The sequence below is a fragment of the Thalassospira sp. MBR-102 genome (assembly GCF_040549275.1).
In the GTDB taxonomy this organism is placed as follows: Bacteria; Pseudomonadota; Alphaproteobacteria; order Rhodospirillales; family Thalassospiraceae; genus Thalassospira; species Thalassospira xiamenensis.
The window spans coordinates 115,344-173,014 of sequence record NZ_JBEPTC010000012.1; the positions used below are offsets into that span (position 1 = coordinate 115,344).

Annotated in this window: 53 protein-coding genes, 1 tRNA gene and 1 other RNA gene (1 of these 55 only partly in view); 30 read left to right on the forward strand and 25 right to left on the reverse strand. The window is 52.9% G+C overall.

Annotated elements, in window-relative coordinates; translation table 11 throughout:
- The first annotated feature begins 137 nt into the window (after positions 1 to 137).
- The 6 genes from ABIE64_RS18260 to ABIE64_RS18285 all read left to right on the forward strand — a co-directional run bounded on the left by ABIE64_RS18260 (position 138) and on the right by ABIE64_RS18285 (position 5,861).
- A complete protein-coding gene (locus ABIE64_RS18260; protein WP_007088247.1) occupies positions 138 to 623 on the forward strand; it encodes a TRAP transporter small permease in 486 nt (161 codons plus the stop codon).
- Positions 620 to 1,888, forward strand: coding sequence for a TRAP transporter large permease (locus ABIE64_RS18265; RefSeq protein WP_114094078.1), 1,269 nt, complete (start codon positions 620 to 622; stop codon positions 1,886 to 1,888). The genes ABIE64_RS18260 and ABIE64_RS18265 overlap by 4 nt, the downstream gene beginning before the upstream one ends.
- Before the next feature lie 11 nt (positions 1,889 to 1,899).
- Positions 1,900 to 2,748, forward strand: coding sequence for a shikimate dehydrogenase family protein (locus tag ABIE64_RS18270; protein ID WP_354378195.1), 849 nt, complete (start codon positions 1,900 to 1,902; stop codon positions 2,746 to 2,748).
- Between the two features lie 11 nt (positions 2,749 to 2,759).
- A complete protein-coding gene (locus ABIE64_RS18275; protein ID WP_007088244.1) occupies positions 2,760 to 3,413 on the forward strand; it encodes a GntR family transcriptional regulator in 654 nt (217 codons plus the stop codon).
- Positions 3,414 to 3,499: 86 nt separating this feature from the next.
- On the forward strand, positions 3,500 to 5,383 hold the full coding sequence (locus ABIE64_RS18280; RefSeq protein WP_354378196.1) for a bifunctional sugar phosphate isomerase/epimerase/4-hydroxyphenylpyruvate dioxygenase family protein: 1,884 nt from the start codon (positions 3,500 to 3,502) through the stop codon (positions 5,381 to 5,383).
- 28 nt (positions 5,384 to 5,411) lie between these two features.
- Positions 5,412 to 5,861, forward strand: coding sequence for a type II 3-dehydroquinate dehydratase (locus tag ABIE64_RS18285; protein WP_354378197.1), 450 nt, complete (start codon positions 5,412 to 5,414; stop codon positions 5,859 to 5,861).
- A gap of 1,208 nt (positions 5,862 to 7,069) precedes the next feature.
- On the opposite strand, the gene recR is transcribed toward ABIE64_RS18285, so the two are convergent.
- The 4 genes from recR to ffs form a co-directional block, all read right to left on the reverse strand.
- Entirely contained in the window at positions 7,070 to 7,663 is a 594-nt protein-coding gene (recR, locus tag ABIE64_RS18290; RefSeq protein WP_040060315.1) for a recombination mediator RecR, read from the reverse strand.
- Between the two features lie 127 nt (positions 7,664 to 7,790).
- On the reverse strand, positions 7,791 to 8,114 hold the full coding sequence (locus ABIE64_RS18295) for a YbaB/EbfC family nucleoid-associated protein (protein WP_007091823.1): 324 nt from the start codon (positions 8,112 to 8,114) through the stop codon (positions 7,791 to 7,793).
- On the reverse strand, positions 8,111 to 10,012 hold the full coding sequence (locus ABIE64_RS18300) for a DNA polymerase III subunit gamma/tau (protein WP_354378198.1): 1,902 nt from the start codon (positions 10,010 to 10,012) through the stop codon (positions 8,111 to 8,113). The genes ABIE64_RS18295 and ABIE64_RS18300 overlap by 4 nt, the downstream gene beginning before the upstream one ends.
- A gap of 154 nt (positions 10,013 to 10,166) precedes the next feature.
- Positions 10,167 to 10,261: signal recognition particle sRNA small type (gene ffs / locus ABIE64_RS18305), an RNA gene on the reverse strand.
- Between the two features lie 197 nt (positions 10,262 to 10,458).
- On the opposite strand from ffs, the gene nudC reads away from it, so the two are divergent.
- Both nudC and ABIE64_RS18315 read left to right on the forward strand, forming a co-directional pair.
- The gene (nudC, locus tag ABIE64_RS18310) at positions 10,459 to 11,385 is read left to right on the forward strand and encodes an NAD(+) diphosphatase (protein ID WP_071239346.1); all 927 of its coding nucleotides are present in this window, start codon (positions 10,459 to 10,461) and stop codon (positions 11,383 to 11,385) included.
- An 85-nt stretch (positions 11,386 to 11,470) separates the two neighbouring features.
- The gene (locus ABIE64_RS18315; RefSeq protein WP_354378199.1) at positions 11,471 to 12,265 is read left to right on the forward strand and encodes a substrate-binding periplasmic protein; all 795 of its coding nucleotides are present in this window, start codon (positions 11,471 to 11,473) and stop codon (positions 12,263 to 12,265) included.
- Between the two features lie 20 nt (positions 12,266 to 12,285).
- On the opposite strand, the gene ABIE64_RS18320 is transcribed toward ABIE64_RS18315, so the two are convergent.
- From ABIE64_RS18320 to ABIE64_RS18330, 3 genes are all read right to left on the reverse strand, one after another.
- Positions 12,286 to 12,654 carry a DUF1636 family protein gene (locus ABIE64_RS18320; protein ID WP_354378200.1) on the reverse strand — a complete coding sequence of 123 codons (369 nt, stop codon included), beginning with the start codon at positions 12,652 to 12,654 and terminating at the stop codon, positions 12,286 to 12,288.
- A gap of 82 nt (positions 12,655 to 12,736) precedes the next feature.
- Positions 12,737 to 13,324: a YdeI/OmpD-associated family protein gene (locus tag ABIE64_RS18325; protein ID WP_354378201.1), complete on the reverse strand. Its 588-nt coding sequence runs from the start codon at positions 13,322 to 13,324 to the stop codon at positions 12,737 to 12,739.
- Between the two features lie 43 nt (positions 13,325 to 13,367).
- Positions 13,368 to 14,249: a LysR family transcriptional regulator gene (locus tag ABIE64_RS18330; RefSeq protein ID WP_071239349.1), complete on the reverse strand. Its 882-nt coding sequence runs from the start codon at positions 14,247 to 14,249 to the stop codon at positions 13,368 to 13,370.
- A 141-nt stretch (positions 14,250 to 14,390) separates the two neighbouring features.
- Here ABIE64_RS18330 and ABIE64_RS18335 point away from each other — a divergent pair, with 141 nt between their 5' ends.
- Positions 14,391 to 14,999: a glutathione S-transferase family protein gene (locus ABIE64_RS18335; RefSeq protein ID WP_354378202.1), complete on the forward strand. Its 609-nt coding sequence runs from the start codon at positions 14,391 to 14,393 to the stop codon at positions 14,997 to 14,999.
- A gap of 135 nt (positions 15,000 to 15,134) precedes the next feature.
- Here the strand turns inward: ABIE64_RS18335 and ABIE64_RS18340 are convergent, their stop codons facing one another.
- Positions 15,135 to 15,803 carry a glutathione S-transferase family protein gene (locus tag ABIE64_RS18340; RefSeq protein ID WP_354378203.1) on the reverse strand — a complete coding sequence of 223 codons (669 nt, stop codon included), beginning with the start codon at positions 15,801 to 15,803 and terminating at the stop codon, positions 15,135 to 15,137.
- Between the two features lie 157 nt (positions 15,804 to 15,960).
- Here ABIE64_RS18340 and ABIE64_RS18345 point away from each other — a divergent pair, with 157 nt between their 5' ends.
- Positions 15,961 to 16,641 carry a TetR/AcrR family transcriptional regulator gene (locus ABIE64_RS18345; RefSeq protein WP_354378204.1) on the forward strand — a complete coding sequence of 227 codons (681 nt, stop codon included), beginning with the start codon at positions 15,961 to 15,963 and terminating at the stop codon, positions 16,639 to 16,641.
- A gap of 28 nt (positions 16,642 to 16,669) precedes the next feature.
- Here ABIE64_RS18345 and ABIE64_RS18350 read toward each other — a convergent pair whose 3' ends face one another.
- The 4 genes from ABIE64_RS18350 to ABIE64_RS18365 all read right to left on the reverse strand — a co-directional run bounded on the left by ABIE64_RS18350 (position 16,670) and on the right by ABIE64_RS18365 (position 20,821).
- The gene (locus tag ABIE64_RS18350; RefSeq protein ID WP_354378205.1) at positions 16,670 to 17,755 is read right to left on the reverse strand and encodes a 2OG-Fe(II) oxygenase; all 1,086 of its coding nucleotides are present in this window, start codon (positions 17,753 to 17,755) and stop codon (positions 16,670 to 16,672) included.
- 41 nt (positions 17,756 to 17,796) lie between these two features.
- Entirely contained in the window at positions 17,797 to 18,942 is a 1,146-nt protein-coding gene (gene dapE, locus ABIE64_RS18355) for a succinyl-diaminopimelate desuccinylase (RefSeq protein ID WP_354378206.1), read from the reverse strand.
- Between the two features lie 143 nt (positions 18,943 to 19,085).
- A complete protein-coding gene (gene dapD / locus ABIE64_RS18360; RefSeq protein WP_007091836.1) occupies positions 19,086 to 19,931 on the reverse strand; it encodes a 2,3,4,5-tetrahydropyridine-2,6-dicarboxylate N-succinyltransferase in 846 nt (281 codons plus the stop codon).
- Positions 19,932 to 20,122: 191 nt separating this feature from the next.
- Entirely contained in the window at positions 20,123 to 20,821 is a 699-nt protein-coding gene (locus ABIE64_RS18365; RefSeq protein WP_063093248.1) for a pyrimidine 5'-nucleotidase, read from the reverse strand.
- Positions 20,822 to 21,248: 427 nt separating this feature from the next.
- Here ABIE64_RS18365 and ABIE64_RS18370 point away from each other — a divergent pair, with 427 nt between their 5' ends.
- Positions 21,249 to 22,934 carry an EAL domain-containing protein gene (locus ABIE64_RS18370; RefSeq protein WP_071239355.1) on the forward strand — a complete coding sequence of 562 codons (1,686 nt, stop codon included), beginning with the start codon at positions 21,249 to 21,251 and terminating at the stop codon, positions 22,932 to 22,934.
- A 50-nt stretch (positions 22,935 to 22,984) separates the two neighbouring features.
- On the opposite strand, the gene ABIE64_RS18375 is transcribed toward ABIE64_RS18370, so the two are convergent.
- The 5 genes from ABIE64_RS18375 to ABIE64_RS18395 all read right to left on the reverse strand — a co-directional run bounded on the left by ABIE64_RS18375 (position 22,985) and on the right by ABIE64_RS18395 (position 26,696).
- The gene (locus tag ABIE64_RS18375) at positions 22,985 to 23,365 is read right to left on the reverse strand and encodes a hypothetical protein (RefSeq protein WP_139192055.1); all 381 of its coding nucleotides are present in this window, start codon (positions 23,363 to 23,365) and stop codon (positions 22,985 to 22,987) included.
- Positions 23,366 to 23,486: 121 nt separating this feature from the next.
- Positions 23,487 to 25,112, reverse strand: coding sequence for a phosphoenolpyruvate carboxykinase (locus ABIE64_RS18380; protein WP_071239357.1), 1,626 nt, complete (start codon positions 25,110 to 25,112; stop codon positions 23,487 to 23,489).
- A 209-nt stretch (positions 25,113 to 25,321) separates the two neighbouring features.
- On the reverse strand, positions 25,322 to 26,095 hold the full coding sequence (locus ABIE64_RS18385; protein WP_354378207.1) for a HugZ family pyridoxamine 5'-phosphate oxidase: 774 nt from the start codon (positions 26,093 to 26,095) through the stop codon (positions 25,322 to 25,324).
- 75 nt (positions 26,096 to 26,170) lie between these two features.
- Positions 26,171 to 26,377, reverse strand: coding sequence for a DUF1289 domain-containing protein (locus ABIE64_RS18390; protein ID WP_071239359.1), 207 nt, complete (start codon positions 26,375 to 26,377; stop codon positions 26,171 to 26,173).
- Positions 26,378 to 26,498: 121 nt separating this feature from the next.
- Positions 26,499 to 26,696: a CsbD family protein gene (locus ABIE64_RS18395; RefSeq protein ID WP_037989411.1), complete on the reverse strand. Its 198-nt coding sequence runs from the start codon at positions 26,694 to 26,696 to the stop codon at positions 26,499 to 26,501.
- A 266-nt stretch (positions 26,697 to 26,962) separates the two neighbouring features.
- Between ABIE64_RS18395 and ABIE64_RS18400 the strand changes: the two genes are divergently transcribed.
- Positions 26,963 to 27,580 carry an RNA methyltransferase gene (locus tag ABIE64_RS18400; RefSeq protein ID WP_007091844.1) on the forward strand — a complete coding sequence of 206 codons (618 nt, stop codon included), beginning with the start codon at positions 26,963 to 26,965 and terminating at the stop codon, positions 27,578 to 27,580.
- A 126-nt stretch (positions 27,581 to 27,706) separates the two neighbouring features.
- Here ABIE64_RS18400 and ABIE64_RS18405 read toward each other — a convergent pair whose 3' ends face one another.
- The 3 genes from ABIE64_RS18405 to ABIE64_RS18415 form a co-directional block, all read right to left on the reverse strand.
- Positions 27,707 to 29,929 carry an anthranilate synthase component I gene (locus ABIE64_RS18405; protein WP_354378208.1) on the reverse strand — a complete coding sequence of 741 codons (2,223 nt, stop codon included), beginning with the start codon at positions 29,927 to 29,929 and terminating at the stop codon, positions 27,707 to 27,709.
- A 251-nt stretch (positions 29,930 to 30,180) separates the two neighbouring features.
- Positions 30,181 to 31,152, reverse strand: a complete 972-nt coding sequence (locus tag ABIE64_RS18410) for an ion transporter (RefSeq protein WP_007091846.1) — start codon at positions 31,150 to 31,152, stop codon at positions 30,181 to 30,183.
- Between the two features lie 109 nt (positions 31,153 to 31,261).
- Complete coding sequence (locus tag ABIE64_RS18415; RefSeq protein WP_007091847.1) at positions 31,262 to 31,906, reverse strand: phosphoribosylanthranilate isomerase; 645 nt, start codon at positions 31,904 to 31,906, stop codon at positions 31,262 to 31,264.
- Between the two features lie 144 nt (positions 31,907 to 32,050).
- Between ABIE64_RS18415 and ubiE the strand changes: the two genes are divergently transcribed.
- From ubiE to ABIE64_RS18430, 3 genes are read left to right on the forward strand one after another with little or no spacing between them, the layout of a single operon-like run.
- Complete coding sequence (gene ubiE, locus ABIE64_RS18420; protein ID WP_354378209.1) at positions 32,051 to 32,824, forward strand: bifunctional demethylmenaquinone methyltransferase/2-methoxy-6-polyprenyl-1,4-benzoquinol methylase UbiE; 774 nt, start codon at positions 32,051 to 32,053, stop codon at positions 32,822 to 32,824.
- Between the two features lie 11 nt (positions 32,825 to 32,835).
- A complete protein-coding gene (gene ubiB, locus ABIE64_RS18425) occupies positions 32,836 to 34,395 on the forward strand; it encodes a 2-polyprenylphenol 6-hydroxylase (protein ID WP_037989415.1) in 1,560 nt (519 codons plus the stop codon).
- A 9-nt stretch (positions 34,396 to 34,404) separates the two neighbouring features.
- Positions 34,405 to 34,833 carry a GNAT family N-acetyltransferase gene (locus tag ABIE64_RS18430; RefSeq protein WP_071239363.1) on the forward strand — a complete coding sequence of 143 codons (429 nt, stop codon included), beginning with the start codon at positions 34,405 to 34,407 and terminating at the stop codon, positions 34,831 to 34,833.
- 82 nt (positions 34,834 to 34,915) lie between these two features.
- On the opposite strand, the gene ABIE64_RS18435 is transcribed toward ABIE64_RS18430, so the two are convergent.
- Entirely contained in the window at positions 34,916 to 36,574 is a 1,659-nt protein-coding gene (locus tag ABIE64_RS18435; RefSeq protein WP_007091851.1) for a methyl-accepting chemotaxis protein, read from the reverse strand.
- Positions 36,575 to 37,082: 508 nt separating this feature from the next.
- Here ABIE64_RS18435 and ABIE64_RS18440 point away from each other — a divergent pair.
- The 8 genes from ABIE64_RS18440 to ABIE64_RS18475 all read left to right on the forward strand — a co-directional run bounded on the left by ABIE64_RS18440 (position 37,083) and on the right by ABIE64_RS18475 (position 46,577).
- Positions 37,083 to 38,663 (forward strand): tetratricopeptide repeat protein, encoded by a 1,581-nt coding sequence (locus ABIE64_RS18440; RefSeq protein WP_354378210.1) that lies wholly within the window; start codon positions 37,083 to 37,085, stop codon positions 38,661 to 38,663.
- 211 nt (positions 38,664 to 38,874) lie between these two features.
- Positions 38,875 to 39,354, forward strand: coding sequence for a xanthine phosphoribosyltransferase (gene gpt, locus ABIE64_RS18445; RefSeq protein ID WP_007091853.1), 480 nt, complete (start codon positions 38,875 to 38,877; stop codon positions 39,352 to 39,354).
- A 136-nt stretch (positions 39,355 to 39,490) separates the two neighbouring features.
- Positions 39,491 to 40,579 carry a PQQ-dependent sugar dehydrogenase gene (locus ABIE64_RS18450; RefSeq protein ID WP_233421823.1) on the forward strand — a complete coding sequence of 363 codons (1,089 nt, stop codon included), beginning with the start codon at positions 39,491 to 39,493 and terminating at the stop codon, positions 40,577 to 40,579.
- A gap of 88 nt (positions 40,580 to 40,667) precedes the next feature.
- Positions 40,668 to 40,741, forward strand: a tRNA-Gly gene (locus ABIE64_RS18455).
- Positions 40,742 to 40,905: 164 nt separating this feature from the next.
- Positions 40,906 to 41,469: an RNA polymerase sigma factor gene (locus ABIE64_RS18460; RefSeq protein WP_139192056.1), complete on the forward strand. Its 564-nt coding sequence runs from the start codon at positions 40,906 to 40,908 to the stop codon at positions 41,467 to 41,469.
- Positions 41,470 to 41,587: 118 nt separating this feature from the next.
- Entirely contained in the window at positions 41,588 to 42,625 is a 1,038-nt protein-coding gene (locus tag ABIE64_RS18465; protein WP_354378211.1) for a FecR family protein, read from the forward strand.
- A gap of 164 nt (positions 42,626 to 42,789) precedes the next feature.
- Positions 42,790 to 45,210: a TonB-dependent siderophore receptor gene (locus ABIE64_RS18470; protein ID WP_354378212.1), complete on the forward strand. Its 2,421-nt coding sequence runs from the start codon at positions 42,790 to 42,792 to the stop codon at positions 45,208 to 45,210.
- A gap of 11 nt (positions 45,211 to 45,221) precedes the next feature.
- Entirely contained in the window at positions 45,222 to 46,577 is a 1,356-nt protein-coding gene (locus tag ABIE64_RS18475) for a PepSY-associated TM helix domain-containing protein (RefSeq protein WP_354378213.1), read from the forward strand.
- Here ABIE64_RS18475 and ABIE64_RS18480 read toward each other — a convergent pair.
- Entirely contained in the window at positions 46,562 to 47,278 is a 717-nt protein-coding gene (locus tag ABIE64_RS18480) for a thermonuclease family protein (protein WP_354378214.1), read from the reverse strand. The genes ABIE64_RS18475 and ABIE64_RS18480 overlap by 16 nt on opposite strands.
- A 229-nt stretch (positions 47,279 to 47,507) precedes the next feature.
- Here ABIE64_RS18480 and ABIE64_RS18485 point away from each other — a divergent pair, with 229 nt between their 5' ends.
- The 3 genes from ABIE64_RS18485 to ABIE64_RS18495 all read left to right on the forward strand — a co-directional run bounded on the left by ABIE64_RS18485 (position 47,508) and on the right by ABIE64_RS18495 (position 50,549).
- The gene (locus ABIE64_RS18485) at positions 47,508 to 48,965 is read left to right on the forward strand and encodes a TrkH family potassium uptake protein (protein ID WP_230729495.1); all 1,458 of its coding nucleotides are present in this window, start codon (positions 47,508 to 47,510) and stop codon (positions 48,963 to 48,965) included.
- A gap of 81 nt (positions 48,966 to 49,046) precedes the next feature.
- Positions 49,047 to 49,250 carry a DUF3012 domain-containing protein gene (locus ABIE64_RS18490; protein ID WP_246832385.1) on the forward strand — a complete coding sequence of 68 codons (204 nt, stop codon included), beginning with the start codon at positions 49,047 to 49,049 and terminating at the stop codon, positions 49,248 to 49,250.
- Positions 49,251 to 49,541: 291 nt separating this feature from the next.
- Positions 49,542 to 50,549 (forward strand): aspartate-semialdehyde dehydrogenase, encoded by a 1,008-nt coding sequence (locus ABIE64_RS18495; RefSeq protein WP_341363039.1) that lies wholly within the window; start codon positions 49,542 to 49,544, stop codon positions 50,547 to 50,549.
- 71 nt (positions 50,550 to 50,620) lie between these two features.
- Here ABIE64_RS18495 and ABIE64_RS18500 read toward each other — a convergent pair whose 3' ends face one another.
- Positions 50,621 to 52,057, reverse strand: a complete 1,437-nt coding sequence (locus ABIE64_RS18500; RefSeq protein ID WP_063093234.1) for a sensor domain-containing diguanylate cyclase — start codon at positions 52,055 to 52,057, stop codon at positions 50,621 to 50,623.
- Between the two features lie 228 nt (positions 52,058 to 52,285).
- The gene (purU, locus tag ABIE64_RS18505; protein ID WP_139192057.1) at positions 52,286 to 53,191 is read right to left on the reverse strand and encodes a formyltetrahydrofolate deformylase; all 906 of its coding nucleotides are present in this window, start codon (positions 53,189 to 53,191) and stop codon (positions 52,286 to 52,288) included.
- A 307-nt stretch (positions 53,192 to 53,498) separates the two neighbouring features.
- On the opposite strand from purU, the gene ABIE64_RS18510 reads away from it, so the two are divergent.
- From ABIE64_RS18510 to ABIE64_RS18525, 4 genes are all read left to right on the forward strand, one after another.
- Positions 53,499 to 54,947 carry a TrkH family potassium uptake protein gene (locus ABIE64_RS18510; RefSeq protein WP_083379278.1) on the forward strand — a complete coding sequence of 483 codons (1,449 nt, stop codon included), beginning with the start codon at positions 53,499 to 53,501 and terminating at the stop codon, positions 54,945 to 54,947.
- 186 nt (positions 54,948 to 55,133) lie between these two features.
- Positions 55,134 to 55,739: a TetR/AcrR family transcriptional regulator gene (locus ABIE64_RS18515; RefSeq protein WP_210766343.1), complete on the forward strand. Its 606-nt coding sequence runs from the start codon at positions 55,134 to 55,136 to the stop codon at positions 55,737 to 55,739.
- Positions 55,740 to 55,754: 15 nt separating this feature from the next.
- Positions 55,755 to 56,042, forward strand: a complete 288-nt coding sequence (locus ABIE64_RS18520) for a YciI family protein (RefSeq protein ID WP_354378215.1) — start codon at positions 55,755 to 55,757, stop codon at positions 56,040 to 56,042.
- Positions 56,043 to 56,073: 31 nt separating this feature from the next.
- On the forward strand, positions 56,074 to 56,679 hold the full coding sequence (locus ABIE64_RS18525) for a DNA-3-methyladenine glycosylase I (protein ID WP_354378216.1): 606 nt from the start codon (positions 56,074 to 56,076) through the stop codon (positions 56,677 to 56,679).
- A gap of 180 nt (positions 56,680 to 56,859) precedes the next feature.
- On the opposite strand, the gene ABIE64_RS18530 is transcribed toward ABIE64_RS18525, so the two are convergent.
- On the reverse strand, positions 56,860 to 57,671 hold the 3' portion of the coding sequence (locus tag ABIE64_RS18530; RefSeq protein ID WP_354378217.1) for an ATP-binding protein. It continues 649 nt past the right edge of the window; the window shows 812 of its 1,461 coding nt (coding positions 650-1,461); its start codon lies off the right edge, out of view — the gene reads right to left on this strand; the stop codon is at positions 56,860 to 56,862.

The following is a 57,671-nucleotide window of genomic DNA, read 5'->3' on the forward strand; positions in this document are numbered from 1 at the left end:
GGCATTGGCAGGCCGGGTGCTCAGACCTCCTTTGAGCCCGGCCTGCCCTTTTTGTTCAGTGATCATCGCATCCGCGACAGGCACCAACAATTGTCGCGGTCATGTTGTCGGCTTCCCGTGTTCATCCAGAGGAACTTATGCAACGCGCAGAAAATGCTTTCAGGCATCTGCTTGCCGGGCTTTCGGGATTTAGCATCCTTGTCGTCTTTGGCGTCGTCTTTGCTGGCAGTGTCAGCCGCTACCTGTTTTCCGCGCCTCTGCAATGGAGCGAGGAAGTCGCGAAATATGCGATGATCTATGGCACCATGTTCGGAATGGCTTTTGCCTATCTGCAAGGTACACAGATTACGTTTAGCATATTCATTGATGCCGTTCCTGCCCCGATCCGCCGCAAGCTTGCGCTGGGTGTCGATATCGCAACGCTGATACTGGGGGGCATTCTGGTCCATGCCGGTTTGATCTTTGCCGCCAAGCGCGGTGGGATTATGGCATCGGGCATCGGAATTCCGATGTATTGGGCGCAAATCGCCATGACGGTTGGCGGGGTCTGCCTTGTTATTGCGGCACTGTTTCGTCTCATTGCTTTCTTCACCCGCAAATCTTCAGGGGGTGAGGAATCATGATCACGGGGCTTGGCCTTTTTGTTCTGCTTGCCATTGGCGCGCCGGTGGCCTTTGCGATTGCGCTGGCGATTGCGATCTATATTGGTGGTGCGACATTCAGCATCGATCTTCTGCCCCAACGCATTTTTGCGGGGCTTGACAGCTTCACCATCCTTGCCATTCCGCTTTTTGTTCTGGCCGGGGAATTAATGAATGCCAGTGGAATCACGTCGCGGGTCATCAATCTTGCCAATGCGCTTGTTGGCCATGCCAAAGCCGGTCTGGCCCAGGTCAATATCTGGTCTTCGGTGATTTTCGCGGGTCTTTCGGGGTCGGCGGTGGCCGATACATCGGCAATCGGGCGTATCTTCATCCCGTCGATGGAAAAAGAAGGTTATCCGCGCGATTTTGCCGCGGCTCTGACGGCGGCATCATCCGTAATCGGTCCGATTATTCCGCCCAGTATTCCTGTGATTATCTATGCGCTGATTACCAGCAATGTGTCGGTTCCAGCACTGTTTCTGGCCGGGATTGTTCCGGGCATCCTGCTTGCGATTGCGTTGTCGGTTTATGTCCGCATCTTTGCGGCCAATTATGCCACACCGCGTGGCCGGATGAATATGCGCCAAAAGATGCGCGCCCTTTGGGATGGATTGATCCCGCTTTTCATGCCGGTCTTCGTGATCGGATCAATCCTGGCGGGGGTCGTGACCCCGACCGAGGCCGCAAGCTTTGCCGTGTTTTATGCACTGGTTGTCGGACTGTTTGTGTTTCGCGAACTCAAACCATCGGACCTGCCGGGTATTTTTGCCAACTCAATGCGTGATTCTTCAAGCATCCTGATCATTATGGGCACGGTCGCCGCGGCGAACTGGTTCATGACCTTTGCCGGGATTCCGCAGGCGGTCAGTTCGTTTGTGCTAGGCTATGTAGATAGCCCGACAATGTTCCTGATCCTGATCAACATCATGTTGCTTGGTGTCGGTCTGGTGCTTGAAGGCATTGCCGCAATGCTGGTTCTGGTGCCGATCCTTCATCCGATTGCGATCAGCCTTGGTATTGATCCGACCCATTTCGGCATTGTCGTGATCTTCAACCTGATGATCGGGCTGATCACACCACCAATGGGGCTTTGCCTGTTTGTTGCGGATGCCATCGCCAATGTTGGTATGGCCCGGATGATCAAATCGATCATGCCGTTGTTCCTGGTAGAATTGGCGGTTTTGATCCTGATCACCTTCGTGCCGCAACTTGTCACTTTCATGCCCAACCTGTTCGGATTTTAGGATTTCGCCCCATGTTGAAACTCGGTCTTATCGGTAAAGGCATATCACGCAGCCAATCGGCCAGACTGCATGTCTTGCTTGGCCGGATGTGCGGAATTGATGTGACCTATGACTATCTCGACAGTGAAAAGATCGCCGATTTCGATCTGATCGGGCAACTTGCAGCCTGTGCCAAGGCTGGTTATGCCGGGGTGAATGTTACCCATCCCTACAAAACCGAGGCCCGCAAGCTGATCCAGCGTCGCAAACGTCTGCCCGAAGCCCTTGGTGCGGTGAACACGGTGGTGTTCCGCGAAGATGGCTGGCGCGGGGACAATACCGACTATGTCGGTTTCATGCGCGGCTATCGCGGACAGTTTGGCGATCAGGCACCGGGTACGGTTCTTCAGATGGGGGCTGGTGGCGTCGGCCTTGCCACGGCATTCGGGTTGCACGGGCTTGGTGCGGAACGCATCCTTATCCATGATAAGGATGCCGATCGCGGCCATACGCTGGTTGCGACCCTGAAGGCGGGCGGGGCCAACGTTGCCTTTGTTACCGAACCTGATCTTTCCGATGTGATTCGCAATGCGGACGGTTTGATCAATTGTACCCCGGTTGGCATGAACCAGTATCCGGGTAGTCCGATTGATGCTGCTTTGCTGGGCGGACAGAAATGGGCGTTTGATGCGGTTTACACGCCGGTTGAAACATCATTCCTGCATTCCGCGCGAAAGGCCGGGCTTTCGGTCATGACCGGCTTTGAACTGTTCTTTTTTCAGGGTATTGAAGCGTTCGAGGTTTTCAGCGGGGCGCAGATCGATGGGGATGCCGCCCGGATCGAATATTTCAATGCCTATCCCGAGGCATTGACGGGGTAAGGGGAAAGTCCATGAGCAGCAGCACAGTTGCCGAGACCGTTTATAACGAAATCCGCGATGACATCCTTTATGGCGAACTCCAGCCGGGTGTGAAGCTGAAGCTTGATGCGTTGCGGGATCGTTATAATGCCGGGGTCAACACGCTCCGCGAAGTACTGAACCGTCTTGTCGCGTCGGGATTTGTTTTTGTCGAAGGCCAGAAAGGCTTTCGGGTTGTCGAAACATCGCCCTCGAATTTCAAGGAACTGACTGCGATGCGGTTGCTGCTTGAAACCAACGGGCTTGCGAAATCAATTGATGCCGGGGATGTCGAATGGGAAGGCCGTGTTGCTGCCGCCCATCACAAACTTTCCGCCATCGAAAAACGCATGCTGACCGAAGACAGTCGCGAACTGACAGTACGCTGGAGCCAGTATGACCGCGAATTTCATCAGGCCCTGATCTCTGCCTGTGGGTCGGATCTGCATATGCGGATGCATCGTGAAATCTTTGACCAGTTCCGTCGTTATGTGGTGATCGAACTGAAAACGCACGGTTTCCGGGCCGAGGAGATTATTGATGAACATCGAGGCATCTGTGATCTGGCGCTGGCACGCGACAAAACTGCCGCACTGGCAAAACTGACCGATCATATCGAAACCTATCGGCGCCGTTCGCAGGACTGATCGAACCGATCCTGCCGGGCAACGTGCCCGGAAGTCCTTCCGCGCGACGGTGCCGATGCGCCACACGACCATCCCGGAGGGATAAAATGCTGACTTCCATCGCGACCGTATCGCTATCAGGCGATCTTCAAGAAAAACTTGATGCCATTGCCGCTGCCGGTTTCGACGGTGTCGAGATTTTTGAGAATGATCTTCTGACCTTTGATGGTTCCCCCGAGGATGTTGGCAAGACCATTCGTGATCTTGGTCTGAAGCTGGTAACCTTCCAGCCCTTCCGCGATTTTGAAGGCATGCCCGAACCCCAGCGTACCCGGGCCTTTGAGCGTGCGGAACGCAAGTTCGATCTGATGGAAGAACTGGGTACCGATCTTTTGATGATTTGCTCGAACGTCTCGCCACATTCACTTGGCGGGCTTGATCGTGCGGCAAAAGATCTGGCCGAACTTGGCGACCGTGCGGCAAAACGTGGGCTTCGCATTGCGTTCGAAGCCCTGTCCTGGGGCAAACATATCAGCGACTATCGCGATAGCTGGGAAGTGGTGCGGCGCGCCAATCACCCCAATGTTGGTCTGGTACTTGATACCTTCCACATCATGGCGCGCAAGGTGCCGCTTGATGCGATTGCATCAATTCCCGGCGACAGGATTTTTCTTGTGCAGGTCGCCGATGCGCCGATCCTTGAAATGGACCCGTTGTCATGGAGCCGCCATTTCAGGTGCTTTCCGGGGCAGGGGGACTTTCCCCTTGATGAATTCATGCGCAATCTGGCCCGGACCGGGTATGACGGGCCGCTATCACTTGAAATTTTCAATGACCAGTTCCGCTCAAGCTCGACCAAAAACGTTGCCAAGGATGGCTTGCGTTCCCTGATTTATCTGGGGGATGGCATTGAGGGTGTAAAAGTCGGGGAAAAGGCGGTTGCCCTGCCGCCAAAGGCGCATGCCCGCAATGTCGAGTTTGTTGAATTCGCGGTCGAAGAAGAAAACGCCGAAAAGCTTGCCGCCCTGTTTACCGGGCTTGGATTTGAAAAACGCGGCAGCCATAAATCCAAGGCCGTCACATGGTGGAAGCAGGGCAATATCAATCTTGTGATCAATTGCGACAAGGATGGTTTCGCGCATTCCTATAACATCGTGCATGGCCCGTCGGTTTGCGCGGTGGGGCTTAAGGTCGATGATGCAAACGCATCGCTTAAACGCGCGCAATCCCTTTTGGCATCACCCTTTGTCCAGTCCGTTGGCCCGGGCGAAATCGAAATGCCCGCCATCCGCGGTGTGGGCGGCAGTCTGGTCTATTTTCTTGATGATCAAAGCGAACTGGCGCGCATCTGGGATGTCGAGTTCGAAGCATCGAAAACTGCCGACAAACCGGCAAATGACGCCAGCCTGAAGGCAGTCGATCATGTGTCCTATTCGATGCAGTACGAGGAAATGCTGACCTGGGTGCTGTATTTCACCTCGATCTTCGATCTTGGTAAAATGCCAACGGTCGATGTGCCCGATCCCGGCGGGCTTGTGCAAAGTCAGGTGGTTCAGGGTGAGGATGGTGGGGTGCGGCTGATCCTGAACGGATCGCAAAGCCCCCATACCCAGCATTCACAATTCCTAAGCGAATTCTTTGGAAGCGGCGTGCAACATATCGCACTTTCAAGTGGCGATATTTTTGCCAGTGCCGATTTTTGCCGGAAAAATGGTGTTGAATTTCTGCCAATCCCGGAAAATTACTATGATGACATCGAGGCGCGCTTTGGACTTGATCCCGATCTTCTGGATCGACTGAAGGCTGCCAACATCCTTTATGATCGTGATGATGACGGCGAGTATTTTCAGGTCTATACCAAGACCTTCGCCAACCGGTTCTTCTTTGAACTGGTCGAACGTCGCGATTATCGCGGGTTTGGTGCGGCCAATGCACCCATCCGGCTGGCATCGCAAACCCGTATGAACCGGCGCAGTCAGACGTCGAAATAAGCAAACCATTTCAGGGGATCAGGAAACCATGAGCGTTTCGGAAATTCTTGTCATTAACGGCCCGAACCTTAACCTTCTGGGGCAGCGGCAGCCGGAAATCTACGGCTATGACACTTTGGCTAGTATCGCGGATAAATGCGCGTCCCTTGCCGAAACGCTAGGGGTTTCCGTCCGGTTTGAACAGTCAAACCACGAAGGCAGCATTGTCGATTTCATCCATGATGCACGGCAAAAATCGGCTGCGATCATCATCAATGCCGGGGCCTATACCCATACATCAGCCGCCATTCATGACGCGCTGAAAACATTCGATGGCTATATCATCGAACTGCATATCTCCAACCCGCATGCCCGTGAAGAATTCCGCCATCACAGCTGGATCAGCCCGGTTTCCAATGCCGTGATGGCCGGTGCCGGTGCCTATGGCTATGAACTGGCAACGCGTCTTGCCGCGGAAAAGATTGCGCAGACCAAATAGGATGATGGTGCCCGGGTCCGAAACAACAAAGGCAGCATCGAATGCTGCTTCGGACTGCTGAACAGCTCACAGATAACATTCCTTCAAGACACAATTCCCGCAAAGCCTACCCCCGTGAAAGCGGGGCGGCAATCCCGTCTCCTGCAACAGGGCATGGATTTCGGGTCTGCGCTCTGCCCCGCCCGGAATGACGATTGTGATCAATCGCCAAAGCCAATCCCGCCAGCCAGCCAACCCCGGACCGCTGACAAAGCCCTCCCAACCAGATCGTCATTCCCGCGACGGCGGGAATCCAGTCTCTTTCAACGGGGCATGGATTCCGGGTCTGCGCTGCGCTTCGCCCGGAATGACGGTTTTGGTCAATCGCCAAACCAATCCCGCCAGCCAACCAACCACTCTGCCCCCGGCATCGCCAAACGCCACCGACTGGACGGACCACGCCCCGGACGGCCCCCGCTGCCCCGAACGACGCTCGCTCTCGGTTGCCCCAAAACGCACCTCACCCCAAGGGCCACAGCGTTGCCGAATGGCAGGCACACAAATCTCGCCATCGATGACCGGCCTTTCGGCATGTCCGACGCACCATCGGCCCGCTGACAACCGATCCTGCCAGCCGCTCCCCGCCAGCCACCCAGGCAACCCGGCCAGCCGACCCCGTGCCGATCCAATCCGGGCGCAATTCGGGCCCGCTGATTCTCGGCATTTTCACGCTTCACTGACCGGACTGGACCAAACCAGACCAGCCTCGCCCCGGCTCTCGCTACCCCGTTCAGACGCCCTTGCCCCAAGGACACATTTCTCCCGTCATGATAAACACCCGTTTTTCGCAAATTTCGCGTAGCCTTACGGCACGAACACACCACCGCCGTAATGGCTTTTCCATGCGCCATTGACGTCCCTTTGGCGACGTCGCCCCCCGCCATTTCATCCCGTCAGATCGCTGCCCTGTCATCGTCTCATTCCTGTTTTGCCGCCCGAAACGCAAAAACCCGCAAAAGCGGATCACGCTTTGCGGGTTTTGTCTCCGGACCCATTTGTCCTGTTGACTTTATCTTTATGACACAACCAAAAGAACAAATCAAGAACTTTTTTTCAAAGAAGCCGGAAAAAGTTCCCGGTCGATGCTCTGCGTGACCGAAAAGGCATATTTATCAATATCCTGAGGCAGTATTGAAAGCTGCCTTTCTGTTTTCATGAACGGTTTGCGATCAAACTGCGCTGCGTGATCGAAGGGCTGCGGCCAGCGTGCCGTCATCAAGGTAATCAAGTTCGCCGCCAACCGGGACCCCATGGGCCAGGCGTGTAACCTTGACCCCGGTTTCGATCAGGCGTTCGGTGATGTAATGTGCCGTGGTCTGGCCATCAACGGTCGCGTTGGTCGCAAGGATAACTTCCGTCACAGCCTCGTCACGTGCCCGTTCGATCAACTGGTCGATACGCAAATCATCCGGCCCAACCCCGTCAAGCGGCGACAATGTCCCGCCCAGAACATGATATTGCCCCTTGAACGCCCCGGCGCGTTCCAGCGCCCAAAGGTCCTGCACCTCCTCGACCACGCAAATTGCATCGCGGGTGCGATTGCGGTCGGCACAGATATGGCACGGATCGACCACATCAATATTGCCGCAAATGCCGCAATTGGTCATGGCATTGGCGGTTTCTTCCAGTGCGTGGGACAACGGGATCATCAGGGTTTCGGGTTTTTTGAGCATCTGCAAAACCGCGCGCCGTGCCGACCGCGGGCCAAGCCCCGGCAGGCGTGACAGAAGCTTGATCAGATTTTCGATTTCCCGTCCGTTCATGATGGTCCCGTCTTGCGGTTGATCTTGTGATGACTGTTTCTGATAGCTTGTATCAAAAACAAAGGGCGGCGCAATGCCACCCTTTGATTTATGCGGCATGACCGCAATTTGATACCGGTTTTGCCGATCAGAACGGAAGTTTGAAACCTTCCGGCAGGTTGAGCCCACCGGTGACGTCCTTCATCTTGTCCTGAACAGCGGCTTCGACCTTGACCTTGGCGTCGTTATAGGCCGCAACGATCAGGTCTTCGAGGACTTCGGTATCCTCGGGATCGACAATGCTTTTGTCGAGTTTCAGGCCGCGCATCTCGCCCTTGCCGTTCAACATGACCTTGACCATGCCAGCCCCGGACTGGCCTTCGATTTCAAGTGCAACAAGTCCTTCCTGCATTTCCTGCATTTTGGACTGCATCTGCTGGGCCTGTTTCAGCATCCCTGCAAGGTTCTTCATAGCTCGTCGTCTCCTTCGAGATAAAATGCATCATCGTAAACGGAACCGCTGTCATCCTGCTCGCCCTCGGTTTCTTCCTGTCCCGGTGGCAGATGGACGGCAACGATTTTTGCCTTGGGTAATCCGTCAAGGATCGCCTTGACCAGCGGATCAAGTGATGCATCCGCCTTGCGCTGTTCAAGTTCCTCGAGTTCCTGTTCCTTAAGGGTCGGCGCACCTTCTTCGCGTTCCGAAACACTGACCAGCCAGCGATGGCCGGTCAGATTGTTCAGGGTTTTGATAAGCTGGCTCGACAGATCCGCACGCGCCCCGCGCGCCGGACGGAATTCAATGCGACCCGGCTCGTATTTCACCAGATGCATATAGTTTTTAAGCTGGATCGCAAGTGCGGTTGTTTCCCGCTCTTTCGACAGCAATTCGGCGACTTCGGCAAAGGTTTCGGGCAGCTTGGCATAAACCTGCTGCGGGGCCTGTTCTGGCTCACCCAGCGGATCAGGGCGCGCATGGGCAACCGCCGCCCCACCGCCATTAACCACCTGCATGCGCGGACCCGGTCCGCCACCACCATTGCTGCCACCGCCACCTTGCGGGGCATTGCCGGATTTGTTCAGATCATTGCGCAGTTTCTTGATCAGATCGCCGGGCGGCGGCATTTCGGCGGCATAAGCCAGCCGGATCAGGATCATTTCGGCGGCCTGTATCGGACTTGGTGCAATGCGGGTTTCTTCCAGCCCTTTAAGCAGCATCTGCCAGGCACGGGTGAGCTGCGGCATGGCAAGCTTGGCGGCTATTTCCTTGCCGCGGTCGCGTTCGATCTGCGACACGCCGGGATCATTTGCCGCATCGGGTGACAGCTTCACGCGTGTCAGCCAGTGGGTCAGATCAAGCATATCCTGCAACATCACCGCCGGATCACCGCCCAGTGCATATTGCGCCCCCAGCAATTCCAGCGCTTCGTTGATTGCGCCCTTCATGGTCTGATCAAACAGATCAAAAATCCGCGACCGGTCTGACAGGCCCAGCATATCGCGGACCTGCTGGGTGGTGACTTTGCCCGCACCATGCGAAATCGCCTGATCCAGAAGGCTCATACCGTCACGAACCGATCCGTCAGCAGCACGCGCAATCAGCGCAAGTGCCTCGTCCTCGATATCTGCATGTTCAAGGGTTGCGATGCGTTTGTAATGGGCGGCCAGTTCATCGGTCTGAACCCGGCGCAAATCAAAACGCTGGCAACGCGACAGAACGGTGATCGGAATTTTGCGGATTTCGGTGGTCGCAAAGATGAATTTCACATGCTCTGGCGGTTCTTCCAGCGTTTTCAAAAGCGCGTTGAACGCACTTTTCGACAGCATGTGCACTTCGTCGATGATGTAAATCTTGTAGCGGGCCGATGTCGGTCGATACCGAACGCCTTCGATCAGTTCGCGAATATCGTCAACACCCGTGCGTGACGCGGCATCCATTTCCAGAACGTCGACATGACGGTCTTCGGCAATCGCGCGGCAATGCTCGCAAACACCGCATGGCTCGATGGTGGCATTGCCTTTGCCATCCGGTCCGATGCAGTTCAGCGCGCGCGCAATGATGCGGGCGGTCGTGGTTTTACCGATCCCGCGCACCCCGGTCAGAACAAAGGCATGCGCCAGTCGGCCACTTTCAAGCGCATTCGACAGCGTCTTGACCATCGGTCCGTGACCGATCAGCTCGTCAAAGGTCTTCGGGCGATATTTACGGGCAAGAACCTGATATTCGCTTTTGGGCGCTTCTTCGGCCTTTGGCGCAGTCACAGATGCAGGTGCCGCCGCGGCGGGTTCCTGTTCCATATCAAGCTCTGGCGCCTCAGCCTCGGGCGTTTCTGGTGCTGACGTTTCGGCGTTGTCGATCTGATCCGTCATTCATCCGGTCCGGCATGTTTCAATGTGCTTTGGTTTTAGCAGCTTCGCCCCCGCATGGGAAAGACCAAGTGGGAAATTTCCCGCACAAAATTCCATAGCAGGCATGATGCTGCAAAGCATGGCGGAAACAGGTGATTTTTGGGGGATATAAAGGGTGAGAGACTGAACCGCGACCCGGAAAAACTCGTTACGGCTGCTACCTTCCGGTCCTGACCGGGTTGGCGAGCGGTCCGTCCACGGCCAGCCTCTCGCCCCCTATATCGCGCAAGGAACCATAAAACGCAAGGCCCGGCTTTGATTTTTTGATAAATCGCATGATCGTGGCTTTGACGGCGGGTTTGGTCGCGCTAATGTCGGTACCCGTCACCTGAATATGCTGACCCACCATATTGAATTACGGGACTCGATCCCGTCTCTGGTGGACCCAACCAAGGAATTGCCCCGAAATGGACAGGCTGTTTTACGAAGCAACAGATCTGGATCGCGATGCCCAGTTGCGCACCCGGGAAAACTGGCGCGAGTTGTTGCTGGCCGAGAAAAACGTCAAAATCCTGATCTGTCATGGTGGTGATCCGCTTTTTGCCTGGCCTGAAGATATGAACGAGCATGAATTGGTCGTTGTGGGCGGCCCGGCCTTGCCGCATCTTGATCTCGAAATCGAACGGGCAAACTGGATCTATATCGGTCGACAGGGCGGCGAAGCGGTCATTGCCATTGATATCGAACCGGTTATTTCCGACCGTGATGATGCCATTCGTCGGCTTGGGGGCGGTTTTGGCGATATGCGAAGCCGCATGGCAGCCCTTTCGGAAGACGAAGCCGCCTTGGCTGCGCAGGCCCGTGCCATTTTCAACTGGCACCACAAGCACCGTTTTTGTGGTGTTTGTGGTCACCCCAACCATGTGATGGAAGCTGGTTATCGTCTGCAATGCAGTAATCCGGCATGTGGCACACCGCATTTCCCGCGGACTGATCCTGCGGTTATCATGCTGATCCATCACAATGATCATGTATTGCTGGCGCGTTCCCCGCAATTCCTCCCCGGGACCGTTTCTGTGCTTGCCGGGTTTGTCGAGCCGGGCGAAACCCTTGAACAGGCGGTTGCGCGCGAAGTGTTCGAAGAAGTCGGGATACGCATCAAACGTGCACGTTATATTGCATCTCAACCATGGCCTTTCCCCGGTTCATTGATGCTGGGTTTCGTCGCCGAGGCAGAAACGACCGACATCGTCATTGATGAAAAGGAAATTGAATTTGCGATGTGGGTGCATCGCGACGATGTTGCCGGGCTCCCCGAAAAGGGCATCAACCTTCCCCGTCCGATTTCAATTGCACGCTACCTTCTGGAAAATTGGCGCGAAGGCCGCATATAGAAGGGATCAGCGTCATATCCTGATGCAAAATCCGGGGCCGACGCGCATTGGCGATCTAAAGTGTGCGAAAAGGGAGAGGCTTCTGATGCAGGGGATATCTCGTTGGTTTTGTCATATGTCGAGCGTGCTGGTTTGTTGGGTGGTTGCCACAGTGGCCAATGCTGACACCAAGAACGCGATACCTGTTAAGGTTGGCGCCTATGAATATGGCGTCGTCTATTTTTTTGAAAATGATAAACCTTCAGGTTTCACCCCGGAATTGATTGCAGACCTCAATGCCATCCAATCGAAATACTTTTTCGAATTGGTCGAAACATCGTCACGTCGTCGCTACAACGATCTTGCGATGGGGGGCTTCGATCTCATTTTGATGGAAAGTCCCGACTGGGATTGGAGAGATCAGGATGTTCTGTTTTCTGATCCCATTGTTGTCGAATATGATTTATTCATTGCCCGCAAGGAGGACGTTCCGGGGCCAGGTTGGTTCGACGATGTAACCCGACATGAGCTTCTTTGCGTACTGGGGTTCCACTATAAATTTGCCTCTTTCAACGCCAATCCTGAGTATTTGCAAGATCATTTCGGTGTTTTGTTCCACTATGACGAACAACAATTGTTCGACCATTTGTTGGACGGAGAAGGTGACGTTGGCATTGTTTCAGCAGGATTTCTGGCAAGAGCCTATGCAAAAAATCCGGAACTGAGTCAGAGAGTATTTATTGGACCAAGCCCTGATTTCAGCTACGAGCTGGTTGCGGTTCTTTCAAAACAGTCGGCGATATCGCTGGCTGAGTTCAATGATTTAATCCGGATAGTGAAAAGGGAAGGAAATATCGCGCAGGAATGGCGCGATATGCACGGAAATTTGCCAACAGGTTAAGCTTTTGGCCTCAATTGCCGTCAGTCTAGTGGCGGGATTCGGGCAATCACATTGCGACGCAGACTTTCAGGACGTTCACGCCAAGGCACGATGCCGTCATCTGTTTCCGCGTATTTTGTGGCAAGTTCCTGCAGATCAGCGATCATGTTTTCCGGATCAATATTTCCGTAAACATAACCCCATTTTCCCATGCCATTCAGCGCAACCGAACAGCCCGACTTGCAATTGGTCAGGCATTCAACGGCCCTGATTTCAAACGGTATGTCCAGCGTCGCCCCGTTTTCGACCATTTTATCAAACAGTATCCGACCGTGACGTGGCTCCGTTGCCCTTTCGGTCGAGGATGCGGTGCAGGTCGTGCAGATATTCAGGCGGGCTTTTGGGGACATGCTATCCGTCATGATTATGGTGTTTGTGGGGGCGCATAAAACCAGCTTGCCGGTTATCGGGTCAAGCAATCATCTGGTGGTTCTATCGATCCTGAAGACCTTTGCCCGCAAGAATTCCGGCAACAGATTTTTCAATTCGGGACCTGCGTGTGGCCGATTGTTTAGCACCAGAAAAATAAAGATTGTATCCCCGCTGCCGCCCCGGCGTCAGGGCCTTGAACGCTTTTTCAAGATCAGGATTTTTTGCAAATTCATCCAAAAGTTCAGTCGGAAGCTCAAGATTTTCCTTTTCGCTGAAATCAATCTTCAGGCCGGATTTTTCGACTTCGATGGCCGCTTTGATATAGGCCTTCAGAGCATTTTCTTTTGCTCTGATTTCTTCAGCCGACGTAAAATGAATGCGGCGCATTGCCTGCGAATTTTCACCCGGTTTCGCAAGAACACCCTCAGGGTCCTCCATCAACGCGCCCTTGAAAAATCCAAGCGCGCAATCATCTTTCATCCCGTAAATCATAAGGATATTTTTGCCCTCCGACGTGTAGCAAAGATTACCCCACTTCACGTCTTCGGTCAGGCCCGATTCAAGAATGATCGTTCGCAGGGCCTTGCGTTCTTCGTGCCATTTTTCCTGTGCCAGAAAGGCCTCAATCTTTGATGTCAGACTGTTCATTTTGTTGAATCTCCGGTGGATGCGTCTCCCAGTCGGAATAAAATCAGCTTGCTGCGCGTTTGGTCAAGCTGTCATCAACCACATGGTCGCTTACAAAATTCTGTATTGTTGCGGCAAGCTGGCGATCCACTAGCGGATGGGACGTATCTGACATCATCAGGGCTACACCGACTGCGGGTAATGGTGGGAAACCGTCGCGACTTTCAAGAATCTGAAACTCATCGGTGACGCTTGCCGCTGCAAGGGCGGCGACACCCAAACCGTCACGCACCAGATGCAAAAGCGATGCGGCCTGTCGTGTGGTCGCAAGCAAGGTATATGGCCGGTCTGCCTTGGAAATCGCATCAATTGCCCATGCATGGAATTTGCAATCCTCCGCAGGCAGAACAAGCGATAATGGGTTTGCCAGATGTTGTCGGTGGATGGGGGATGAAACCCAGACACCGGGCTCATGACGCAAGAAATATCCTTCTTCACCCTGTTCCGACCGGCTGATGACGGATATATCAAGTTCTCCTTGGTCGAGCATCCGGCGCAGCAATATCGTCGGGTTGACGGAAATGAAGAATTTGGCATCGGGATGGACCTTGCGTATTGCACGCAGCACCACCGGCAGGATTTTCTGAGTGTAATCATCCGGGCATCCGATCCGGATCGGACGGCTGCTATCATGACCGCGCATCTTTCCCATGGCTTCGTCCTGCAACGACAGCATTCGCCTTGCATAACCGACAAAGGTGATGCCGTCCGCTGTCAGCAAAACATTGCGGCCCTCCCGTTCAAACAGCTTGTTTCCGACAAGATCTTCCAGCCGTTTCATCTGCATGGAAAATGCCGATGGAGTGCGGCCGATCCGATCCGCAGCACGGTTGAAACTGCCACATTCGGCAAAGGCGACAAAGCTTCGGAGCAGATCGGAATCCATGTGACTTCCTTTGATCAGTAAAAAAGATCAATAAAATTGAACAGTCAGGTCAAAACTATTCGATTGTTTGATCCTGGGCCAGAACCAATTATCTCCCTCGGCCGGCCAATACGAAACCGTATGTGCCAAAGGAATACCGGAATGATACTTCACGATTTTTTACCGTCGGGAAACGGCTACAAGATTCGGTTGCTGCTGACCCTGCTTGGCAAATCATTTGATCTGGTCGAACATGACATCACCAAGGGTGAAACCCGCACGCCCGAATTTCTGTCGCGCATCAATGCCAATGGCAAAATCCCTGCGCTGGAATTTGACAATGGCCGGGTTCTGGTCGAAAGCAATGCGATCCTGATCCACCTTGCCGAAGGAACACCTTATTTGCCGACCGATGCGTGGGAACGCACCGAGGTCATGCAATGGCTGTTCTTTGAACAATATGATCATGAACCAACGATTGCTGTTTTGCGCTCATGGGTCGGTGTCAAGGGCATGCCTGAACATGCCGATATTCTGGTGCCGATGAAGCGGGCTGGTGCGAAAAAGGCGCTGGATCTGATGGAAAAGCGGTTGTCGGGGCATAACTGGCTGGTCGGGGACGCACTGTCGATCGCAGACATATCCCTGTATGCCTATACTCATGTCGCTGAAGAAGGCGATATCGACCTTTCGGTATATCCAGGCATCCGTGCGTGGCTTGATCGTGTTGCGGCCTTGCCGGGCTATATTCCGATCACGTGGAAGCCCTGATTTTCCGGGGATAAAAAAGCAACCGCCCCGACGCCGGAAAACATATTAGGGGATTCCGGAACGGGGCGGCTGCAACATCCAATGCGCGAACCAGTTAGAGCAAAGGGGAAAGGAAAAGGAAGGTGCGGGGGGCCTCTATGCCGTCCGCAAAATACGGTCCGGTAACAGCGGGTCGGTCACAGCCGCAGAATGGCGTGCCTGAAAACTTTTGAACGCCGTATCCAGATTTGGTACTTCTGCCAGAATTTCCGGTCCCCCGGGCATTGCTTTCAGATACTGGATCATCGGCATGATCAGCATATCGGGGATGGTGAAACGCGGGCCGAACAACCAGCCGCCAGCATAATGCGGATCAAGAACCTTGAGGTCTCCTGCAATCAGCTCGCCCATGCGGCTCATGCGTATGGCAAAGCCGGGATCGTCGCGCTGTTCTTCATTGGCAAAGACCATCGGAATGACAAATTGCCGCAGGATATGGGGATCAAGCCGGGTAAGCGCGACACTGATCCATTGTTCCATATGCGCGACCTTGTCCTGACGCACGGGGCGTAACAATGGTCCGTCAAAGGCATCGTCAATATACCGGCAGATCGCGGCTGTTTCGTATAGCACCAGACTGTCATGTACCAAAACCGGCACCTTGCCAAACGGGTTGAAGCGTAGCAATTCGGGCGTAGGGGATGAGCCGGAGGTTTGAATGCCCTTGGTGCGAAACTCGAACGAAATCTCTTTCTCGATACAGGCAATACGGACGGTGCGCGATAGGCTGCTGCGCGGCATGCCGTAAATAATCACCTCGGACATCGCAAAATCCTTTGCATCAATGATACGCGCATGAAACCGAAACAGGGCTTTGATGCGCGAAACTTGCCAACAGGATTGCGGACTACATAATATGTTCAAGAACATATTATAAAAATGTGCGAGCCTTGTTTCCAGCCACACCAATCGGAGCCAAAGCATGCCTTACAGCCCGGACCACAAACCAAAGACGAGGCAAAAAATCATCCGCTCGGCGGCCAAGCTTTTCAAAACGGTCGGCTATGAAAATGTGACGATCGATCAGGTGATGGCCAATGCGGGACTGACGCGCGGCGGGTTTTACGCGCATTTCAAAAACAAGGAAGACCTGTTTGTCGCCACCGTAGACAGCGGTATTAACCTTTTGTCAGAACCGATCCTGTCGCGTTTGCGCAGAGCAGAAAAATTCGGCCTTGATTGGACCACGGCCTTTGCTGATCTCTATCTGTCGAACCAGCACCTCAATCATCCCGGCAAGGGATGTGCGTTGCCGACGCTTTCAACCGAAGTTGCCCGGTCGGGCGAACGGGCGCAAAAAGCCTTTTCCAAGGTGATCCGCGGGGCGTGTGGCAGGCTTGCCGGAAAACTCGCACTCGAAGAACGCGGTATAGTCCCGATGACCCGCGAAGAAGCCGATGAATGGTTTGAAAACCCGCCACTTGATGAAATCAGCAAGGAATACCGCATCAATGCGACCGCGATGCTGTCGATGATGGTCGGTGCAATGGTTCTTGGACGTGCGGTTGATGAGGAAACTGCTGAACTGATCCTCAGTTCGGTGCGAAAAACGGTGCCGCGGCTTAAATCACCGCAGAAAAGCGGAACTGATGCGGCGCTTTGACCGGCCGAAAACACGATCTAGGCCTTGATCAGCGTTTCATCGCAAGTGGTGCAACCTGGCCTTTGCGTTGTGCAATCATTTTCTGTTCTGCAATCGCACCGGCTTCATCGGTTAGGAAGGTAAATATCCCGAACCGGCGTCCCTTGGTCACCGGCATTGCTTCATGCAACAGTGAACAGGAAAAGACGACGGCACCCCCGGCAGGCGGCGCGTAAAGGCCGCGACTATACTCGGGAAAACGAACCTGCCCGCCTTCGTAAGTTATCGGGTTCAGGTTCAGCGACACTGCAAATCGACGATGTGCGGTAAATGCGGTGCGATTGTCCCGGTGGCGACCGAAATGTCCCTTGTCGGCGGCGTCATAACACCCGATCCTTAGGGCTTCCATGCTTGCCGTTCTGAACTGGAATGCCTTGAACAGTTCCGGGATAACCCGCCCCACAAGTCGGCTTTTGACTTTCTCAAACAGCACTTCATCCAGAAGGACAACGTCATTGCGCTTTTTGATGTCGGATTTCGCCGTGCTGCTGTTTTCCGTCCCCTTGGATACACCATCCGCACGCTTTTCACCGGCTTCCCAATAGGAAATCAGCTCCTGACACAATTCCGGTTCCAGAATGTCATGCAGCAACATGACCGGTGCCTGGCGATTGATCACGTCTGATTTGCTTCCGGCGTGGATTGCCTTGCAGACGTCAATGCCGTTATCAACATCCGCAAACGATGCGTTGAACACCAGCCGATGATTTGGATCGATCAGAAGCATTGAGGGGCCAGTAACGCCAAACAGCTTTTTGACCGCGTTTTCCGCGTCATAAAGCTCGGTTGCCTTGGCGTTTGACTTTGCTGCCTTCCTGGGGCTTTTAGTGCCGCCGATGATCAGAAAAGTCAGGGTCTCGCAACCCGCGACCTGATCGAGAAACCGATCAATTTCCTGCCATGTTTCCTTGGTCGGTTTTTCATCCAGCAACCAAAGCGCAAGTGTGTTTCCCGCGATCAGTTGATCTGTCAGGTCGACCGTTTGTCCGGCGGTATCGGGCAGGACGATTTTCGGGACAATGTCACCTTTGGCAATCCGAATTGAACTGGTTGCGGCCTTCGGTGTCTCTGCCATTTCCCTGATCCCCCGATCCATTTAAATCTATCCGGCCTTTCTCAGACTTTCGCAAAGTACCCCGAAAGAATATCGGCGTAAATCACGACCAGTTTTTCGATATCATCAATCATCGCATGCTCATCGACCTTGTGCATGCTTTGCCCGACAAGGCCAAATTCCGCGACTTCGCAATATTTGTGGATGAAGCGCGCATCCGAAGTGCCACCCGTTGTGCTCATATCCGGTCGGTGGCCGGTGACTTTTTCCGAGGCATCGGAAATAAGGGCTGCCAGTCTGCCCGGCTCGGATACAAAGGCTTCGCCGGAAATCTTGACTTTAAGGTCATGGGGACCGGCATGTGCAGCACAGGTTTCACGGATCCATTTTTCCAGATCGACGCCCTGATGCAGGTCATTGAAACGGATATTAAATGCAGCACTGACCTTTGACGGAACCACGTTGGTCGCCGGATTCCCGGCATCGATGGTGGTAACTTCCAGATTGCTTGGCTGGAAATGCGGAGTGCCTTTATCGAGTTCATGCGTGGTCAGTGCATTGAGGACCTTTAACATGCGCGGTACCGGGTTATCTGCCAGGTGTGGATAGGCAACATGACCCTGCGCGCCATAGATCGTCAGCCAGCCGGTGATGGAACCGCGGCGACCGACTTTCATCATCTCGCCGAGATATGTCGGATTGGTCGGCTCGCCAAGAAGGCAGACATCAAGTTTTTCGCCATGCTTGTCACACCAGTCCAGCAGCTTGATCGTGCCGTTCACCGCATCGGCTTCTTCATCACCGGTAATCAGGAAGCTGATGCTTTCGTCAAAATCGGGATGGGTCGCCAGAAAGGCGTCAACGGATTCAACGAAACAGGCAATGTTGGTTTTCATATCAACCGCGCCGCGCCCGAACAGACGGCCATCCTTGATTTCGCCACCAAATGGATCAACCGTCCAAGCCGCGACATCGCCCGCCGGAACCACATCAGTATGCCCGGCAAAACAAAAATTGCGCCCTTTGGTTCCCAGCCGCGCATAAAGGTTGTCTATGCTGTCCCAGCCGTCTTCGTGAAACACTTTTCGTTTGCAGTCAAAACCGCGTGCTTCAAGGGCTGTCTGCAAGACATCAAGCGCACCGGCATCCGCAGGGGTAACGGACGGGCAGCGGATCAGGGATTGGGCAAGATCAAGGGCGGCGGACATTTGATATTCTCTTGGCTTCTTGATGAATGAGTAGGATTAAAAATCCATCATGGATGTTTCAAGTGAAACATTTGATGTGCAAAGGGGCGAAACGGCATTCCGCTTCGCCCCTTATAGATCATTAGAAAATCCGGTGATAGAAATCAGTCACGCAGCAATTCGTTGATCGAGGTTTTCGAACGGGTTTTTTCATCAACACGTTTGATGATGACCGCGCAATACAGGCTCGGCCCTGGTTTGCCATCGGGCAATGGCTTGCCCGGAATGCTGCCCGGAACCACAACCGAGTATGCCGGAACGCGGCCGACAAAGGTCTCGCCAGTGGTGCGGTCGATGATCTTGGTTGAAGCGCCGATAAATACACCCATCGAAATCACGGCACCTTCTTCGACGATAACACCTTCGACGATTTCCGAACGCGCCCCGATAAAGGCGTTGTCTTCGATGATGACCGGACCGGCCTGAAGGGGTTCAAGCACGCCACCGATACCGGCACCACCGGAAAGATGAACGTTTTTGCCGATCTGTGCGCAGGAACCGACAGTTGCCCAGGTATCGACCATCACGCCGGTATCGACATAGGCACCAAGATTCACAAAGCTCGGCATCAGAACGGTGCCCGGTGCGACATAGGCCGAACGGCGCACGATGCTGCCCGGTACGGCCCGGAAGCCAGCATTTTTGAATTCAGCTTCACCCCAACCTTCAAATTTTGACGGGACCTTGTCCCACCAGTTGGTGTTTTCGCCGGGGCCGCCGGAAATGGTGGTCATGTCATTGAGACGGAAGGACAGAAGAACCGCCTTCTTGGCCCACTGATTGACAATCCACTTGCCGTCTGTCTTTTCGGCAACACGCAGTTTGCCGCTATCAAGTGCGGCAAGCGTTTGGTCGACGGCCTTGCGGATTTCACCCTGGGTGGCGGAGCCGATTTCGTCGCGGTTTTCCCATGCGACGTTGATCACGCCTTCAAGTTCTGTTCTGTCCATTTTCAGAAGTCCTTGCGGTCAGCCTTAATTTCATGTCGGGCGGAGAATGGTCAAAGCCTGCTGTGAAGTCAACTCCGCCAGTTTACGTAGTTCCGGCTTTTGGGTTCCCTGATTCTGACCCGCGCAAGAATTACCCGATCACGGCACCAAGCTCAATCTTGGAACCATGACAAATTTGCCCGAACCCGGTTTTAGGCCGGACCCTTGCCCAGTTCGCGTAAGAAATGCACCAGATTGTTGGTTTCGTGGTCGATCCTGGGATCGTCGCGGCCAACCTGCGCCCATTCCTCGTCAGTATGGACCCATACGGTCGTCATGCCCATGTCCTTTGCCGGAAGCAGATTTTTGGCCATGTCTTCAAAATAGATCGCGCGCGTTGGATCAATTGCATCGCGCGCAAGCAATCGGTCATAGGGCTGGCGTTCGGGTTTGGGGATATAGTCGGCGTCGACGATGTCAAAGATGGTTTCGAAATGGCTGGCAATGCCAAGGCGATCCATCACCCGTTCGGCATGCCCGCGCGACGCGTTTGTGAAGATCACCTTGCGGCATGGCAGCGCATCCAAAGCAGCCGCCAGTTCCGGCGCAGGATCCATCACGGACAGATCAATATTGTGAACCTTGTTAAGGTAATCCGCCGGATCAATGTCATGTTCGGTCATCAGACCGCGCAGCGTCGTGCCATAGCGGTGAAAATAGCTTTTCTGGATCACATAGGCCTCGTCCGCCGGAATCCGTAATGTATCACGCACATATTGCCCGATTAGATTCGAGACCTGCGAAAACAGGTCGCATGCCGAGGGATAGAGCGTGTTGTCGAGATCAAAGATCAGGACATTGTCCGGCGCAATACGCGGAATGACAGCAGTGGCAGAAACGATCGAGGGCATGTTGAAGCATTCCGGTTATGGGCGATGGCGGCACAAAGCTACGCGGCGTTCACGACATTCTTTATTATGGGATTACATCCGGTTTGCAAAGGTGCCGACGGTGATTTCATGGCCCAGCATTGTAGGCATGCGGTTTTTGCAACAATTTCAGGCTCGAATAATTCGGGGTAGGGGTTTAAAAAGCGCAGCCTGAACAAAGATATAGTCAATCTGTGTTTGGAACCGGGCGGTGCCAGGGGAATGTTCCGAATTTCGGCGCGTTACGCACCCGGAAATGTATTCGCGAAGTTCGAAATCTGTCGGTGCTGTAAAGGCGTTATTAAGGGTGCCATGCAGATGATAGGCGAATTCGTCTTTGCGGATGATGTGACTTCCTGAATTGGGGGCAGGAAGGCGCAAGGATTTCGAGGCAGCGCAAGAGGACCCTTTGGAAAAGCTTCTCAAAAGTCGAACGACGGCACTTCGGAACGAACGGAATCGTTTCGCTGCACTTGCGTTTGTGTGGGGGGATCTTCTGCTTGAACTGGATGACGATCTGAGGATCGTGTTCGCATCCGGGGCGGCAGATGGCATGATGGGCCGGTCCGCAGCCGACCTTGAAGGACATAGTCTGCAATCGGTTCTGGCCTCGCAATTCCGGCCGCTGGTTCAGGAAATGCTGTATGTGGCGCGCCGTCGTGGCCGTATGGACAATATCCAGGTGCGGTTTATTCGCCCGGATGAGCAGTTAAGCGCCCCGGTTTCCATGAGTGGTTATTTCCTGCCCGATCTTGGCGATCATTTCTTTGTTGCCCTGCGCGTTGCGATCAATACGCTACCCCATGATGTGGCGCGATCAATCAGGCGCGATGAGGCAACCGGACTGATGGACGAGGAAAGTCTGTCCCGGGTGGTGACCGAACGCCTGATGGCGCAACGCGAAACCGGTGCAGAACACAAATTCACCCTGATGACATTGAATGCCTTTGATCCGCTTTGCAAACGCATGGAGCAGATCGAACGGGATGAAATGCTATCCAGTATCGGTGCATTTCTAAGGGCGCATTCCGTTGCCGGGGATACTGCGGGCCGCCTGAATGGCAATCAGTTCGGTATGTTGCACCGGCCCGATGTGCCAGTTGGCGAACTTGAAGATCGGATTGCCGATTGTGCGCGGGACGCCGATCCGGAAGGCAAGGGGGTGGAGATTTCCACGTCTGTTACCGACTTTACGGCCGAAATGATCCCGCCCGGCGATCTTGCTCGCGGGGTGCTTTATTCTATCCGCCGGTTCTGCGACCGGCAGGAGCACGGATTTACATTTTCGCGCCTGATAGGCCAGACCCCCAATCTGGTGAATGATACCTTTTCGGCAATGCGCGATTTCGGCATGCGGGTTGACCGTCTGAAATTCGATGCGGTTTATCAGCCGATCGTGCGGTTGCCATCTGCGGAAATCCATCATTTCGAGGTCTTGGCGCGCTTTTATGATGACGATGGTAATCTTATTCCGACGGAACGACTGATCAGCTTTGCCGAACAGGTCAATATGATCCACAGGCTGGATCTGGCGATGATGCGCCGGACCCTCAAATGGATCCGTAACCAGCTGGACGAGGGCATCGATGCACGTGTGGCGGTCAACGTTTCGGGTCATAGCATCGAAAACCCGGATTTCTGCCGGTCTGTGATTGCACTGTTTGAACGCAATCGCGACACGATGGGGCAGTTGATGATCGAGATTACCGAAACGGCCGAGATTACGGATATCGATACCGCATCAACCTGGATTTCACGGTTCCGCGATTTTGGTGTTGAAATCTGTCTGGATGATTTCGGTACAGGAGCATCGAATTTCCGATATCTCAGTGCGTTGGATGTTGATTATGTCAAAATAGACGGGGAATCGATCCGACAGTCATTGAAGGCAACCAAAGGCCGTGCATTCCTGAAATCGCTGGTCGATCTTTGTCATGAACTGAAGGTCGAGGTCGTGGCCGAAATGATCGAAACCGAAACCATGCGCGAAATGGTCACCAAGGTCGGTTTTGACTATGCCCAAGGATATCTTTTCGGTAAGCCCGAAAAGGACATTACGCTTTACTGGCGCAATATTAATGATCCCAAACGGTAGTAAGTTCAGTATCCGTTAGTCACCGTAAAGGTCGCCATTCTGAGCCTGTGTCAAAACCCCGTTAGATTGTTAGCGGGGTTTTGCATAAGCGAGAGTGTTTTCATTTTGCCGGGAAGAGCGAGAGCCTTTCGATGATGTTTTTGACCCCCAGAATGTTGATTTAATTCGTTCTGGTACGATGTCGCCTGTGTCACCGCGTGATGGGCAATTAGTCCGTGGGGGTCATCTACCGCCGACTGAAAATTGTAGTCGACAACCACTTGCGTCTGCCCCATCTCTTCCATCAAAAGCACCGATTGGGTCAAATCGGCTTTCTGCGCACGCAGCTTTGCCAGTGTTGCACGCAGATCGCTCTGGCAATGCAAACAACAGAAAGCGTGCATCAAAAAGCCAGCGGATGATCGACCGCTGGCTTCAGGAAAAAACGTCAACGTATTTTAGGACGGCACAGCTCGGGCAGTTCCGTCGGTTGAAACGAGAATCAATTTTCTGTTTTCAGCAAAAAGGCCGATGCATGCACCGGCCTTTCTTAAATAACGGGTGTCAGTCGCCTTACTCGGCGGCTTTGACTTCGGCGTTGCTGCGGATTGCAGCATCGCGAACGTCGGCAGCGACATGTTCTTCGAACTTCGCGAAGTTCTTTTCGAACAGGCTGGTCAGGTTCGCGGCGGCTTTGTCATAGGCAGTCTTGTCTGACCAGCTTTCACGCGGGTTAAGGACTTCGGCGGGGATGTCACCACACGCGGTCGGGTATGCCAGACCGAAATACGGGTCGGTCGCGAAGTCGGCATTTTCGAGTTCGCCATTGAGCGCCGCGTTCAGAAGGCCGCGGGTATAGGCGATTTTCATGCGCGAACCGACACCATACGCACCACCGGACCAGCCGGTATTGACCAGCCAGCAATTTGCCTGATGTTTTTCCATCAGTTCGCCAAGCAGCTTGGCATAAACCGACGGATGACGCGGCATGAACGGTGCGCCAAAGCAGGCGGAAAACGCCGCGGTCGGTTCCTTGACGCCTTTTTCGGTGCCAGCAACTTTTGCGGTGTAACCCGACAGGAAGTGGTACATCGCCTGTGCCGAGGTCAGCTTGGCGATCGGCGGCAGAACGCCAAACGCATCGCAGGTGAGCATGATGATGTTTTTCGGGTGACCACCACGACCGTTTTCCGATGCATTCGGGATGAATTCGATCGGATAGCTTGAGCGGGTATTTTCGGTGTGACGGGCATCGTCGAGGTCAAGCTCGCGCGATTGTTTATTCATCACAACGTTTTCCAGAACCGTCCCGAAGGTTTGGGTTGTGGCATAGATTTCCGGTTCTGCCTCTTTGGAAAGCTTGATCACCTTGGCGTAGCAGCCGCCTTCGAAGTTGAAGACGCCATCTTCGCCCCAGCCATGTTCATCGTCACCGATAAGCGTGCGTGATGCGTCGGCCGACAGGGTGGTTTTGCCGGTACCCGACAGACCAAAGAAGATCGCGGTGTCGCCGTCCTTGCCCATATTGGCCGAGCAATGCATCGGCATGACGCCTTTGGCCGGAAGAATATGGTTAAGAACAGAGAAGATCGATTTCTTCATTTCGCCGGCATACCAGGTGCCGCCGATGATCACCATTTTGCGTTCGAACGAAACGACGACGAATACTTCGGAACGGGTGCCGTCGACTTCCGGATCAGCCTGCAGGCCAGGAGCGTGCAGAACGGTGAATTCCGGTGCGAAGTCGCGAAGTTCTTCTTTCTGCGGCTGAATGAACATGTTGCGCGCAAAAAGATTGTGCCATGCATTTTCGTTGATCACGCGAACCGGCAGGCGGAAACGCGGATTCGAACCGGCATAGCAGTCCTGAACGAACAGTTCGGTGCCCTGGAAGTAAGCGCGCACTTTTTGATACAGGCGCTCGAACACTTCCGGGCTGACCGGGCGGTTAACGTCGCCCCAGTCGATGTCATTCTTGGTGCCTGCCTCTTCGACGATAAAGCGATCCAGAGGGGAACGTCCGGTATGCTCGCCTGTCAGCGCAACAAATGCGCCACCCTTGGCAATTTTACCTTCCTGACGACGGATTGCATGTTCGTAGAGGCCGGCAGCGTCCAAATTCCAGTGAACGGCGCCAAGATTCTTGAGGCCATGGGTTTCAAGGCCTACACGGCTGACAACGGGTCCTGATTGCAGCACGGATCTCTCCTGGTGGGAATTGAGTCTGGGGTTAATAGTCAATTCTACACAATCGGTATGTGGGTTAACCGTTTGCGTCGCGACATATTGTTACAAAGGTGTCTCAAAAGCAACCTGTCCTTTGGCTCAATACCAAGGAAAACGTAGACGTTTTTGCGTTTGCGAAAAGTCACCTTTCGAAAGTGATAATTAAATCTTCGTTGCCAAATTCAGGACACCTGACCGCGCGATTTTTTACACATTTCGACCAGAATATCGCGCGCTTCGCCGGGGCTGCGGATTGTTTCGGTGAAGTTGACCCGCAAAGGTCGGGAATCGGCAGAATTGCATTCCAAATCCATTCCATCACAATCAATGGCGACCATTTTCCAACCGTCATTCTTATCCTGATCGGTGAAATATCCGACAATGTCGGCTATCGCATCGGCATGATCGGAATTCATGTGGAAAATGACTTCATCATGGCCATCAATCAGTGGTTGGCAGCCATCAATCACAAACTGGTTTCCCGTTAGTCGGCGCTGTTTGCCAAACCCGCCAACCCAGTAAACCGCCTCTACCGCAACGTGGTAAAAGTCAAAATCGGCGAAATCGGCATATTGGGCGGCATCGGGATGGGTTTGAAGGTAGCGTTGGCGTGTTTCCGGTGCGTGATCGGCAACGGCCCGGCCAAAGATCGTCAGTCTGGCATTATCCGTATCGATCCGCTCGCTTTGTCCGGCATCGATATTGCCGTCGGTGAAAAGAAGCGACAGACGCGGATCACGTCGTAAATGACGGGTATGATCCGCCAGATCGGAAATCAGCAGAATGGGGCTGCCATCAATATGCGCAGCAGGGACAACGATTGACGTCACCGGCCAGCCATCGCCGACCTGTTTGTGATCACAGGCGGTTGTAGCCATCACGGCATGTAAGGCACGTCTCGTCATGCGCCGGAGTTCTGCCGCTGCATTTCCGTTTTGCTGTGCAAGGCTCGACATGCATACGCCCCTTTGATGATCAGGGTTTTTATTTAGGATTGGTTGTTGCCGTCCGCAATGTCTGGTCTGGCTGGGTTACAGGCCTTTGTCCCCGGTCGTGATCAGCGGTTCGGAAGTGGTCGAAAGACGCCGTTTGCGGATGGTTTCCAGCAGCCGTTTCTTGCTGCCGTCACTCATGCCCATCCATGCGCCGATTTCATCGCCGGTGCGAAAGCATCCGATGCAGTACCCGGCGACCGGGTCAAGAACGCAAACGCCAATGCAGGGGGATTTGACAGGCATGATTTTCCAAGCTGGTAACAGGATTGATTGCCTGCATAGAAAACACAAAGCCCGCCAGGATCAAGAGGGTAATAATCCGGCGGGCTCTGTTACGTGTGGTAATCTGGTGGGGGTGAAAGCCCTAGAGGCGGTCAAACCAGTTGCGGACCTGACGGTCGGCCTCTTCGCGTTTAACGCCATAGGCTTCCTGAACCAAGCCAACCAGTTTTTCCTGCTGGCCTTCGATCTCATCAAGATCATCGTCGGTGAGGCGGCCCCATTCGCGCTTGACGTGACCACGCATCTGTTTCCAACGGCCTTCAATCTGGTCCCAATTCATCAGGTGTTCTCCTGTTTCTTTCGGGTTGTTTGCTCGTTCGGTCCGGAAATTTTATCTGCATGCCAATGGCATGCAGCTTTTCCGGTTGCCTGATCATAAAACGGCTCGGAGTGTTTTTTGTTCCACGATGCCTGGATTGCTTCCTCTGCCGGGGCAGGGGTGCGGCCCGCTGACTTGCCATATTCGCCTGTGACGGGTATAGCCGAGCCAGTTTTTTCATTGGAGTGTGTGTGAGCGCACCATCGGCGTGCAGCACGGAGGACAATATGCGCGGATATTTCGGGATCGGGATCGAAGGGGCCAGCAAGCCCTTTAACGTGGGCACGCTGTTTCGTTCCGCTCATGCGTTTGGTGCCAGCTTTGCCTTTACGGTGGATGCGGATTTTCGTGATGAACGGGCCAATGTGGCCGACACATCACGTGCGTCCGAGCAGATGCCCTACTATCACTTCCCGGATCACGATCATCTGTTTCTGCCCGATGGATGCCGGATGGTTGGTGTCGAACTGACACCTGATGCGATTGAACTGCCAAGTTTCAAACATCCGTCGCGCGCGGCCTATATTCTTGGGCCGGAACGTGGAAATCTGTCGCAGGAAATGCAGGATCAGTGCGATTTCATCATCAAAATCCCGATGAGCTTCTGCGTGAATGTCGCGATTGCTGCCAATATCGTGATGTATGACCGCCTGATCAGTCTGGGCCGGTTCGCCCCGCGCCCGGTACGTGCTGGTGCCCCGACCGAGCCAAAGCCCGAAGCCTTTTATGGCGGCTGGATTTCACGCACGCGTGACAAACGCAAAGCAGATCCGGAAAAGTTTCGTCAGGCTCCGCCACCCGATTACAGTGTGATCGACGGGACGCTGGATGACGACGACGATTAAGGCATAAAATGAAGCAACGACCGCGAGGGAGGGGCGCGGCCGTTGCGTTTTCCTGACCCGGTTTCATCGACAGGGGGAGGTCGATGACAGGGGGATGGGTCAGGTAATCCGGTCTATCGTATCGTTTCAGGCGGCTTGGACTGTTGCTTCATCACCATCGAAAATCTCAGCCTTTTCGGGCAGAATGCCGTGCGGGTTGCGAAGCAGGTTGGCAATCATCCGCATTCCGACATCGCCTTGCAGGGTCAGCAGGCTTTCGGGATGGAACTGAACCGCGCTGATCGGCAGGCTTTGATGACGTATCCCCATAACCACACCGTCATTGCTGCGCGCGGTGACTTTAAGGTCAGCTGGCAGGCTTGCCAGGTCGGCAAATAGCGAGTGATAGCGCCCAACAACGATTTCATCGGGAAGGCCTTCAAACAACGGATCAGACGGGTCCAGTTTCACCTTAGACGGTTTGCCATGCATTGGTGTGTCGAGTTGACCAAGTGATCCACCAAAAAATTCGACAATCCCCTGTAAACCAAGACAAACACCAAAGACCGGAAGCCCCGCGGCAAGGGCACGTTCGATGCTTTGGCGCAGACCATAATCATCGGGGCGCCCCGGACCAGGGGACAGGAACACCAGATCCGGTTTGAAATCATCAAACGCCTCATCCGGGAAACCGGGGCGGAGCGTTAATGTTTCGGCACCGGTTGCACGGATATAGCTGGCAAGGTTTTGAACAAAACTGTCTTCGTGGTCGATCAGAAGCACGCGTTTGCCAACGCCCGAAATGGTCGGATCAATGGTGGCTTCGTCCTTGGCATCGCGGGTGACGGCATCAATCATGGCCGATGCCTTCAACACGGTTTCGGCTTCTTCGGCGGCAGATTCACTATCAAACAGCAATGTCGCACCCGCGCGAACTTCGGCAACACCCTGTTTGAGACGCACCGTGCGTAATGTCAGGCCGGTATTCAGATCGCCATTGCACAGAACCGCCCCGATGGCCCCGCCATACCATGCGCGCGGGCTGCGTTCGACTGTTTCGATATGTTTCATGGCGGCCCGTTTGGGCGCACCGGTAACGGTCACAGCCCAGCAATGCGTCAGGAAGGCGTCAAGCGCATCGAACCCCTCGCGCAGGCGGCCTTCGACGTGATCGACCGTGTGAATCAGGCGGGAATACATTTCGATCTGGCGACGGCCAAGAATTCTGATGCTGCCGGGTTTGCAGACGCGTGCCTTATCGTTGCGATCAACGTCGGTGCACATGGTCAGTTCGGATTCTTCCTTGGCCGAATTCAGAAGGGTTCGGATATTTTCCGCATCTTCGATCGCGTCGCGACCGCGCGCGATGGTGCCCGAAATCGGGCAGGTTTCAATACGTTGACCGGTGACGCGGACATACATTTCCGGCGATGCCCCGATCAGATGTTCACCGTCCCCAAGATTGATCAGGAAACCATAGGGTGCCGGATTACGGCGTTTAAGGCGGCGGAAGATTTCCGACGGGGCAGTTTTGCATTCGGTCCGGAAGACGCGGCTTGGCACGACTTCAAACAGTTCACCGCGCGCAAATCGTGGCTTGGTGTCATCGACAACTGCGGCGTATTCGCCGTCTTTCATATCATTTTCTACGATGCCGTTCGCACCATGTGATGGCGGGTGATCTTGGGCAATGCGATCTAGCCCGGCGGTACTATGGCCATCTGGTGCAATGAAGTCATATTCAAAAAGGGTCGCGACCTTGGACGCATGGTCGACCGTGATCATCTGGTCGGGTAGATAAAGATGGACATCCTTGTGATCACTGCTGCGGTCCTGGGTCAGTGCAATTTGTTCGAAATGAAGGGCGATGTCGTAGCCAAAGGCACCGTATAGACCCAAACGTTCCTCGCCCTTGTGGGCAAACAGATCGCGAATGGCCCGGACAACGGAAAACAGGCTGGGTTGTTGACTGCGTTCTTCTTCGGGGAACCAAGCGGCTGCTTTGCCGACATAGCCGTAAAGCCCGTCATCGCCCTTGGTCAGGCCTTCGATATGGGCGTGACCGGCAAGGACATTTTCAATCATTGGCAAAAGTACCCGGCCGCGATCATTTAGCGCCCGAATGGCAAAGCCGCGTTCGCGTCCGGTGATTTCCAGCGGTGGTTTGGCAAAGCCCATGTCCCAGCGCGAATAACGACCCGGAAACTCGTAGCTTGAAGACAGCAAAACGCCCTTGGTCCGATCAAGCGCGTCGATCAGGCTTTCGGTGGCATTTTCATAGGTGATTTCTGTCTGGCGGCGAATAACGGCGATGCCGCCATCGGTGGTATATCGATATTCGCTACTGGTTTCAGAAGTCGGGTTGGTCACGTCAAATACTCCGTTTGCGGGGCGCTGCCGCAGGAGCAATGTGACTTTTCAGCAGATAGGAAAAAGGTCTGAAAACACAAAGCCGCCTGCGAAGATCAGGCGGCCGGTTGTTTCAGGGCATGATAATTGGCCGCCCGCTTATGCGGACCACCACCAACGATTGGAAATAAGGATTGGGTTCATGCCGTGTGTTTTCATGTTTCAAACTATGGTCAGCGATCAGGCGGGCGTCAAGCATTTTGATCAGACGATTATTCGCCCGGTTCGGAAACTTCGAAACGAAGCGGTTTATGGCAATGTGGACAGGACAAAAGATCGTCTTCGTGATTGTGATGAATGTCGCGGATGTCGGATATGATTGACTGGGCCTGTTCATCGCTGATGCCAAGTTCGTCCTGATGGGATCGCAGCCTTTTTCGCACGGCCTCCGTCAGGCGTTTTCCCGAAAGCTGATGGGCGGCTTGTTGGCGATAGGCCTCCTCGCGGCGGCGCAGTTCACTGGAAAAGGCGGATGCCAGAATACCGGCAGGCACCGCGACGATGCCGATACCCGTTAGTGAAATCAGACTTGCGATGATTTTACCGAGTGCTGTGATTGGTACGACATCCCCGTAACCGACGGTGGCAAGGGTGATAACGCTCCAGTAAAGGGCACTGGGCAGGTTGCCAAATGCGTCAGGTTGGGCTTCGTGTTCAGCAAGATAAATGGCGCCGGCGCTGAAAACCAGCATGCAGGCCAGCGCCGCGCTTGCGGCACCAAAGATGCCCATCTGCTGACGAAACACCATCAGCATCAGTTCAAGGCCGGTAGAATAGCGGGTGAATTTCAAAAGCCGAAGCAGACGGACAATGCGGATGAACCGGAGATCAATCGACGTGAAAAACAGCAAGAAGACCGGGAGGATCGCAATCAGATCAACCATTGCCATCGGTCGCAGCATATAACGCAAACGCCCCCATTTCCCGGAAAATTCCGGGTTATCGGGGGCGGACCATACGCGCAAGACATATTCAACGGTGAAAATCGCCGTGCAGATCAGCTCAATGACCAGAAACAGTATAAAAAACTGTTCGGCCAATTCATGAACGGTGTCGAGAATGACGCAGATAACATTGATCACGATCAGCGAAGCAAGGATCAGATGTACCGTCAATGACACCCGTGATTGACGGTCGACCCCATGCAGCAAATTCTGAACTTTTGATCGAAGCGTTCTTTCCATTTGACCCCATACGCTAACGGGGCACCAAACACCGCCCGCAATTGTCCGATAATTGCGGGGATCGCTTCAGAAATGGTTAAAGAGGATGCTGATACAGCGCGGTCGGGTACTAGTAGCCCTTTGCCGCGCGAATGAAATCGGCAATCTTGCGCGCGTCTTTCACGCCTTTGGTCTTTTCAACGCCAGACGATACATCAACCCATGGTGCACCGGAAATGCGTACCGCATCGGTGACATTATCAGGGTCAAGCCCACCGGCGAGCATCCAGCTGCTTTTGAAACTGCGCCCGGTCAGAAGAGTCCAGTCAAAGCTGACGGCGTTGCCGCCGGGTAGAATGCTTTCTTTGGGCGGTTTAGCATCAAAAAGCAGAAAGTCGGCGACGCCATCGAAGTTTGCCGCAGCGGCATCAATGTCATCGGACGTACTGACCGAAACGGCCTTCATGACGCGCAGACCGAATTTTTCTTTTACTTCTGCGACCCGTTCCGGGCTTTCCTTGCCATGCATCTGGATCACGTCAAGTCGACCGGCCTTGATCGCGTTTTCAAGGGCTTCGTCACCAGCTTCAACGAACAGGCCAACCTTAAGGATGCTGTCCGGTACGCGCTCGGTCAAAGTAGTGGCGCCGTTAAGCGATATGTGACGCGGGCTTGGTGGAAAAAAGACATAGCCCAAGGCATCTGCACCGGCACTCATCGCGGCCATTGCGGCGTCTTCGCTATTGATTCCACAGATTTTGACCATGCAGCTCATTGGGGTGTCCTGTCTTGTAGCCAATTCAAACTTCCGTCCAAGTCATTTGGTCCTAGCAGAAAGTGATCCCGACCAACAGGATATTTGCGAATTTAGGTGGCTTTCCACTGGCGAGATGGCTGTTGCTGCGCTATTTTCCCGGCCATGAGCAAGCACACAGGCCCAGCCGGGGGCGAAAACGGCGAAAAGACAACCCATTTCGGTTTTCGGGATGTTCCGGAAAGCCAGAAGGCATCCATGGTGCGTGAGGTTTTCGATACTGTCGCGTCCAAATATGACTTGATGAACGATCTGATGAGCGGCGGTGTACACCGTTTGTGGAAAGATACGTTTATCAACGAGCTGAAGCCGCGTCCGGGCATGAAGCTGCTGGACGTTGCCGGTGGCACCGGGGACATTGCATTCCGGTTCCTGAAGAATGGTGGCGGCTCTGTCACTGTGTGCGACATTAACTATGAAATGCTGCATGTCGGTCGTGATCGCGCGGTGGATCACGGGTTGCTGAAAAACATCAACTGGACTGTTGGCGATGCGCAGAAACTGCCACTGCCCGATCATTCGGTTGATGCCTATACCATTGCCTTTGGTATTCGGAACGTGACGCGGATTACCGAAGCCCTTTCCGAAGCCTATCGTGTGCTCCGACCGGGTGGAAAATTCCAGTGTCTAGAGTTTTCCAAGGTAGTGGTGCCGGGGTTTGATAAACTTTACGACACATACTCCTTCAAGCTTTTGCCTGAAATCGGTCGCTTCATTGCCGGGAATCGCGAAGCATATCAGTATCTGGCCGAAAGCATCCGTCAGTTCCCCGATCAGGAAACTTTTTCATCCATGATCCGCGATGCCGGGTTCGAACGGGTGAAATATCGCAATCTTTCCGGTGGTATTGCCGCCATTCATTCGGGCTGGCGGGTATAGGTGGCGACTGAATGATAAGGTTCGTTCGCAACAGCTTTCGACTGCTTGGAATGGCTAGGACTTTGGCGCGTCATGATGCGCTGTTTCCACTTGCCCTTGTGCCGGGTGGAAAGGTTCTGGCGTTTTTTGCCCGACTGACAGCACCATTTTCACGTCGATCCGATTTGCGGCCGGGGCGCCGGTTGGCCCGTGCGCTTGAAGAATTGGGCCCCGCATTCATCAAGCTTGGCCAGACACTGGCCACGCGTGCCGATCTGATCGGGGATGATGTTGCGGCTGATTTATCAAGCCTGCAGGATAGATTGCCGCCATTTTCGGCCAAGATTGCCAAGCGGATCATTACCGAACAGCTTGACGGGCCGTTTGAAACCCTGTTTTCCGAGTTTGATGATACGCCTGTTGCGGCGGCATCCATTGCGCAGGTGCATTTTGCCACCACGTCCGATGGGCGAGAAGTTGCCGTCAAGGTGCTGCGCCCGGATATCAAGACGCGCTTTGCCCGTGACCTAGATCTGTTTTACTGGGTGGCGGAGATTGCCGAACTGACGCAACCGCGCTTGCGTCGTCTCAAACCGGTTGAAACCATCAAGACGCTGGAAGACAGCGTGCATCTTGAAATGGATTTGCGGTTTGAAGCATCGGCAGCATCCGAGTTCCGCGACAATTTCGAGGCTGATCCGACCTATTATGTGCCGCAGATCGATTGGGAACGGACGGCGGAACATGTGATCACCATGGAACGGGTCAAAGGTGTTCGCATCGACAATGTCGAAGCCCTGGATCGCATGGGTGTTGATCGCTCTGCCCTTCTGGCGAAGGCGGCGGGGGCATTTTTCCAACAGGTTTTCCGTGACGGCTTCTTCCACGCCGATATGCATCCGGGCAACCTGTTTGTCGACGAAACCGGTAAGGTCAGCATCGTTGATTTCGGGATCATGGGGCGTGTTGACCGTCAGACGCGCCTGTACCTCGCAGAAATGCTTCTTGGCTTTCTGACGCGTGATTATCGCCGTGTCGCCGAGGTGCATTTCGAAGCGGGATATGTCCCACGTAACCAGTCGCTTGAAAATTTCCAGCAGGCGTGCCGTTCCATCGGCGAGCCGATTCTGGGAAAGGAACTGGCCGATATTTCGGTCGGGCGCCTGTTGGGGCAGCTTTTCCAGATTACCGAAACCTTCGGGATGGAAACCCAGCCGCAGCTTCTGATGTTGCAGAAAACCATGATTGTCGCCGAGGGGCTTTCGCGTATTTTAAGCCCGAACGAGAATATGTGGGAATTGTCGCGTCCGCTGATTGAGGAATGGATGCGTGAAAACCTTGGCCCGGAAGCAAAGATTGCCGAAGCTACCCGACAGGCAGGGACCATGTTGCGCCGGTTGCCTCGCGTTCTTGAGGCCGCCGAACAGGCATCGGCTGTCTTTACCGATCAGGGGTTACGCCTGCATCCTGATACGGTTGCCGCGATGCGTGGCCGGTCAAACGGGCAGCGCAGTTCCGGTGGAGTTTCCAAGCAATCCATCCTGCTTTGGGTCGCGATTGCAGCACTTGCAGTCGCCCTGTTCGTCAAATAGAGGACGGCAATGAGCGAAATTGAAATCAGTTGTGATCGCGGTCGGCTGGACCTTGGATATTGCTATGATTTCATTGCCAATTCTTATTGGTCGCGCGGCAGGTCGCGCGGCGAGTTTGACCGTTCGGTTGAAATGTCGTTACCGATTGGTGCCTATTGTGATGGGCGGCAGGTTGGCTTTGCCCGCGTCGTGACCGACTTCATCGCCATTGCCTATATCGCCGATGTGTTTGTTGACCCCGATTACCGTCGTCGGGGCATTGCATCCATGATGCTTGATGCCCTGCATGCTCATCCCGATATTGCGCGGGTCAAACGATGGATTCTGGCGACACTTGATATGCAACCGGTTTATCGCCAGCATGGATATGAGGACCTAAATGAAACGATCATGATGCGGCTTGATGCCGAATCCGATGATCGGGAACCTTTGCTCTAGGCGTGATTAAACCCGACATTTAAAAAAAAAAACGCCGCCACGGTCAGACCGGACGGCGTTTTTGTTTTCGGCAATCTCGCAATCAGCTGGTGCGGACTTCATCAAGGAAGTTGCCGACCTCGCTGCGCAGCGTTCCTGATTGCGCGCCAAGTTTTTCGGAGGCATCAAGTACCTGTCGGGCGGCATCGCCGGTCTGGCGGGCCGCAGACTGCATTTCATGGATATGGCTTGTGACTTCCTGCGTGCTCTGGACCGCCTGCTGGACGGAGTGTGAGATTTCGGACGTCGCCTGTCCCTGTTCCTGAACTGCGGCGGCAACCTCGGATGCGATTTCGTTCAGATTGGCGATGATGCTGGTGATGCCATCAATTGCACCAACAGCTTCCTGGGTCGATCCCTGAATGCCGGAAATCTGGGCTGAAATATCCTCGGTCGCGCGTGCTGTCTGATTGGCAAGGTTCTTTACCTCGTTGGCCACCACGGCAAAACCTTTACCCGCGTCACCGGCACGTGCGGCTTCGATCGTGGCGTTCAGGGCCAGAAGGTTAGTCTGTTCGGCAATGGCCTGAATGATCTGGACCACTTCGCCGACTTTCTGTGCTGAAACATCAAGCCCCTGAACCATTTCATTGACTCGATTGGCTTCGGTGCTGGCGTTGGCGGTAATGTTTGACGTGTCATTTACACGCGCACTGATATCGCGGATTGAAACAGATAGCTGTTCGGCAGCACTGGCAACCGTTTCGACGCTATGATTGGCCTGCTCAACCGCGGCAACCACTGCCTGCGAACCGGATTCGTTCTGATGAACGGCCGCAACCATTGTCTGGGCGACTTGCTGCATTTCGCTTGATGCGCCCGATACACCGTCGACAACACCCATGACGGTCTGTTCGAAACGCCCGGCAAGGCCGTTCATTGCCTCTCGCCGTTTTATTTCTGCGCGCTCGCGTTCCTGTTCGCGTTCCCGATCAAGTTGGGCAACTCGGTTGGCATTTTCCTTGAATACTTCGACCGAGGCCGCCATCTGGCCAATTTCATCGGTGCGATGAACGCCAGGGATGTGAATGTCGCGATTGCCATCAGCAAGGGCCGCCATGGCACCATTGATTTTAACAAGCGGGGTAATGATCTGATTGCGCAGGACAAACCAGGTGCTGCCCAGAAGGACGGCAAGGATTGCCGCCGCAAGGGCCAACTGGATGATGACGGCCTGTTTTACCTCGGCATTTACGCGCTCCAAGCTCCATGCGGTCAGCAGCATGCCGCGATATTGATCTTCGTCCCGGCGTTTGGAATATTTGGTAATCGGCGCAGCAACAATGACCGCATCGTCAGAGATGAAGCTGACAACTTCCTTGTTTTCAAGCCGCTCCAGATAAGGTTCGGCAAGTGCAGCCAGATCGTGTTCGGGAAGGTTTTCGGATTGATAGGTCGCAATGGGTTCGCCGTCCGGATTGGCTGCCACCAGCGATGCCAGCTGTGATCCTTCCTTGTCGGTGATCTTGCGAAATTCTTTTTCGACCGAGTTGCCGTCCATGGCAATAAAGCCCGGTTGCACGGCTGTTGACAGCATTTCGGTTTTTTCGACCGACTCATTATACATGATTTCGATCATCGCATCGCGTTGCGAAACCGTCTGGATCGTCATCATTGCGCCGAAGCCGACAATCAACAATGCAACCACAACCAGAATAACTTTGCGTCCGACAGAGCCGCCGGATCGTTTGGTTTCGGCCATTTAAGGTCTCCCGTCCTTTGAAGCCTGATGAATTTTTGTTTCCTCGAAATCCTCTCGTCTGCCAGCGATCATTTGAGGCTGTCGTGGCATGAACGATCAGGATTGGTATCGTTCCGGCTGTCATCCGAATGGTGATTTCGGGGACCTGCCAAAGCGACGATATTTATTCTTTCTGACTTCCCCTGATGTAAAACTCCCTAGGGAACGGGAAGCTTTTTGATGCTTTCCTTCGGACCCCACAAAAAAGCTACTGCAAAGCGGCGGATAACCGAAATAATTAAAATAGGCCTGTTTGAAATTACCGGAAACTTGCGAAATGCGATAAAATCGTCCGGCATCATTCAAGTTTTTAGTAAATAATGCTGTTCGGGTAACCGGTGTTTCTCGTGATGCGAATCGCAGGCTGACTTCGTCGGTCCTAACATGCCTATTCATATGGTGATGGTGGCTTGTGTTTTTGATGCTGTCCGATCACGATGCTGCAGTTTTTGCGGGACGGGGAACCCGAATGGCTAAGTCCAGAACCATAACAAAATCGTGTGCCACCAAAAAAGGCAGGAAAACCATGGCTGTTTCCGGGGTGAAAAGCCCTGTGACCAAGCCCGCGGGTGATGACAGTCCAAAACTGCCCAAAGGCGAAATCGGTGCCCTTGATCAAATGCGAGGCGATGAACCCGGATCAGCAAGTTTATCGTCCCGACCGGCACCGGATATTGCGGTTAACCGTTCTGACAAATCGGAACTTTTTGCGCGCGCGCTTGAAGCACATCAGGCGGGCAGGATTGACGAAGCGATTGCGCTTTATGGTGCTGTCCTTCGCCAGAACCCGGATCAACCCGATGTCTGGAACAATCTGGGCGTGGCACTTCGCCGCAGCAAACGCCATGATGCGTCACTTGTTGCTTATCGTCGCGCGGCGGAGCTAAGGCCGGGAAATGCCGGGCTTTGGTCAAATATGGGCAACTGCCTACGTGAAATGATGCGTTTTGAAGAAGCCACGGCAGCGCATGACAAGGCCCTCGAACTTGATGCTTCGATCAAATCGCATCCGTTTAATGCCGGTCTTGTTTTTCGAGATACCAACCGTTTCGAGCAGGCAATCCGGCATTTTGATGCAGCGCTGGCGATTGATCCCGACTATGTCGACGCCAACTGGGACAAGGCATTGGCCCTTCTGGCGATGGGGCAATATGAGGCTGGCTGGGCGGGATATGAAACGCGCCGCAAACTGGCCGATAACCCGATCCGTCCTCTTGAAGGTGCTCCGGAATGGGACGGTAAGGCTGATTTGCGTGGCAAAAGACTGCTGCTGCGCGCCGAGCAGGGCTTTGGCGACATGATACAGTTTGCCCGTTTTGTGCCAATGGTCGGGAAGAAGGCCGCGCATATTATCCTTGAATGCCGATCAGAATTGATCCCGGTGATGCGTACGATTGCCGGTGTCGGAACAATTGTTGAAAAGGGCGCAAAACTGCCGCCCTTTGATCTGCATGTGCCGTTGCTCAGTTTGCCGCATGTTATGAAAATCAACGAAGCGGAATTACACCGCGTATCTGCCGAACCCTATTTGAGTGCACCGAAAGGCAAGCATGCACGGCTGAGCCCGCCACCGGGAACGATGCTTAAGGTCGGACTGATATGGGCAGGCAAACTTAATCCGCGTGACCGATCCTGCCCGCTTGAAAAGTTGATGCCGCTTATGGCTCAGAAAGGGGCCTGTTTTTACAGTTTTCAGGTCGATGAGCGGCGTGGTGACATAGCGAAACTTGGTGCCAATGCCCTGATTACCGACATGGGTGAACATATTCATGATTTCGGTGACAGTGCCGCGTTGATGAAGGCGATGGATCTGATCATCACAATTGATAGTGCCCCGGCCCATCTTGCCGGCGCGCTTGGTGTACCGGTCTGGATGTTGCAGCTTTATACAACGGATTGGCGGTGGATGGTCGGGCGGGCCGACAGCCCGTGGTACCCGACGATGCGGATTTATCGGCAAGAAGCACCGGGGGATTGGGCTACTCCGATTGGAAAGCTGGGGGCTGATTTTGCCAATTTGCTTAAGGCACGGCTGGGTGCTACGGCATAGTCAAAACGATGGGTCGCGATATTTTTGCCCGATAGCGGGCGGTTGTCTGATCAATTCTTTGGACAGGAACGGTCCCGCCCCTTGTGTTTGGCTGTGACTCAGCGTAGGAAAGCGCCTTAAATTTACGAAGAATATCGACCGCTGTCCGGTCTTTCTCATGATTTGGCATGACAGACAGCAGGCGATCCGTTTTTTGCGCAGGAGAAAGCTTGTGAGCGAAGCTGCTTATAACAAAGGTTTCCCGGTTTCCTGGGAACAGATGCATCGCGACGCACGTGCATTGGCGTGGCGTCTGCTTGAAAAAGGTCCGTACAAGGGCATTATTGCGATTACCCGTGGCGGTTTGGTCCCGGCGGCCATCATCGCACGCGAACTTGATATTCGTCTGATTGATACGGTTTGCGTTCGCAGTTACTCTGACAAGTCGCGCGGTGATCTTGAATGGCTTAAGGGGATCGAAGGTGACGGCACGGACATGCTGATCATCGATGATCTGGTCGATACCGGCAAAACCGCAAAGGCTGTGCGTGAAAAACTGCCAAATGCGCATTTTGCGACTGTTTATGCCAAGCCGCTTGGACGCGAGATCGTCGACAGCTTTGTGACCGAAGTTTCCCAGGATACGTGGATTTATTTCCCGTGGGATATGGAGCTTTCGGTCAACGCACCGATATCCGAGCGCGTCCGCTAATCGGTCTTGAAGATCTGATCGTATCTTTCTCAAGGCCCGTTGGACCGAAAAGGAGGACACGATGCAAAATCAAAATTGCCCGGCCTGCTATCGTCAACCGTCATCAACGGTCCGATGGGCCGGGCACTTGTTTTTTATGCTGGGATTCTGCGCCCTGAGTATTCTCGGTGCAGTTGTTCCGGCATTGGCAGATAATTTGCCGCTGCAGACCGCGAAGGCGATGTCACTGCTAAGGCCGGAAAGCGGCTACAGGCTTGAATTATTCGCCGCGGTAAATAATGCGCGCTCTATTGCTGTTGCCCCGGAACTGAAGGGTATTTTCGTCGGAACGCGTGGTCCCAATCTTTATTTCGTGCGCGATGCGGATGGGGATGGCAAGGGCGAAGAAGTCAATCTTATTGCCGATGACTTCAAGATGGCGAATGGCATCGCCTATAAACCCGGAACCCTGTTTGTAGCCGATCAGCACCGGGTTGTGTCCTATGATCTTTCAGATTTTGACGGAACAGCATTGGGACGCGCGCGCATCCTGTTTACCAATCTGCCGGACAAGCGCCATCATGGCTGGCGATACGCCGCACTTTCCCCGGATCAAAGTCGCCTGTTCATTGCCGTTGGCGCGCCGTGCAATATCTGCAAGGTTGGTGGGCTGGAAGGTACGATTATTTCCATGCCGATCAGCGGTGGGGCACCCAAAATCTATGCCAGCGGTATCCGTAATTCCGTAGGGCTGACGTTCCATCCCGACACCGGAGATTTGTGGTTTACCGATAATGGCGGGGATAACCTTGGTGACGATGTTCCGCGCGAGGAACTGAACCATGCCATCGCCGAAGGGCTGTTTTATGGATATCCCTGGTATGCCGGAAACGATACGCGTTCCCCGCAGTTTGCCGATGAAACTCCACCGGCTGAGGTTACCTTTCCTGCCTTTACCTTTAATGCGCACAATGCAGCGCTTGGTCTTACCTTTGACGATGGTGATGCACTTGTGGCGTTGCACGGATCATGGAACCGGACAATTCCGGATGGTTACAAGGTTGTGCGGGTGGAATTTCGCAATGGTGAACCTGTGGCGACCAATCCGTTCCTTGATGGTTTTCTGCGCAGCAACGGCGAAGTTGTTGGCCGCCCGGTAGACGTAAAGCATTATATTGATGGATCGATTCTGGTGTCGGACGACCACGCCAGTGCGGTTTGGCGACTGGTTCCGACAAAGAAATGACACGGGCATGACAGGTTTAAATAAATTATTCCGGTATCGGGGATGGGCTTGCACCCATCCTGAAACCGGGCTATAAAACCGCCGCTTAGCGGGTGTAGTTCAATGGTAGAACGGCAGCTTCCCAAGCTGCATACGAGGGTTCGATTCCCTTCACCCGCTCCAAGCTTTCCCCCTTTTGTTCTTGAACTGATGATGAACTGCACATTACCAAGTATTCGTCATATTTAAAATAACTTGAGAATGATTATCAAAATCGTGTAAATATGGTCCATTGAGGCTGTTCGGCAATCGAAACTCTCATCAGCAGCCGCAAATGGGGAATAATCGTGTCCAATTCAGCCGGGCAGGCTCCTGCAACTTTGGCATCAGTGGTCGAAGACCATTATGACGATCTAATGCTTTTTATCGGCAATCGCTGCGGGTCTAGGGTCGTTGCCGAGGAAATTATCCAAGAAACCTGGGTCAGGGCAAAAAGTGCGTCTGGCATCGTGCCTGAGAATCCGCGCGCTTATGTCTTCCGGATTGCGCGTAATCTTCTGACGGATCATTATCGCCGAAATTCCAATGATCGAGAGCAGGTTGTGCTGCCATTTCGCCACGCGTCGAGTACTTCAATCGATGGAAATACGTGCGAGCATGTCGAAATTGATCGCACGGCGTCCCAGGAGGACGTGGCTGCGGCCCAGCAAGAATTGCGGATTATTTCGCGGACTGTCGAAAACCTTCCGATGAAATGCCGGCAGGTGTTTCTAATGTATCGCGGCGAAGAGCTGTCAATGCGTGAAATCTCGGAAAAGCTGGATGTATCAGTGAAAACGGTCGAAAACCACATACGCCGGGCTATGCTGGAATGTCGTCGTAGTCTGCAACAAGCGCACTCGGAGAAATGATGATGGATCTTCGTTTTGGCAGGCATTTCGGTTTCTTGGGTGAAAGCAGGTCCATCCGCGGTACGCCGCGCGGTGATGTTGCGCCGTTTGGATATCACGAAGCCCCGGAGGCCGTTGAATGACTGGTCGTCAGGAAATGTCATCTGAACCTGCAACAGAGCAACTGTTTGATGAAGCCGTTGTTTGGTACATGTGTTTACGAGAAGCCAAGGACGATGCAGATGGTGATCGTACGGATGACCTGATCGTACGGTTTGAAGCCTGGAAAAGGCAATCATCGGATAATGTAATAGCGTATGCCGAGGTCGAATTTCTTTGGGGCAGGCTGGCCTTGCCGGTTAAACGGCAAGTTCAAGCGCAAAAGAGCCATCACTCGGTAACCAAGCAACCCTCCCGAAAACAGTCTGGATACCTGAAAGCGGTCATGATCGCGGTGGTGGCAGCTTGTCTGGTACTCATTGTTGGTTTTGGAAGCGAGACTTACAACACAGTCATCGGCAGGTTTGACGAGAACCTTGTCCAATCTGAACATGAGGTTCTGACCAAAATGCTCTCAGATGGCAGTGTGATCAAGCTGAATGCGGAAAGTGCTGTTTTGATCGATTTGACAGCCAAGAGGCGCGTCGTGAAACTGCTGTCAGGTGAAGTTTGGTTTGATGTTGCTCATGACAAGGAACGCCCCTTTGTTGTTCAAACCGACTTTGGGGATGTGACCGCACTTGGAACCGAGTTCAATGTAAAGACTGATCGACAAAAGCTCACGATCAGTCTGGAGGAAGGTAAGGTTTCTGTTAATTGGCATGTTGGGGGGGCTCTGGAAAATCCGGCTGGTGAGGCCGTTGTTACCTTGCTGCCGGGGGAGGCTACGACGCTTCTACCGGATGGTATCGGAGATAAAATACGGTTTGATCCCATTGCGACGACCGCATGGCGAAACGGTAAGATGGTTTTCTATCAGACGCCGCTGTCAGATGTGATTGATGTGATCAACAAATACCATGATGGGCACATCATGGCTCTAAGTTCCGAGATCAATAACATGACGGTTAGTGGCGTTTTCCATACAAATGATATTAATCAGGTGCTCGAAGTGATTGAGGGAACGCTGCCTGTGCATGCGGTGAAGATCAGTAAATATATGATTTTATTAGTTTAATTTCTCCTGGTTTTGGTGCAGCTGATTTCCGGTACTTTTTATCTGGAATGAACGAAAAAGTTTTCGGTTGGACTAGGGGATTTGTCCGCTGGTCGCGTCTTTATATACATATTGCCAATGCGAACTATTTGCATTTTATGTGTTTAAAGACCAGGGGAACCGAAGTGGCTAGCTTGAAAAAGATGAAAATGGGTAGGCAGTTGATGTTGGGGATATCTCTGCTTGCCCTTAATTGTTCTTTCATGGAGGTGGCGATCGCGCAAGACGGGAATCAAGAATCCGAAAGCCGAACTTCATTCCAATTTGATATTCCGGCCCAGTCGTTGCCAAAGGCATTGACGGTTTTCTCGGAAATCACCGGCATTCAAATCCTGTACACGGAGCAGTATGTTTACAGCCAAAGTGTGAGCGCGCTGCGCGGTGAATATACGGCTGATGGCGCATTGCATGCACTGTTAAAGGGCAGTGGTGTTGATTTCAGCTATACATCGTCAAACTCGATCACATTAAAACGTCAGGTGACCGCAACTGAAGCGGGCGATCTGACTTTGGATACCATTGAAGTTATCGGAACACGGCAATCCCGTTATGACAGCCGCTATGCCGAGACTGGTACGATGATACCCAAAGATATTGTTGATATTCCCCGAACTATTGAGGTGATTCCCGAACAATTGCTGCTTGATCAACACGCTCAGGAGCTTGAAGAAGTTTACCGGCTTGCACCCAATGTGGTGAATATGGATGGCTATGGCGGGAGCCGTGAGGATTTTCTGATCAGGGGATTCCGTCGCCGTGACGACATCTACCGTAATGGTGTTCGACTGAAAACCAATGGGCGTCTCAATCCGTCCACGATCGAGAGTGTGCAGATCGTTAAAGGGCCAGTAGCAGAAATTGGTCAAATGACTCCTGGCGGTTTGGTCAATGTCATCACAAAAAAGCCTGAATATAATCAGCAGGCTTACGCAGTTGCGAACTTTAATGAACATGGCCAAAAACAGATCCAGGCGGACATTACCGGGCCATTCGGACTAAATGATACGCTTGCATATCGTATTACAACTTCTGCAGAAGACAGTGAAAATTTCCGGGATGCGGATATTGAACGTCAATTCTTGAACAGTTCGCTGTCATGGATGACAGATGGTGGATCTGTGCTCGACTTTAGTTATGAATATACGCATGACGAACGTCCGGTGGATCGTGGTTTGGTAACTGTTCCTGGAACGGGAAGCAAACGGCAGATCGCTGATGTGTCTTTGGATACTCGATTTGATCAGACCAACCTCAACAATCGTGATGCGACCACTCATATCTGGGAACTTGATAGTTCCGTACCGGTTTTTGATGACGATTGGTATTTGGAAGGCAAATTGTTCTATGCCTACGAGCAGGTTGATGAGCTGCGGAATGAGGTCGTTGGTATATCTAGTACCGGCGTCCTTACACGCCGCGTTCAGGGTAATGATGATAGAGAACTCAGTACTGTATTCGGGCGGATGCAGCTTCGGGGTGAGGCAGAGATCGGGCGTCCTGTAAATTTGGTCTCTGGTGTGGAAATCCGTCACCAATATGAAACCTGGACCAATTTTACAGGTGCCAATCAAACCGGTGGAACGGTTTCAAACCCGTCATCTTTTACTCTTGTTGACAACACGTCTTCAAATCCGCTTTCGCGCCAATACTCAGAGGTCGAGCAAATTTCTTATGGTCCCTATGCGCAAGGGGACATTCATATGACGGATGATGTGACGCTTACACTTGGCGCGCGTTACGAGATCTTTGATAATGAGCAAAGCCAAGAGAACAAGCTTACCGGATCTCTGTCCGGAGCAGATCCCAAGCGTGATGGGAAACTGACGAAATCGGCAGGGCTTCTCTGGAAACCTGTTGATTCACTGTCGCTGTATGCATCCTATGCGGAAACGTTCCAGTCACAGAATATTTATTCGGGGGATGCAGGTACAATTGCTGTGTTTGCCCCGGAAGAAGGACGGCAGTACGAAGTTGGTGCGAAATGGTCGGGATGGAATGACCGGTTGCTGATAACGGGTGCGTTGTTTGATATCAAACAAGAGAACGTCGTGGAGACCGTTAATGGCACCCCGGAACTGACAGGTGGCATTAGGTCTCGCGGATTTGAAAGCTCTGTGACTGCATCACCAGTCAAAGGATTGAACCTTCGCGGTAGCATAGGTTTCCTTGGTGCAGAAATTCTCAGCGAAAATAGCACCAATGGTAACCGTCCGTCGAATACACCCGATATGACCGCGAACTTATGGGTGAGCTACGAGTTTCAAGATGCTGTAAGTAGCCTGAAGGGACTTGGTCTTGGCGGTGGTCTGTCTTATGTCGGAGATAGATATGGGGATAACAACCACACGTTTGACCTGGAAGACTACACGATTTTTGACGTCGGAGTTTGGTATTATCTGCCGCTTAGAAATGAGTCGCGTGTTCGTTTTGACCTCGGTGTTAAAAACATTACGGACGAAGAATACTATGTTGCGTCGGGTGGGACATATCGTGTCAGTGTAGGAAATCCTCGCACTGTCTTCGGAAGTGTCAGAGTCGAATTCTGATGATTCGATGGATGAAGTTGCCAGTCAAACCCATCGGGTTTGACTGGCATAGCTGGATCGGTGTGTATCTTGGTCTGATGCTGTTCTCGATCTGCTGGAGTGGTGCATTTGCCTCTCTGTCATCGGAAATTGACTGGCTGCTGATGCCAGAAATCCGGGTGAACACACGTGACGGATATTTCGATTTCGCATCGGCTTTTAATGCCGTTGAAAACGCTTATCCTGATGTCAGAATTGGTGTTGCGGAGGCACCTGCTGATCGGTTCTCTGCGGCAAAATTCGCTGTTGTGACGCTTGATGGTGCACGTCAGTTTGTCTACGTGAATCCCATGACGTTGCAGATTACCGGAAGTCAGTCGATTTTTACGGTCCAAAGGTTCTTTCGTGAGTTTCATGAAGCATTTTTCGGGCTTTACGGTGTGGGTAAACTTCTTGTTTGTCTGTTTTCCATCCCGCTATTTCTGTCCATGATTTCAGCGTTTGTTTTTTATAAGCGTTGGTGGAAGCGTTTCTTTCAACTGCGTATTGGTAAAACAAACGTTAGCTTATGGAGCAGTTTGCATAAGCTTGCCGGTTTATGGAGTCTCTGGTTTGTTTTCCTGATGACACTTACCGGTGGATGGTACCTTTTTGAAGAAGTGCGCTACAAGTTTGGCGACGAGAAATTCACGCTGGTTGATGCCTATCCATTAGCTGTCAAACAGTTGCCCGATGTCGACAGTGCAGGGCGGGCTCGTATGCCGGTGACCGATTTGATTAACATAGCAAAGTCTGCGCGTCCCGACCTTGAAATCACAACGATCGAACCCGATCGCGCGGGATATTTTTATCTTATCGGACAAAGCGATAATTTCCTGGTGCGTGACAGAGCGAACAAATTGTTCATCAATCCCTACACGGGGACGGTTGTTTTCAGCCAACAGGCTGAAGACCTCAGTGCCTATTGGCGTTGGTCGGATACGGCAGATACTCTTCATTTCGGGACATTCGCTGGCTTGGCCAGCAAAATTGCCTGGTGTGTATTCGGTCTGGTAATGGCTGGACTGTCACTGTCGGGCGCATGGCTTTATGTGCAGAAACAAAAAAACAAAACACAAGTCCGATGGCCAAAGGCTTCTTTTGTCGCATGCGTTGCTCTGATTGTTCCTGTATCGGTATTGCCGATTATTTGGATTTATTTGCACCGTGTCGGTGGCAAGGTCGATGGGCAGTATCAGATGGTTGATCTGCCAGACGCTGTTGCGGCTTTTATTGTCGGCTGGGCAATTGTAACCCTGATCATTGAATTGATTTGGATAATTGGCGTCTTCTCGTTAGAGCGCGGAACTGGTCAAGAAACCCGGCGGGGTGGTCAGGGAATGTCGTAAGAATAGCCGTCGTTACGGGCTTGTTCATCGCTACACAGAAATTTTGCCTTATCCGTGACGAGCTCCTCATAGCGGGGGTCCAGGGTGCTGACATAGTGCCCATTGACCACTGTGGCGAAAAGACAGCGTCCGCTTTCACCATCAAGCCGTTTGCCTGATCTCCATTCGGATGGCGGGATCATATCGCCGCCCTGAATGCCGATCCCTGCATTATCGGCTTCTTTCGAAAGACCGTCATATCGGTGGGAATATCCTTCGATCGGAAAGGCTTCGCCGTCACTGACCATCGCTGCGGCCACATCGCGTTCGCCAATGCCGCATTCGACAATCGGGAAATCGTCACCTTTGCCAGAATGTTGCTGATCACCGGGCCAGCAGCGCACCGTGAAGGGGGCCATGGCGAAATATTTGCGAAGCTGCATGGCCGATGACATGCCGCAATCCCAAAAACTACCGTTATGCAGGCATTGCTGTCCAAGTTCCGGTGCATCGATCCCGGCAATATCGGCAACGACGCCATCAATCATGATTGTATCACCGTCAATGACCAGAACATCGCGCCCTTCTGCCTCCAGCGCTATTTGATCGCTTTTTTGCTTGTCATCCCCGGCCGCTTGAACCGGTTTGTCCTGCAAATAGACGGCAAGTGAAAAAGCAACAGGAATGGCAAACAGGATAATCAGGCGAAAAAAGCGGTTCAAAGTGACCTCGATGGTTTGGTGATTGGACAGAGGCGATGCAATCAAGATACAGAATGGCATGAATGGCTTTGATAAGGACAGTCGAAAACAACGGCAAAATAATGACCCGCAATATCGGGAAATTTGCGGCTCTGATTCCTTCTGTGATGATGCATCTGCGATAACAGGATGCAATCGCTGTCGTTTGGCTGTAAAAGCGGATTTCCCGAGTTAGGCACGGACACTGTTCTTGTTTCGACTGCAACCCATCTTTTTCGTCGTAGGTATCATGGTCATCATCATCGGTGTGTCGATGATGATCCCGGCTGCGGTCGATTTGTATTACGGTAACCCGGATTGGAAAATCTTCGCGCAGGCGTCGATGACCAGTATCGGACTTGGTGGCATGGCATGTCTTGCCTGTCGGTCTGAAATGGGCCCGCGTGTGACAGCCCGGCAGGGATATGTCCTGACAGTGTTTTCATGGGTCGCGATCAGTCTGACCGGAGCATTGCCCCTTTGGTTTTCATCCCTTGATATCAGTTTCTGCGATGCGGTCTTCGAGACTGTTTCGGGACTGACGACAACCGGATCGACAATTTTGTCCGGGCTGGATGATATGCCGCCCGGGTTGTTGCTTTGGCGGTCGATCCTGCAGTGGCTGGGCGGTATCGGGATTATTGTTACAGCGCTTGCATTGTTGCCTATGATGCGGGTTGGTGGCATGCAGCTCTTTCAGATGGAAAGTTCGGATCGTTCGGAAAAGCTGAGTCCGCGCATTCGTGACATGTGCCTGCAAATCGTGATGATTTATGTCGGCCTTAGCGTCATCTGCATGGTGTTGTACCGGATTTTTGGCATGACCTGGTTTGATGCGATCAATCATGGCATGTCGACTTTGGCGACTGGCGGTTATTCAACATCCGATCTCTCATTTGCCAAATTCGATTCCAGTTTGGCGCTGCACTGGGTCGGCATCATTTTCATGTTTGCTGGTGCCCTGCCTTTTACGGCCTATGCGGTTCTGATTCGCAAACGCGATATCAGCGCGATAATAAGTAATCAGCAAATAAGGCTTTTTCTGCTTGTCATTGCCGTTTTCACCGGGCTTTTGACACTGAGGCTGATGCATATTTCTGATGACGGCTTTTTCAGGTCACTGACCATGGCTGCGTTTAACCTTGTTTCGGTGATCACGACAACCGGTTACGCGTCGGGCGACTATCTGCAATGGGGACCAGCGGCGATCATGCTGTTCTTCTTTGCGACATTTATTGGCGGGTGTTCCGGCTCTACGGCCGGCGGATTCAAGATGTTCCGGCTTTATGTCGTGTTCACCGGACTTAAAGCCCATTTCATGCGGCTTCGCAGTCCTTCGGCAGTAATAGTAAGCCGGATCGATAAACATGAAATCACTTCTGACATCTATAATGCGGTAACGGTCTACGTCTTCCTGCTAACGATCAGCTATATCGCGATCAGTGTCGCATTGGCTTTTACCGGGCTTGATCTGGTGACGTCGATGAGTGCTGCGGCGACGTCACTTGCCAACGTTGGTCCGGGCCTTGGCCCGATTGTCGGTCCGGCAGGGAACTTCCAGTCATTGCCTGATGCGGCAAAATGGATTCTTGATATCGCGATGGTGCTTGGGCGGCTGGAATTTGAAACATTTCTTGTGCTTCTGATGCCAGCCTTCTGGCGGGACTGATTTCGGTCATTTATGACGAATGCCCGCAGTATTGCCGTGGTTTTGCCCGATACGGGCAGTCGTTTTCATCGGAACAAATCAATGAAGGACACGCAAATGGCAAAATGGAACATTCCCGGTCGTAAACTCGTTCTTGGCTTGTCGGTTTTGATGGTGGCCGGGGCGCTCGGTGCCTGTTCGCCAGAGGTTGGCAGCAAGGAGTGGTGCGAGGACATGAAAGCAAAGCCAAAAGGCGACTGGACGGCCAACGAGGCAACAGACTTCGCCAAGCATTGCGTTTTCTGATCTTCGATTACCTGTTGCATGGGGGGCTTTGGCCCGACATCCTCTAATGATGCCCTTTGGCTGCCGCATGTCGGGAAAAACGCCAAAGGGCAGAATTTTGCGTAAAACCCGAATAAAAATGAATGGAACAACTCGTTTAGAGTGGCGTTTGAGTTTCAAGATTGCCGTGTATGCGTGCGATGCAGCAAGCTGCATTTGCCAACGCACGAGAAATCCCTATAATGCGCGGCCCGCGAGCAATCGCGTAAGTCGAGAATGACAACAATTTTTATACGAGGTTAGACAATTATTATGAGTGCCGAAAATCTCCATGTCGGTGTGATCGGCGCAACCGGTGCGGTTGGCGTCGAGCTGATCAATGTTATGTTTGATCGCAACTTCCCTGTGGGTGAACTCACCCTGTTCGCATCCGAGCGTTCTGCAGGCAAGACCGTGGAGACTAAGTACGGTACTAAGACCATCGCACTGTTTTCGGTTGAAGAAGCCAAGCAGTGTGACATTGTCTTCCTTGCAGTTTCCGGTGATTTCGCCAAGGAATTCGCCCCGCAGATTGCCGAGGGCGCGCTGGTGATCGACAACTCTTCGGCGTTCCGTCTGAATGACGATGTGCCGTTGATCGTGCCGGAAATCAATGGTGATCTTGCCAAGACTGCCAAGCTTATTGCCAATCCGAACTGCACCACTGCGATTGCAGCCGTGGCTCTTTGGCCGCTGCACAAGGCATTTGGTCTGAAAAAGGTGTTTGTATCCACCTATCAGGCGGCGTCTGGTGCGGGGCAGCCGGGCATGAACGAACTGCGTGAAGGTTTGGCCGCAGGTCTTGAAGGCAAGCCGGTTCCGGCCGAGGTGTTTGCTCATCCGCTGGCTTTCAACGTTATCCCGCATATCGATAGCTTCCAGGAAAATGGCTATACCCGCGAAGAGATGAAGGTTACCTGGGAAACCCGCAAAATCTTTGGTACGCCGAACCTGCCAGTATCGTGCACGGCTGTGCGTATTCCGACCGAGCGTACCCATTCGGAGTCCATCGTGATCGAAACCGAAAAGGTTGTGACCCCGGCGGCCGCACGTGAGGCACTGGCGAATGCCAAGGGCGTTAAACTGGTCGATGATCCGGCAAACAATGTCTATCCGATGCCGATCAACGCGACCAAGCAGTATGACGTCGAAGTCGGTCGTATCCGGTCAAACCTGATCTTTGGTGATCATGGTCTGGAACTGTTCGTTGCCGGTGACCAGTTGCTTAAAGGTGCCGCGTTGAACGCAGTCCAGATCGCTGAAGCCTATATCGCGGATTAAGCGATATAACGGATGCTAAATGAAAACGGCCCCGATTTCGGGGGCCGTTTTTGTTTGTGAAATCACCGTATTCAGGCAACAGAGATGTGATCCCGTCCGGTATTTTTGGCGGTATAAAGCGCATTATCAACACGTGTGATTAGCGTTTCAAACTCCTCGCCATCACGATATTCCGTGATGCCGGCGCTGACTGTGACCAGAATGTTATCCCGCCCGAAACGTATCGGATGTTCGCGAATGGCATCAGCAATTTCGCGTGCCTTGGTCATGGCTTCCTGCCGGTTGAGTCCGGGCAGAAGAAGAACAAATTCATCACCACCCCAACGGCATAGCGTATCTGATTCCCGCGAATGATGGCGAATGGTGGTGGCAACTTCCTTAAGCGTTGCATCACCTCCCGGATGGCCGAAGGTATCGTTGACCTCTTTGAATTCATCAAGATCGATACAGACGATGCCAAGCGGTTCTGCCCGGCGTTTGCAGGATTTGGCCACACCTTCAAATACCAGATCAAAAACCTGTCGATTGCACGCACCGGTCAGCTTATCGCGCGATGCCAGTTCTTCCAGGCGGTTCTGATAATTGCGGATCGTCAGATATGCGGCAATGCCGACAATTGCCGTGATCAGAAGGGATATGGCGATATTGATCAGGAAGGTGGTTTCAATCTGCTGATCACCGATATGTTCCTTTTGTTCAACCAGCAACAGCCAGCCGAATTCGGGAACAAGGCGACTGTTGACGAAATAGGTTTCACCATGGTCCTCGTAGGTGATCGAAGAGCCCGGAGACGTCAGAATCTGCGTCGCATGAATACGAATGCCATCGCGATCATGCAATGTTTCGGACGTGCCAAAGCCACTGCCGTGCAGGGTGATGCGGCCTTCCTGATCAACAAAGTAAATCGTCCGGCCATACCGTTTCTGATAGGTTTCTATCAGGCGGGTCACAGAGTTGACGGATAGGCCAACACCGGTAATGCCGATGACATTGCCATCATAATCGCGCACCTGATAATTGACGAAAACGGCCAGGCGCGACCGGTCTGCGGTATCGTGATCAACATTGATTTCATAAGGTTTTTGATTGTCGCGGGCCTGAAAATACCAGAAATCAGCCGGATCATCTCTGGATACCTGCTTGATCATGCCGGTCGGGTGATAATAGTTCCGGGTTTTATCCGAGATGAAATAAGCTGTGACCGTGTCATAGCGCATCTGGATTTCGCTGAGATAGCGAATGATTTGTTCGGGATCATTTTCCCCGCCAAGCGTCCAGTCGCGGACAAAGGTGTCCTGCGCCATCAGTGACGAAATAAAGATCGGTTGCAACAGGTCGCGCTGGATTTCCGAATAGATGTTGTCACTGGTGAGTGGCAGGGTGCTCTCGGAAATCTGCTGTTCCAGCGATTGTCGTGCGACATAGAAGCTGACAAAACTCGTGGTCAGAAATCCGACAACGAGCAAAATGCATAAGACGACGGCGAAATAGATTTTCTTTCCCGGCACGGAAAGCCCCCAAGGTAGTTTCAGGGCAACGATATTCGTTGCAAGTTATTGTTATTTTGGGAATTTTATTTTCCCAAGTATAATTTATTCGATAATTTTCATGTTTTCTATCGGCCATTTCGCCGAATTAACGAATTACTTTCATAGGTAGTAAATTATATCAAAAAATAAACCGCCAGTCATTAAAGCTGGCGGTTTGATGAGAGATTGTGGTTTCGCGTCTGTGTTTTATCGACGGAAGACGACGGTCTTGCTGCCATTGCGGAAAACACGATGTTCGCAATGCATCTGAATTGCGCGCGAGAAGACGACGGATTCAATATCGCGCCCGATTTCAACCATGTCTTCGGCCGTCATCGTATGATCGACATGTTCGATGGCCTGATGGATGATCGGTCCTTCATCAAGGTCGGCTGTGACATAGTGCGCAGTTGCCCCGATCAGTTTCACGCCCCGCGAATGCGCCTGATGATAAGGTTTGGCACCCTTGAAGCTGGGCAGGAAGGAGTGATGAATATTGATGCAGCGACCTTCAAGTTCGCGGCACAGATCGGTTGAAAGAACCTGCATATAGCGCGCCAAACCAACCAGATCGGCATCGTGTTCGTCGACGATATCAAGCAGTTTGGCTTCCTGGGTTGCTTTGGTTTCTTTGGTCACCGGGAGGTGATAGTAAGGAATTCCGTACCATTCGACGATTCCACGCATGTCTTCGTGGTTTGAAACAATGGCCGGGATTTCGATATGCACATTGTTTGAGGCAACCCGGTGCAGCAGATCGTTCAGGCAGTGGCCAAACTTTGACACCATCAGCAACACTTTTGGCTTCCGATGGAAATCGTGAAGTTCCCACTGCATCGTGAATTTTTCTGCGATGGTGGCGAATTTATCGGCAAATTCGACCTTTGTGCGTAGGGCACGACCGGCATCGAACTTCACGCGCATGAAAAAGCGATTGCTCTGCGGGTCGCCGAATTGCTCCAGCTTGTTGACGAACGCGCCTTCTTCGGCAAGGAAGCTGGTGACACCGGCGACGATCCCGAACGTATCCGGGCAGGTGATCGTCAGGATGAAGGTTTTGGCGAGTTCGGACATTTCCGCTTTGTCTTTCGGTTTATGAATTTTGACCTGCATGCGATATACCGGCGTTGGCAGGCCGTGCCAACCCGGAATTGGCGTTAAACAAGCTCTGCCAACGCTGATAGACCTAATACGCATAGCTCTATGATTGAAGGCATGAAATTACGATCAAGCAAGGAGCCATACGTTTAAAAGCTGGACATTGGCAGGGCATGTGCGAAGAATTCCGCTTCGTTTGCCGGAAGATGATGCAAACGAACCGGTTTTTCGGTTATGCAGTGCAGCTTGTCGGGATAATCGCGAAGACATGTCATGCCCGGTTCAATGGGAACGGGCGTAAAACATGGTACGGGGCTTTTCATTGATCGATTTTCGTCCAATCCTTTTCATTATCGGCATTTTGCTGTGCACCCTGTCGATCGGGATGTTCATCCCTGCCTTGGTTGATATGTATTACGGGCAACGGGATTGGTTGGTGTTTTCAGCCGCGTCGGCCGTATCGCTGTTCATCGGCGGTGCGCTAGTGATGATGAACCGGACCGAGAATCTCAAAATCACATCGCGACAGGCTTTTATCCTGACCACAACAAGCTGGCTTGTTCTGACTGCCGTATCCGCATTGCCGTTTGCGTTTTCCGACCTTGATATGAGCTACACGGACGCGTTCTTTGAAGCGATGTCGGGGATTTCGACGACCGGTTCGACCGTGATCGTCGGACTTGATACTGCCCCACCGGGCATTTTGCTATGGCGCGCACTTTTGCAGTGGCTTGGTGGGATCGGGATCATTGTGATGGCAATTGCCGTCATGCCGATGCTGCGTGTTGGCGGTATGCAGCTTTTCCGGATGGAAAACTCTGACAAGTCCGATAAGGCTTTTCCGCGTGCAACCCAGATCGCCATTGGTATCGCCAGTTTGTATCTGGGCTTTACCATAATTTGGGCGTTTCTTTTGTGGTGGGCGGGTATGCCCGGATTTGATGCGATTGCCCATGCGATGACGACGATTGCGACCGGTGGCTTTTCGACCAAGGACGCATCGGTCGGGCATTTTGATAATGCTGCGGTTGATGTGATCATCACATTGGGTATGGCAACGGGCGCATTGCCCTTTATCCTTTATCTTCAAATGCTGCGTGGCAGGACCTTGGCGCTTTTTATGGATGGTCAGGTTCGCTGGTTCGTTGCGATTGCCAGTTCGATCATTCTGGGTCTGACCATCTGGCATTCGCAAACAAACGATGTCGCCTTCCTGAATGCGCTTCGATACACGTCGTTTAATATCATTTCCGTGATGACGGGGACTGGCTACGCCACAACCGATTACGGCCTTTGGGGACCATTTGCCGTTACGGTATTCTTTTTTGTGATGTTTATCGGCGGCTGTGCCGGCTCAACGACCTGCGGGGTCAAGATATTCCGCCTGCAGGTACTTTATGAAATCGCCAAGGTTCAGCTTTCTCATATGCTGCGGCCTCATGGTGTTTTCATCGCTTATTATAACCGGAAACCGCTTTCCGAAGACGTTACGGAATCGGTGCTCAGCTTTTTCTTCCTGTTCGTCTTCTGCTTTGTGGTTTTGGCGGCGGCTCTTGGCGCAATGGGTCTTGATTTCATTACGGCGGTTTCAAGTGCCGGTACAGCGATTGCCAATGTCGGTCCCGGACTTGGTCCGATTGTCGGTCCGTCCGGTAACTTCGCAACCCTGCCAGACGGGGCAAAGTGGTTGATGTCGATCGGTATGCTGATTGGCCGGTTGGAGGTCTTCACCGTTCTGGTGCTGCTGTTCCCGGCTTTCTGGCGCGACTGATTTTGCTCTTCCAGCCTGCCATGATGCCCCGCCTTTGTGCGGGGTTTTCTTTTTCTTTCTAAGTTGATTGTCACCGAAACCCGTTGCGATTTGATTGATTGACAGATTAGGTCATTTGTCCTAGATCTCAAATAGGGCAATTGTCCTAGTCGGGTTTCAAGCACCCATCATTCAGGTTGAACAGACATGATCGTGGAACAGGGCACGCGCGAACGGATTGTCAAAGCTGCGGATCAGCTGTTTTATCAACAGGGGTTCGAGCCGACCTCCTTTGCAGATATCGCAGCCGAGGTCGGCATATCGCGTGGCAATTTCTATTATCACTTCAAAACCAAGGACGAGATTCTTGATGCCGTGATCAATCGGCGTCTGACCAATACCGAACAGATGCTTGATCACTGGGAAGCCACCGGAGAAGACCCGGTCGCCCGCATTCGAAGTTTCATTCATATTCTGATCGTCAACGGGGAAAAAATCCGACGCTACGGATGCCCGGTCGGAACACTTTCTGCCGAACTGGCAAAGCTCAATCATGCTGCGCAAAGTGACGCGGCGGGACTTTTTACCCTTTTCCGCGTCTGGCTAGGTCGGCAGTTCACACGACTTGGCTTTGCCGAACGATCAGACGGTATGGCGATGCATTTGCTTGCGCGCAGTCAGGGTGTGGCGGCGCTTGCCAATGCGTTTGGTGATGAAAAATTCGTCCAGTACGAAGTCGATCAGATGTGTGACTGGCTGGATGGACAGATGCGGTCGCTTCGTACCCGGAACAACAATGCAGCAACCAAATGATCAGGGATAATAACGATGTTCACCATTTTATTGACGTTTTCGGAGAATCGAGCGAAGGCATCGCAGTTTATGGAGGGCCATAAACGATGGATCAGCCAGGGGTTTGATGAGGGCGTGTTTCTGGTGGTCGGCAATCTCCAACCCAGTCGGGGAGGGGGAATTCTTGCGCACAATACGACCATGGAAGAGTTAACGGAACGTCTGAATGCCGACCCGTTTGTTATCGAAAAAATCGTCGAGGCCGAAATCATTGAAATCACCCCGGCCAGAATGGATGAACGTTTGGAATTCCTGAAGGCGTGATATCTCCGGGAATAAGAAAAGAGGGGGCAGTATGGGAACCACAACGATCAGTGCAGACGGCAAAACACGCTGTAAATGGTGTGATGCAGCACCAGAATTTGATGTCTATCACGATACGGAATGGGGCTTTCCTGTTGGTGATGATCGCCGGTTATTTGAAAAGATCTGTCTGGAAGGTTTTCAGTCCGGCCTGAGTTGGCGCACCATTCTGGCCAAACGCGAGAATTTCCGCACCGTATTCCATAACTTCGATTTTGATCTTGTTGCTGAGTTTACAGGTCGTGATGTTGAGCGGCTGCTTCGGGATGCGGGCATTATTCGCCACCGTGGCAAGATCGAAGCCGTCATCAACAATGCCAAACGTGCGCGCGAAATGGTGGCACTAGAAGGATCGCTTGCCGCTTACTTCTGGCGGTTCGAGCCAAGGGAGGATTCTGTTGCAAAGCCGCAGACTGCATCCATGTCTGAAATTTCGGTCGCACTTTCAAAGGATCTGAAAAAACGGGGTTGGAAGTTTGTTGGCCCAACGACCGTCTATGCCTTTATGCAGGCAATGGGCTTGATTAACGATCACGCAGAAGGATGCTTTATGCGACCGGTAATCAATGCTGTGCGCCGGGAATTTGAACGGCCGTGATTTTAGAGAAGGTGGCGATGCCAGACCTAGGGTCAGGAGCGGATCGGGGATCGGGATATTGGTCCAGCATCGCCTTGACCCAACAATGCCAAATGAAATTCATTTGGTGAAATCGAATGTAAATTTAAATTCGATAGAAAAAATCTATTATTATGGATTCTTTAGCGGAAGTCGACAACTTCACACTATGACCCGGAGCTGCACGCAAAACGTGGCGCCATCCGGTCCTGTTGCGCTCAGGCGAAGGTCCCCTTCATGGGCCAGAATCAGTTCCCTTGCGATGGCAAGGCCAAGACCGGTTCCGCCTTTCCTGCCGGTTCCGGCGAACGGGACAAACAGATTTTTGATTGCCTTTTCAGGTAAGCCGGGCCCGTTATCCATGATCAGGATTTCAGCAAACGCGTCCTCTTTATTCTGATCATTTGCGGGTGCCAGTTTGACGGTCACCTCCGTTGCCCCGGCATCTAACGGATTGCGGATCAGGTTGCTGAAGGCACGAAAAAGCTGATCATAATCGGCTTCAATCATCAGTTCCGGCGGCAACTCGATATGGATTTTGGCCTTGCAGGGTTCCTTGGCCGTATCGAGGCTTTCCGGCGCCAGAAGACTTTCACCACCATTCTGCAACAGCACCTGATCGCGCACTTCCTCGATCAATTCGATCAGGGTAAATCGTGCGATATCAAGTGTTGGTGGTGCTTCACGGGCAAAAGACAGCGTTTGTTCGCTGATATAAACCGCACGCTCCATCGATGATAACAGGCGGGGGACGACGGCACGGACTTCCTGATCCTCGCTTTGGGCGAGCTTCTCGGTCATCAGCATTGAGGTTGCCAATGCATTGCGCAGGTCGTGGCTGATTTTTGTTGCCGCGGTTCCAAGAGCCGCAAGACGACGACGTTGGTTTAACATTGCCTGCAAATCGTGCTGCATATTGGCCAGTTCGTGCCGGGCGATGCCAATTTCATCGTCACGATCATCTGGCACGATGA

Coding starts and splice junctions, on each gene's coding strand:
- ABIE64_RS18260 (WP_007088247.1), top strand. CDS start 138: ATGCAACGCGCAGAAAATGCTTTCAGGCATCTGCTTGCCGGGCTTTCG.
- ABIE64_RS18265 (WP_114094078.1), top strand. CDS start 620: ATGATCACGGGGCTTGGCCTTTTTGTTCTGCTTGCCATTGGCGCGCCG.
- ABIE64_RS18270 (WP_354378195.1), top strand. CDS start 1,900: ATGTTGAAACTCGGTCTTATCGGTAAAGGCATATCACGCAGCCAATCG.
- ABIE64_RS18275 (WP_007088244.1), top strand. CDS start 2,760: ATGAGCAGCAGCACAGTTGCCGAGACCGTTTATAACGAAATCCGCGAT.
- ABIE64_RS18280 (WP_354378196.1), top strand. CDS start 3,500: ATGCTGACTTCCATCGCGACCGTATCGCTATCAGGCGATCTTCAAGAA.
- ABIE64_RS18285 (WP_354378197.1), top strand. CDS start 5,412: ATGAGCGTTTCGGAAATTCTTGTCATTAACGGCCCGAACCTTAACCTT.
- recR (WP_040060315.1), bottom strand. CDS start 7,663: ATGAACGGACGGGAAATCGAAAATCTGATCAAGCTTCTGTCACGCCTG.
- ABIE64_RS18295 (WP_007091823.1), bottom strand. CDS start 8,114: ATGAAGAACCTTGCAGGGATGCTGAAACAGGCCCAGCAGATGCAGTCC.
- ABIE64_RS18300 (WP_354378198.1), bottom strand. CDS start 10,012: ATGACGGATCAGATCGACAACGCCGAAACGTCAGCACCAGAAACGCCC.
- nudC (WP_071239346.1), top strand. CDS start 10,459: ATGGACAGGCTGTTTTACGAAGCAACAGATCTGGATCGCGATGCCCAG.
- ABIE64_RS18315 (WP_354378199.1), top strand. CDS start 11,471: ATGCAGGGGATATCTCGTTGGTTTTGTCATATGTCGAGCGTGCTGGTT.
- ABIE64_RS18320 (WP_354378200.1), bottom strand. CDS start 12,654: ATGTCCCCAAAAGCCCGCCTGAATATCTGCACGACCTGCACCGCATCC.
- ABIE64_RS18325 (WP_354378201.1), bottom strand. CDS start 13,324: ATGAACAGTCTGACATCAAAGATTGAGGCCTTTCTGGCACAGGAAAAA.
- ABIE64_RS18330 (WP_071239349.1), bottom strand. CDS start 14,249: ATGGATTCCGATCTGCTCCGAAGCTTTGTCGCCTTTGCCGAATGTGGC.
- ABIE64_RS18335 (WP_354378202.1), top strand. CDS start 14,391: ATGATACTTCACGATTTTTTACCGTCGGGAAACGGCTACAAGATTCGG.
- ABIE64_RS18340 (WP_354378203.1), bottom strand. CDS start 15,803: ATGTCCGAGGTGATTATTTACGGCATGCCGCGCAGCAGCCTATCGCGC.
- ABIE64_RS18345 (WP_354378204.1), top strand. CDS start 15,961: ATGCCTTACAGCCCGGACCACAAACCAAAGACGAGGCAAAAAATCATC.
- ABIE64_RS18350 (WP_354378205.1), bottom strand. CDS start 17,755: ATGGCAGAGACACCGAAGGCCGCAACCAGTTCAATTCGGATTGCCAAA.
- dapE (WP_354378206.1), bottom strand. CDS start 18,942: ATGTCCGCCGCCCTTGATCTTGCCCAATCCCTGATCCGCTGCCCGTCC.
- dapD (WP_007091836.1), bottom strand. CDS start 19,931: ATGGACAGAACAGAACTTGAAGGCGTGATCAACGTCGCATGGGAAAAC.
- ABIE64_RS18365 (WP_063093248.1), bottom strand. CDS start 20,821: ATGCCCTCGATCGTTTCTGCCACTGCTGTCATTCCGCGTATTGCGCCG.
- ABIE64_RS18385 (WP_354378207.1), bottom strand. CDS start 26,095: ATGTCGAGCCTTGCACAGCAAAACGGAAATGCAGCGGCAGAACTCCGG.
- ABIE64_RS18390 (WP_071239359.1), bottom strand. CDS start 26,377: ATGCCTGTCAAATCCCCCTGCATTGGCGTTTGCGTTCTTGACCCGGTC.
- ABIE64_RS18395 (WP_037989411.1), bottom strand. CDS start 26,696: ATGAATTGGGACCAGATTGAAGGCCGTTGGAAACAGATGCGTGGTCAC.
- ABIE64_RS18400 (WP_007091844.1), top strand. CDS start 26,963: ATGCGCGGATATTTCGGGATCGGGATCGAAGGGGCCAGCAAGCCCTTT.
- ABIE64_RS18410 (WP_007091846.1), bottom strand. CDS start 31,152: ATGGAAAGAACGCTTCGATCAAAAGTTCAGAATTTGCTGCATGGGGTC.
- ABIE64_RS18415 (WP_007091847.1), bottom strand. CDS start 31,906: ATGAGCTGCATGGTCAAAATCTGTGGAATCAATAGCGAAGACGCCGCA.
- ubiE (WP_354378209.1), top strand. CDS start 32,051: ATGAGCAAGCACACAGGCCCAGCCGGGGGCGAAAACGGCGAAAAGACA.
- ubiB (WP_037989415.1), top strand. CDS start 32,836: ATGATAAGGTTCGTTCGCAACAGCTTTCGACTGCTTGGAATGGCTAGG.
- ABIE64_RS18430 (WP_071239363.1), top strand. CDS start 34,405: ATGAGCGAAATTGAAATCAGTTGTGATCGCGGTCGGCTGGACCTTGGA.
- ABIE64_RS18435 (WP_007091851.1), bottom strand. CDS start 36,574: ATGGCCGAAACCAAACGATCCGGCGGCTCTGTCGGACGCAAAGTTATT.
- ABIE64_RS18440 (WP_354378210.1), top strand. CDS start 37,083: ATGGCTAAGTCCAGAACCATAACAAAATCGTGTGCCACCAAAAAAGGC.
- ABIE64_RS18450 (WP_233421823.1), top strand. CDS start 39,491: ATGCTGGGATTCTGCGCCCTGAGTATTCTCGGTGCAGTTGTTCCGGCA.
- ABIE64_RS18465 (WP_354378211.1), top strand. CDS start 41,588: ATGACTGGTCGTCAGGAAATGTCATCTGAACCTGCAACAGAGCAACTG.
- ABIE64_RS18475 (WP_354378213.1), top strand. CDS start 45,222: ATGAAGTTGCCAGTCAAACCCATCGGGTTTGACTGGCATAGCTGGATC.
- ABIE64_RS18490 (WP_246832385.1), top strand. CDS start 49,047: ATGAAGGACACGCAAATGGCAAAATGGAACATTCCCGGTCGTAAACTC.
- ABIE64_RS18495 (WP_341363039.1), top strand. CDS start 49,542: ATGAGTGCCGAAAATCTCCATGTCGGTGTGATCGGCGCAACCGGTGCG.
- purU (WP_139192057.1), bottom strand. CDS start 53,191: ATGCAGGTCAAAATTCATAAACCGAAAGACAAAGCGGAAATGTCCGAA.
- ABIE64_RS18515 (WP_210766343.1), top strand. CDS start 55,134: ATGATCGTGGAACAGGGCACGCGCGAACGGATTGTCAAAGCTGCGGAT.
- ABIE64_RS18520 (WP_354378215.1), top strand. CDS start 55,755: ATGTTCACCATTTTATTGACGTTTTCGGAGAATCGAGCGAAGGCATCG.
- ABIE64_RS18525 (WP_354378216.1), top strand. CDS start 56,074: ATGGGAACCACAACGATCAGTGCAGACGGCAAAACACGCTGTAAATGG.